Source organism: Alistipes finegoldii DSM 17242 (assembly GCF_000265365.1).
Classification (GTDB): Bacteria; Bacteroidota; Bacteroidia; order Bacteroidales; family Rikenellaceae; genus Alistipes; species Alistipes finegoldii.
Window position 1 is genome coordinate 1,381,671 of record NC_018011.1, and the last position, 57,671, is coordinate 1,439,341.

At 60.1% G+C, this 57,671-nt stretch carries 46 protein-coding genes and 1 tRNA gene (2 of these 47 cut by a window edge); 35 read left to right on the forward strand and 12 right to left on the reverse strand.

What is annotated here, in order from left to right; translation table 11 throughout:
- The 5 genes from ALFI_RS06150 to ALFI_RS06175 form a co-directional block, all read left to right on the forward strand.
- On the forward strand, nt 1–146 hold the 3' portion of the coding sequence (locus ALFI_RS06150; RefSeq protein WP_014775185.1) for a diacylglycerol/lipid kinase family protein. It extends 721 nt beyond the left edge of the window; only the last 146 of its 867 coding nucleotides appear in the window; its start codon lies off the left edge, out of view; it ends in the stop codon at nt 144–146.
- A 137-nt stretch (nt 147–283) separates the two neighbouring features.
- On the forward strand, nt 284–1,207 hold the full coding sequence (locus ALFI_RS06155; RefSeq protein ID WP_014775186.1) for an AraC family transcriptional regulator: 924 nt from the start codon (nt 284–286) through the stop codon (nt 1,205–1,207).
- 167 nt (nt 1,208–1,374) lie between these two features.
- On the forward strand, nt 1,375–2,835 hold the full coding sequence (locus ALFI_RS06160; protein WP_014775187.1) for a site-specific integrase: 1,461 nt from the start codon (nt 1,375–1,377) through the stop codon (nt 2,833–2,835).
- Between the two features lie 90 nt (nt 2,836–2,925).
- A complete protein-coding gene (locus ALFI_RS06165; RefSeq protein ID WP_014775188.1) occupies nt 2,926–6,006 on the forward strand; it encodes a hypothetical protein in 3,081 nt (1,026 codons plus the stop codon).
- 454 nt (nt 6,007–6,460) lie between these two features.
- Nucleotides 6,461–8,491: a glycoside hydrolase family 2 protein gene (locus ALFI_RS06175; RefSeq protein ID WP_014775189.1), complete on the forward strand. Its 2,031-nt coding sequence runs from the start codon at nt 6,461–6,463 to the stop codon at nt 8,489–8,491.
- On the opposite strand, the gene ALFI_RS06180 is transcribed toward ALFI_RS06175, so the two are convergent.
- Both ALFI_RS06180 and ispG read right to left on the reverse strand, forming a co-directional pair.
- Complete coding sequence (locus tag ALFI_RS06180) at nt 8,415–9,017, reverse strand: WbqC family protein (RefSeq protein WP_014775190.1); 603 nt, start codon at nt 9,015–9,017, stop codon at nt 8,415–8,417. The genes ALFI_RS06175 and ALFI_RS06180 overlap by 77 nt on opposite strands.
- Nucleotides 9,014–10,495, reverse strand: a complete 1,482-nt coding sequence (gene ispG / locus ALFI_RS06185) for a (E)-4-hydroxy-3-methylbut-2-enyl-diphosphate synthase (RefSeq protein WP_009596898.1) — start codon at nt 10,493–10,495, stop codon at nt 9,014–9,016. The genes ALFI_RS06180 and ispG overlap by 4 nt, the downstream gene beginning before the upstream one ends.
- A gap of 257 nt (nt 10,496–10,752) precedes the next feature.
- On the opposite strand from ispG, the gene bla reads away from it, so the two are divergent.
- The 4 genes from bla to ALFI_RS06205 all read left to right on the forward strand — a co-directional run bounded on the left by bla (nt 10,753) and on the right by ALFI_RS06205 (nt 15,750).
- A complete protein-coding gene (gene bla, locus ALFI_RS06190) occupies nt 10,753–11,667 on the forward strand; it encodes a subclass B1 metallo-beta-lactamase (protein WP_009596813.1) in 915 nt (304 codons plus the stop codon).
- Nucleotides 11,668–11,786: 119 nt separating this feature from the next.
- The gene (gene recG / locus ALFI_RS06195) at nt 11,787–13,895 is read left to right on the forward strand and encodes an ATP-dependent DNA helicase RecG (RefSeq protein WP_009596921.1); all 2,109 of its coding nucleotides are present in this window, start codon (nt 11,787–11,789) and stop codon (nt 13,893–13,895) included.
- Between the two features lie 42 nt (nt 13,896–13,937).
- Nucleotides 13,938–14,735: a DUF3108 domain-containing protein gene (locus ALFI_RS06200; protein WP_009596913.1), complete on the forward strand. Its 798-nt coding sequence runs from the start codon at nt 13,938–13,940 to the stop codon at nt 14,733–14,735.
- Between the two features lie 76 nt (nt 14,736–14,811).
- The gene (locus ALFI_RS06205) at nt 14,812–15,750 is read left to right on the forward strand and encodes a hypothetical protein (RefSeq protein WP_014775192.1); all 939 of its coding nucleotides are present in this window, start codon (nt 14,812–14,814) and stop codon (nt 15,748–15,750) included.
- A 295-nt stretch (nt 15,751–16,045) separates the two neighbouring features.
- Here the strand turns inward: ALFI_RS06205 and ALFI_RS06210 are convergent, their stop codons facing one another.
- On the reverse strand, nt 16,046–17,050 hold the full coding sequence (locus ALFI_RS06210; RefSeq protein ID WP_014775193.1) for an ROK family protein: 1,005 nt from the start codon (nt 17,048–17,050) through the stop codon (nt 16,046–16,048).
- A gap of 120 nt (nt 17,051–17,170) precedes the next feature.
- On the opposite strand from ALFI_RS06210, the gene ALFI_RS06215 reads away from it, so the two are divergent.
- The 14 genes from ALFI_RS06215 (at nt 17,171) to ALFI_RS06280 (ending at nt 34,602) form a co-directional block, all read left to right on the forward strand.
- A complete protein-coding gene (locus ALFI_RS06215) occupies nt 17,171–18,142 on the forward strand; it encodes a polyprenyl synthetase family protein (RefSeq protein WP_052312801.1) in 972 nt (323 codons plus the stop codon).
- Nucleotide 18,143: 1 nt separating this feature from the next.
- Nucleotides 18,144–19,388 (forward strand): peptidase U32 family protein, encoded by a 1,245-nt coding sequence (locus ALFI_RS06220; protein WP_014775195.1) that lies wholly within the window; start codon nt 18,144–18,146, stop codon nt 19,386–19,388.
- A gap of 203 nt (nt 19,389–19,591) precedes the next feature.
- Nucleotides 19,592–19,795 (forward strand): hypothetical protein, encoded by a 204-nt coding sequence (locus ALFI_RS06225; RefSeq protein WP_014775196.1) that lies wholly within the window; start codon nt 19,592–19,594, stop codon nt 19,793–19,795.
- A 4-nt stretch (nt 19,796–19,799) separates the two neighbouring features.
- Nucleotides 19,800–21,731, forward strand: coding sequence for a S9 family peptidase (locus tag ALFI_RS06230; RefSeq protein WP_009596857.1), 1,932 nt, complete (start codon nt 19,800–19,802; stop codon nt 21,729–21,731).
- Nucleotides 21,732–21,943: 212 nt separating this feature from the next.
- Entirely contained in the window at nt 21,944–23,305 is a 1,362-nt protein-coding gene (locus ALFI_RS06235) for an MFS transporter (RefSeq protein ID WP_175282392.1), read from the forward strand.
- 73 nt (nt 23,306–23,378) lie between these two features.
- The gene (locus ALFI_RS06240; protein ID WP_009596820.1) at nt 23,379–24,446 is read left to right on the forward strand and encodes a S66 peptidase family protein; all 1,068 of its coding nucleotides are present in this window, start codon (nt 23,379–23,381) and stop codon (nt 24,444–24,446) included.
- 198 nt (nt 24,447–24,644) lie between these two features.
- The gene (locus ALFI_RS06245; protein WP_014775197.1) at nt 24,645–26,036 is read left to right on the forward strand and encodes an aminopeptidase P family protein; all 1,392 of its coding nucleotides are present in this window, start codon (nt 24,645–24,647) and stop codon (nt 26,034–26,036) included.
- 1 nt (nt 26,037) lies between these two features.
- Nucleotides 26,038–26,889, forward strand: a complete 852-nt coding sequence (locus ALFI_RS06250; protein WP_014775198.1) for a phosphorylase family protein — start codon at nt 26,038–26,040, stop codon at nt 26,887–26,889.
- Nucleotides 26,882–27,115: a hypothetical protein gene (locus ALFI_RS06255; protein WP_014775199.1), complete on the forward strand. Its 234-nt coding sequence runs from the start codon at nt 26,882–26,884 to the stop codon at nt 27,113–27,115. Before ALFI_RS06250 ends, ALFI_RS06255 begins: the two co-directional genes overlap by 8 nt.
- Complete coding sequence (locus ALFI_RS06260; protein WP_014775200.1) at nt 27,112–27,900, forward strand: 1,4-dihydroxy-6-naphtoate synthase; 789 nt, start codon at nt 27,112–27,114, stop codon at nt 27,898–27,900. Before ALFI_RS06255 ends, ALFI_RS06260 begins: the two co-directional genes overlap by 4 nt.
- 9 nt (nt 27,901–27,909) lie before the next feature.
- On the forward strand, nt 27,910–29,034 hold the full coding sequence (locus ALFI_RS06265; RefSeq protein WP_014775201.1) for a DUF418 domain-containing protein: 1,125 nt from the start codon (nt 27,910–27,912) through the stop codon (nt 29,032–29,034).
- Nucleotides 29,035–29,203: 169 nt separating this feature from the next.
- Nucleotides 29,204–31,360 carry an elongation factor G gene (locus ALFI_RS06270; RefSeq protein WP_009596881.1) on the forward strand — a complete coding sequence of 719 codons (2,157 nt, stop codon included), beginning with the start codon at nt 29,204–29,206 and terminating at the stop codon, nt 31,358–31,360.
- Between the two features lie 419 nt (nt 31,361–31,779).
- A complete protein-coding gene (locus ALFI_RS06275) occupies nt 31,780–34,023 on the forward strand; it encodes an inorganic phosphate transporter (protein WP_014775202.1) in 2,244 nt (747 codons plus the stop codon).
- Between the two features lie 12 nt (nt 34,024–34,035).
- The gene (locus ALFI_RS06280; protein WP_009596837.1) at nt 34,036–34,602 is read left to right on the forward strand and encodes a DUF4924 family protein; all 567 of its coding nucleotides are present in this window, start codon (nt 34,036–34,038) and stop codon (nt 34,600–34,602) included.
- Nucleotides 34,603–34,755: 153 nt separating this feature from the next.
- Here the strand turns inward: ALFI_RS06280 and ALFI_RS06285 are convergent, their stop codons facing one another.
- On the reverse strand, nt 34,756–35,253 hold the full coding sequence (locus ALFI_RS06285; RefSeq protein WP_009596925.1) for a GNAT family N-acetyltransferase: 498 nt from the start codon (nt 35,251–35,253) through the stop codon (nt 34,756–34,758).
- Nucleotides 35,254–35,399: 146 nt separating this feature from the next.
- Nucleotides 35,400–35,561 (reverse strand): 50S ribosomal protein L34, encoded by a 162-nt coding sequence (gene rpmH, locus ALFI_RS06290; protein WP_009596923.1) that lies wholly within the window; start codon nt 35,559–35,561, stop codon nt 35,400–35,402.
- 243 nt (nt 35,562–35,804) lie between these two features.
- Here rpmH and murA point away from each other — a divergent pair, with 243 nt between their 5' ends.
- Genes murA through ALFI_RS06305 form a run of 3 tightly spaced genes read left to right on the forward strand, consistent with a single transcriptional unit; the run spans nt 35,805 to nt 38,483 of the window.
- Complete coding sequence (murA, locus tag ALFI_RS06295; RefSeq protein ID WP_039939764.1) at nt 35,805–37,121, forward strand: UDP-N-acetylglucosamine 1-carboxyvinyltransferase; 1,317 nt, start codon at nt 35,805–35,807, stop codon at nt 37,119–37,121.
- A gap of 28 nt (nt 37,122–37,149) precedes the next feature.
- A complete protein-coding gene (locus ALFI_RS06300; protein ID WP_009596798.1) occupies nt 37,150–37,731 on the forward strand; it encodes a thymidine kinase in 582 nt (193 codons plus the stop codon).
- A gap of 35 nt (nt 37,732–37,766) precedes the next feature.
- Nucleotides 37,767–38,483, forward strand: a complete 717-nt coding sequence (locus tag ALFI_RS06305) for a FadR/GntR family transcriptional regulator (protein WP_009596814.1) — start codon at nt 37,767–37,769, stop codon at nt 38,481–38,483.
- A 104-nt stretch (nt 38,484–38,587) separates the two neighbouring features.
- On the opposite strand, the gene ALFI_RS06310 is transcribed toward ALFI_RS06305, so the two are convergent.
- Nucleotides 38,588–39,280 carry a hypothetical protein gene (locus ALFI_RS06310; protein WP_009596908.1) on the reverse strand — a complete coding sequence of 231 codons (693 nt, stop codon included), beginning with the start codon at nt 39,278–39,280 and terminating at the stop codon, nt 38,588–38,590.
- The gene (locus ALFI_RS06315; protein WP_014775205.1) at nt 39,261–40,730 is read right to left on the reverse strand and encodes a carbon starvation CstA family protein; all 1,470 of its coding nucleotides are present in this window, start codon (nt 40,728–40,730) and stop codon (nt 39,261–39,263) included. Before ALFI_RS06315 ends, ALFI_RS06310 begins: the two co-directional genes overlap by 20 nt.
- Nucleotides 40,731–40,849: 119 nt before the next feature.
- Between ALFI_RS06315 and ALFI_RS06320 the strand changes: the two genes are divergently transcribed.
- The 3 genes from ALFI_RS06320 to ALFI_RS06330 all read left to right on the forward strand — a co-directional run bounded on the left by ALFI_RS06320 (nt 40,850) and on the right by ALFI_RS06330 (nt 42,059).
- Nucleotides 40,850–40,922: transfer RNA gene (locus ALFI_RS06320), tRNA-Thr, on the forward strand.
- 341 nt (nt 40,923–41,263) lie between these two features.
- Complete coding sequence (locus tag ALFI_RS06325) at nt 41,264–41,701, forward strand: cold-shock protein (RefSeq protein WP_009596899.1); 438 nt, start codon at nt 41,264–41,266, stop codon at nt 41,699–41,701.
- Nucleotides 41,702–41,732: 31 nt separating this feature from the next.
- A complete protein-coding gene (locus ALFI_RS06330) occupies nt 41,733–42,059 on the forward strand; it encodes an RNA recognition motif domain-containing protein (RefSeq protein WP_009596802.1) in 327 nt (108 codons plus the stop codon).
- 251 nt (nt 42,060–42,310) lie between these two features.
- On the opposite strand, the gene ALFI_RS06335 is transcribed toward ALFI_RS06330, so the two are convergent.
- From ALFI_RS06335 to ALFI_RS06355, 5 genes are all read right to left on the reverse strand, one after another.
- Nucleotides 42,311–43,687 carry an efflux transporter outer membrane subunit gene (locus ALFI_RS06335; protein WP_014775206.1) on the reverse strand — a complete coding sequence of 459 codons (1,377 nt, stop codon included), beginning with the start codon at nt 43,685–43,687 and terminating at the stop codon, nt 42,311–42,313.
- A complete protein-coding gene (locus ALFI_RS06340) occupies nt 43,684–46,779 on the reverse strand; it encodes an efflux RND transporter permease subunit (protein WP_014775207.1) in 3,096 nt (1,031 codons plus the stop codon). The genes ALFI_RS06335 and ALFI_RS06340 overlap by 4 nt, the downstream gene beginning before the upstream one ends.
- A gap of 3 nt (nt 46,780–46,782) precedes the next feature.
- Nucleotides 46,783–48,033, reverse strand: a complete 1,251-nt coding sequence (locus tag ALFI_RS06345; RefSeq protein WP_009596789.1) for an efflux RND transporter periplasmic adaptor subunit — start codon at nt 48,031–48,033, stop codon at nt 46,783–46,785.
- A 365-nt stretch (nt 48,034–48,398) separates the two neighbouring features.
- Nucleotides 48,399–50,396: a sensor histidine kinase gene (locus ALFI_RS06350; RefSeq protein ID WP_014775208.1), complete on the reverse strand. Its 1,998-nt coding sequence runs from the start codon at nt 50,394–50,396 to the stop codon at nt 48,399–48,401.
- Nucleotides 50,397–50,407: 11 nt separating this feature from the next.
- Complete coding sequence (locus tag ALFI_RS06355) at nt 50,408–50,800, reverse strand: response regulator (RefSeq protein WP_009596922.1); 393 nt, start codon at nt 50,798–50,800, stop codon at nt 50,408–50,410.
- Between the two features lie 352 nt (nt 50,801–51,152).
- Between ALFI_RS06355 and ALFI_RS06360 the strand changes: the two genes are divergently transcribed.
- The 6 genes in view from ALFI_RS06360 to ALFI_RS06385 are tightly spaced (at most 36 nt apart) and all read left to right on the forward strand, a layout consistent with a single transcriptional unit that may run on beyond the window.
- Nucleotides 51,153–51,521: a response regulator gene (locus tag ALFI_RS06360; RefSeq protein ID WP_009596804.1), complete on the forward strand. Its 369-nt coding sequence runs from the start codon at nt 51,153–51,155 to the stop codon at nt 51,519–51,521.
- Complete coding sequence (locus tag ALFI_RS06365) at nt 51,518–52,684, forward strand: sugar transferase (RefSeq protein ID WP_014775209.1); 1,167 nt, start codon at nt 51,518–51,520, stop codon at nt 52,682–52,684. Before ALFI_RS06360 ends, ALFI_RS06365 begins: the two co-directional genes overlap by 4 nt.
- Nucleotides 52,685–52,695: 11 nt before the next feature.
- Nucleotides 52,696–53,496, forward strand: coding sequence for a TolC family protein (locus tag ALFI_RS06370; protein ID WP_014775210.1), 801 nt, complete (start codon nt 52,696–52,698; stop codon nt 53,494–53,496).
- 3 nt (nt 53,497–53,499) lie between these two features.
- Complete coding sequence (locus ALFI_RS06375) at nt 53,500–55,707, forward strand: GumC family protein (protein WP_014775211.1); 2,208 nt, start codon at nt 53,500–53,502, stop codon at nt 55,705–55,707.
- Between the two features lie 36 nt (nt 55,708–55,743).
- Nucleotides 55,744–57,249, forward strand: a complete 1,506-nt coding sequence (locus tag ALFI_RS06380) for an O-antigen ligase family protein (protein WP_009596791.1) — start codon at nt 55,744–55,746, stop codon at nt 57,247–57,249.
- Nucleotides 57,246–57,671: the 5' portion of a glycosyltransferase family 2 protein gene (locus tag ALFI_RS06385; RefSeq protein ID WP_009596914.1), read on the forward strand. 468 nt of this gene lie beyond the right edge of the window; only the first 426 of its 894 coding nucleotides appear in the window; it begins with the start codon at nt 57,246–57,248; the stop codon falls past the right edge of the window. The genes ALFI_RS06380 and ALFI_RS06385 overlap by 4 nt, the downstream gene beginning before the upstream one ends.

The following is a 57,671-nucleotide window of genomic DNA, read 5'->3' on the forward strand; positions in this document are numbered from 1 at the left end:
TCCGCCACCTTCAGGTGCGTTCGCTCGACATCGTATCGACGGTCAACGAACCGACGGACGTCGACGGTCAGAAAGGGGCCGAATTCCCGCTGCATATCGAGTGCATCGCCGGAGGTCTCCGCATCATGTGCCCCCGTGGGGAATAGCGCCGTTTCAGGCGTTTGAAAGGCGTTTCAAGACGGTCGTTTCCGACGCCGACGCCGGTCCGGCTCCGTTATTTTTCGTCCGGCCTATTGCAATTTCGGACGAAAATTGTTACATTTGTCCGAAAAACCACGACGATATGGCGGATAGCATCAAAACGACACGCGCGACGCGGGAAGGAGGACGTGAGAATTTGCGGAAAGTTTCGATCTCACGCATCAAAAAGGAGATGAGCGACGTCTTCTACCTGTCGGACGATCTGGTTATCACCACACTCGACGCGCAGAACAACACGACGTCCGACTACCCGGCTTCGATCGACGGTTTCTCGGCCATCATCATGATGACGGGCGAAGCCACCGTGTCGATCGACATGCAGAACTACAACGTCAAGCCCAACACCATCGTCTTTTTCAATCCGGACAGCATCATCCGCACGGTGAAATGTTCGTCGAACGCCGCGGCTTATTTTCTGGCGTTCTCCAAATCGTTCGTCAATGAGATCCAGATCGACCTCTCGACGTCGCTGCCGGTCTACATGCGCTTCGGCAAGGCCCCCGTGCTGGAGGTCACGCCGCAGGACGTGGACCAGATACGCCAGCTCTTCCAGCTCATCAAAACCATGCTGCGCAGCGACAAGGAGCGTTACCGCCACGAAATCATCCGCACGCTTTTCACCACGGCGTTCTACATCATCACGGAGATCAACCAGCGCGAGCAGCCCGGCGAGATCAAGCAGGGTCGCTGCGAAGTGCTCTTCGACGAATTCATGTCGCTGCTGCAACAGTACAACAAACGCGAACGCAACGTCAGCTTCTACGCCAAGCAGCTCAATATCACGCCGAAATATCTCTCGTCCGTGGTCAAGGAGGTGAGCGGCAAAACCGCCGCGCGCTGGATCGACGAATCGGTGATTCTGGAAGCCAAGGCGCTGCTCAAATACTCCGGCATGAGTATTCAGGAGATCGCCTACCACCTCAACTTTTCGACCCAGTCGTTCTTCGGCAAATACTTCAAACAGCACACCGGCACCAGCCCCTCGCGCTACAAACGCAAAGGCTGAGCCGCAGATACGGCACGAAACCCTCTCCCGGAGAGGGTTTTTTGTTGTCTCCATCCGAAAAGTACGGGGATGCAGCCCGGTATTCGTCGATATAACATGAATTTCGAGCGGCCGTTTCTCAGCTGTTCGACGCTTATTTTGTAAACCATAGCGTAAACCGGAAAAACATGAAAATCCCCAAGGCGACCGTCACGGCGGTCCTTTACAAATCGAAGACCCTCGCCAGCGGCGAACACCCCGTCATGATAAGGGTCTGCTACAACAGCAAACGCCGATACAAAAGCACGGGACTCTCCTGTCCGGCGAAATGGTGGAACGCCGCGAAGCAGGAGGTGCGCGAACGGCATCCGCTGGCCCCGAACATGAACGCCATCATCGGTTCCGAACTGACGGCGCTGAAAAACAAAGTGCTGGATTTCGAGCGGCAGGGGGTGCCCTACTCCGTGCAGCGCATATTCGAGGCTTCGGTGCGGAAACCTCCGCCCCGGAAAACCCTGTACGACCTCTTCGAAGAGCGTATCGCTTATTTCAGGGACACCCTCCAGAAACACAACACGGCCACCGGCTACCAGACGCTGCTCCATATCGTCGAACGGTTCTCTCAGCACCGGACCGTCGAGCTGTTCGACGTGGACGGCGCATGGCTCGGCGAGTTCGAGGAGTACCTCCATGCGCGTTATGCCGATACGAGCATCAAACGGTTTTTCAGCGCCCTGAAAGCGTTGATGAACTACGCCTGCCAGAACGGACTGCTGGACGCCAATCCGTTCGACCGCTTCCGTCTGAGCCGCAGGCTCGACGTGCGGACCGCCAAACGGGCGCTCGCGACCGACGAACTCGACAGCCTGATCCGTTACTACCTCGATACATATTATTATAAGACCCGGAAGAGGCCCGATCCCCGGACGATGAAAAGACGCTGCTGGCGCGCGCCGAGCTGCGGATGCCGGGGCGAGGAGCGGCAGGCGTCGTACGACGCCGAGCAGTTCGCGCTTTCGATGTTCATCTGCTCCTATATTTTTCAGGGGCTGGCGCTGGTCGATCTGGCCCGCCTGAAGTGGAAGGACCTCGTATGCGTGGAGATTCCGGACCGGGAGAAGTACGACCGGGATTGTGCGGCCTACGGCCCCCGGTATGCCGAAGCGCATAAGGAGACGGTCGCTTTTTATGAAATCAATTTCGTTCGCGCCAAAACCCTGCATCCGATCCGCATTCTGGTCGAACAGCGGGTGGCGTGGCCCTATATGAAGCCGTTCGCCCGCACGGCGAAGGGCGGCGCCGGAGACGACTTCGTTTTTCCGATCTACTTCGACGACGACCCCCAACGCCGGTTCGAACGCATAACCTATGCCAACAACGTGATAAACCAAGGGTTGCAGCGTGCGGCGAAGCGCATCGGCCTGTCGCGGAAAATCACCTTCTATTCGGCCCGTCACACCTATGCGTCACGTCTTTATCACGCCGACGTGCCGCTGCCCCTGATCGCCCAGAACATGGGACGCAACCCTGCGGAAATCGAAACCTACCTCAAAGAGTTCGACACGGACAGAATCATCAGCGCCAACAAGCGGGTCTGGCAAATCCCCGGCCCCGCCTCCAAAGACCCGAAAACCGGTGCCGGTTTGTAAACCTCCATGTAAACCGAGTCGTCATGCGAGGTTGTAACATCATAAATATCAATATATAACTTGACGTGTATTTTGTTCTTAACCGGAACAATGTTAGCCGGTGTCGGTTGTAAAGACTACGACGACGACATCGACAAACTCAACAACCGCCTCGACGAGTTGACCACTGGTAAAATCGCGACTTTGGAGTCGCAGCTCAGTTCGTTGCAGACATCTGTCGATAACCTGAAGAGTGCCGACGAAGCTCTCGGTAAACGGATCGACGAACTAAAGAGTGATGCAGATGCCAATGCCAAGGACATCGAGGCTTTGGAGAAGGCACAGGAACAACTCCAGAAGGACATCGAAGCTATCGAAAAAGACCTTTCGGACAATTATGTTACGAAAAGCTATCTGAACACGACGCTTTCTTCGTATGCGACTACCAAATACGTGGGTGACGCCGTAGCGGCCGTAACGCAGAACCTTGGCAAATTTACGACGGAGAAGGCTATTCAGGATGCCATCAATGCAGCAAAAGACGCAGCTATAAAGGCTGCCGGCGACGCCTGCAAGGATGCATTCCAGACTTCGTTCGATGCTGCCGTCGCTTCGGCCAACCTCGTGAACGAGACCAAGCTGACCAAGGCGATCGACGATTACGATGTAAAAATCAAGCAATATCTTGAAGATGCCGTAACGAAAGAGGACGGTTTCATCAACAAGGCTATTGCTCAGGCTGTAAGTGACGCTGTCGCAGACCTGCAAGCCATGATTTCAGGCCGTCTGACCAGCGTGCTGCTGATTCCCGACCTTTATGTCGGCGGCATCGAGACCATCGAGTTGAAATCGTTGTCGTATGAAGCTTGGAAAGTCACCTCGACCGCATCGGCCGAGACCGTGGCACAAGGTTCGACGACTTCTACGACCGCAGCTTCGGCTACTTCGGTACGCTACAACGTAAGCCCCTCGGTCGTTACGAAAGAGGATGTCAAAGAGCCGAGCTTCGTATTCGAAAAGGCTGAGGTTCGCACGCGTGCCGCTGTCAGCGAACAACTGCTGAGCGTCGCTTCATGGGATATCGCTGGCGGCGTGCTGACCGTAGACGTGAAGAAGACTGCAGGCACCGCTCTTACGCTGGATGCTAACCATGTTTACACGGCTGCTCTGAAAGTACCCCTCGCAGACAAATACCTCGGCGAAGGCGAAGTAGGCACTGCTGTATATTCGGATTATGTCGCGCTGACCGAAACGGCCATCGAACCGAAAATCGCAGCTCTGATCGACCTGAACTCTGGTAAAGCGACAGATGGCAAGTTCGAGTGCGACGAAACTGCAACCCACTATCATTTCTCGGCTAAATACGAGGATGCACAGGCTGCCGATCCTTCGTTCACCGAAGCATACAACAAACCGATCGACCTGCTGTCGATGGTTACCGGCTGCTATATCGATAACGACGAAGCCAAGGAAATCACCAAAGAGACACTGAAAGCCGCCGGCCTTGAGTTCCGTTTCGCACTGCCGACCAAGCCTTATACGGTAGGTGACAACGATACCGACCAGCAGAAATTCGCCAGCGTAGCCAATACGGACGGCGCATGGACGCTGACCTCGAAACTGCCCGACGGAACGACCAACAACCAAGCAGCCATCGACAAGACGCCGATCGTTCGCGTCGAGCTGGTTGACGTAAACAACAAGAACGCCGTCGTCGATGTCCGTTATTTCAAGGTGCAGTGGCTGAGGGAGAAGATCGCTCCGGTTGATCTGGAGATTCTCAAGACGTTCAACTACACGCTGACTTGCAACGCTTTCACCGGTTCGTTCACTTGGGAAGAGATGGTTACCAAGGTGCTCGGCAAGCTCGGTGAGAATGGTCTGTCGCAGGCTGAGTTCATCGCAACCTATGCCGCACCCGAAATTACCGCAACCGACCATACCGTGGGTACAGTGGCTCAGGCTGCTGCCGATGGTGTCGAGCTGGTTTACAATTTCGATGCCGCCGCTGCCGAGTCTGCTGCCGCCTTCACATGGACGCTGTCGCCTGAGCAGATCGGCAATGTGATCGCAGACCTGATCGCCGGCAAGGAAGTGAAGAAGGTTGTCAATGTGACGATTCCCGCACAGAACGCATATCAGGGCAAACTCACTTTCTCGTTCGTTGTGAACATTAAGAAGCCGACCCTGCCTTCGATCTACGGTTACGACTCCTCGTTCTGGCACTCGGATTACACGCTGGCATATGTTTATCCCATCCAGTACAATACGCCCGGTGCATATGCGACCTGCGCATACCGTTATGAACTCGACCGTCTGTTCTCCGACAGCAAACCTGTCAAAGATATGCTTCCCTGCGGCAAATGGGATATCCAGTTCGCCAAGAAACAGCCTGCTACGGGTTACGCTCCCGCACTGACTGGCAACACCGAACCTGCCGGCGAAACCGACAAGACGGGTTACACGCTGAAAAAGGGCGCTTTGGATGCCGTTCAGCTCAACTACAACGGTATGGGTGACAACTGGTACGCTCCGGAAACCACGAACACGGGCGCCGTAAACGCTGCTGCCGCTGCTGACATCACCGTACAGGTACTCAACAACGAAGCCGGCATCGGTATCCTGAAACAGCAGGCTACGCTCAAGGTTTGGGCTGCAATCAATCCCTACAACCACATTGAACTGACCGACTTCAATGTCTACTTCGTCGAACCTCTTAAGATCAACACCGAGCTGACCAATGCATACTTCGTAGACCAGATTATCAGCGGGTCCGAGGTTGACTGTTCGAAAGCCTTCACGATGACCGACTTCAAGGACTACATCGTGGCTGAGGTGACGACCGGTACGGGCGAGAAGGAGAAATATGCTGCCGAACTCTATGCCTACTATGCAGTGAATGCTCCCGCATGGGACCTTGCAAATGCCAAGACCAACCTGAAGAAGGATGCCAACGGCAACTACGTAGTGGATGAAGCGATCACCGCAGAGACTGCCAAGATCAAGGCTGCAGACCGTTTCGGTGTGAACTGCATCACTAAGAATGGCTCGAAGCTCGTCTTCAAGAATATCAACGGCGTGAAGGTCGAGAAGACCGTCAAGCTCTTCATTCCGGTTACCGTCAGCCACAAGTGGGGTACGATGACCGCCAACGTGACGATCGAGCTGCACCCCGAAGAGCCTGCTAACTAATCCCCCTTTCCCGCTATTCCGGCGCCGTCCTTCGGGGCGGTGCCGGGAACGCGGGAAATCAAATCCCCAAAGCAGGAACAGCACATCCCAAAGTTTTTTTGGTTAACAACAACTCCCATTTCAAGTAACATTCCTGCTTGCGGCAGACCGAAGAGGCGCGGTCTGCCGCTTTTTTTATCCGGAATCTCCGCAATATTCTTCCGTCTCTCCGGCACACTGCGGCCGCCGGCACGGACTCCGCCGCCGGCCGGGCCGTCTGTCCGGCCAATCGCCGTTTCGAAATCCGCCCCGCAATACGTCTGGGAGGTCCGCAGACGGCGGTTATCCGGCTGTCGGCCCCCGTCCGACAACGGCTTCGCGCCCGACGGCATCCGGCGGCGTGCATCTCAAAAATTTGATTTTGAACCGATGTTGTATTATCTTTGCATGCGGACGCATAATAAATTCGGGAACCATGAAAAGATACATAGCAACACTCTTGCTCCTTGCCGCCTGCGCTTCGGTGCAGGCCCGCGAGGTATTTCCGCTCAACGAAGGATGGCGTTTCTTCTTCAAGTCGGAGAACAGCAGCGACAACGCCCGGCACGTAACCCTGCCCCACACATGGAATACCGACACGGGAGCCTGCGGTTATTTCCTCGAAACGACAGCCAATTATCAGAACGACATGTACGTACCCGCCGAATGGGCATCGAAACGGTTGTTCGTGAAGTTCTACGGCGTGCAGAACGTCGCCGACCTCTTCGTGAACGGCTATCATGTCGGCGCACACCGCGGCGGGTCCACGGCCTTCACCTTCGAAATCACCGACAAGATACGCTTCGGCGAGGACAATGCGCTGCTGGTCGTGGTGAGCAACAACAGCCGCGACGACGTGCTCCCCGCTTCGACCGACATGAATCTTTACGGCGGCATCTACCGCGAAGCGGAGCTGATCCTGACCGGAAAGACGGCCGTTTCACCGCTCCACCTCGGTTCGGAGGGCGTACTCGTGCGCCAGAATTCGGTCACCAGCGCGCTGGTCGAAGGCGAGGCGGAGATATATCTCACCTCGGCGGGCGAAAGCACCTGCATGCTGACGCTCGACATCACGGCCCCGGACGGACGCAAAGTCTTCACCAAACGGCAGAAAACCCGTCTCGACGGCAGACCCGTCGTCATCCCCTTCTCGATCGCCGATCCGCAGTTGTGGAGCCCCTCCTCTCCGGCGCTCTACCGGGTAACGGCCAGCATCGGCGAAGAGACCGTAACGGACAGCGTGACGGTACGCACGGGTTTCCGGAACATTCAGGTAACCACGGCGGGCGGCCTTACGATCAACGGCGAGCGCATTCCGGTTCATGGCGTGACGCTCTACCACGACAACGCCATTTCGGGCGGCGCGGTTCTGGCGCAGGATTACGACGCCGACCTGCAGCAGATCCGCGATCTGGGAGCCAACGCCCTGCGTTCGGCCGTCATGCCCCACGCGCAGTATCTCTACGACCGCTGCGACGAGCAGGGCCTGCTGGTCTGGGTAGACTCTCCGCTGCACCGCTCCTCGTTTCTGGGAGACGTGGCCTACTTCGCCACGCCGCAGTTCGAGCAGAACGGCATACAGCAGCTGCAGGAGATCATCGCCCAGAACTACAACCACCCTTCGGTGGTGATGTGGGGCATCTTCTCGCGGCTCTGGATGCGCGGCGACGACGTGACGCCCTACCTGCGCCGGCTCAACGACACGGCGCACGCAATGGACCGTTCGCGTCCGACGGTGGCGTGCAGCGACCAGAACGGTGGCCTCAACTTTATCACCGACCTGATCGTCTGGCGGCAGGACGTCGGCTGGCGCAAAGGCTCGACCGACGACGTGGCCGTATGGCGCAACCAGCTGCAGAAGAACTGGTCCAACCTCCGTTCGGGCGTATGTTACGGAGGCAGCGGCTTCATCGGCCACAAGAGCTACACGGCGCAGACCGCACCCCGCTCGAACTGGATGCCCGAAGAGCGCCAGACGCGCTTCCACGAGGAATACGTGAAGAACCTGCAGAACGATTCGCTCTTCTGGGGTACGTGGATCAACAACATGTTCGATTACGGTTCGGCGCGCCGTCCCTACGGCATCAACGGCGAGGGGCTGGTGACGATCGACCGCCGCGAGCGCAAGGACGCATACTACTTATACAGGGCTTTGTGGAACGAACGGAAGCCGACGCTGCATATCGTCGACAAGCGGCGCAGCCTGCGCGACCGCAACCGGCAGGCGTTCAGCGTCTATTCGTCGGTCGGAGCGCCTACGCTGTTCGTGGGCGCAGACACCGTGGCAATGACCCAATACGCCGCCTGCCAGTACCGTTCCGACTCGGTGGAAATACAGGGTATCGTGCAGGTGAAAGCAGTGGCCGGGGAGCAGTGCGACAGCGTAACGCTCAGAGTCGGCAACGTGCTAAAACCGAAGCGGCAGCCGGTCCCTCGGCGAACAGCAGGTCCGCAACAGACAAATTAGGCTGGAAAGGCATGCGGTCGGAAAAGACCTGCACATAGGTTTCGGCGATAAACGCCGGACCCTCTTTTTTGCGCTTGGGACGCAGGTCGAGGTCCCCGGCGGCGGCATCGACATAGCTCTCGGAAAAGTCCGGCATCGGGACATGCGTCAGCGAACAGAGCAGTTCGAGCAGTCCGCGGTTGTAATCGGCCAGAAATCCGTACTCCCGGCGGTAGAAAGGCTCGAAATATTCGGCGTAGAAATCAAAATAGGGCGATCCCTTGTACGAAGCGACCAGCGCGCCCCAATGCTGATGCTGCCAGCGTTTCGAATAGTCGATCCGCACATCGCGCACCGGCTGGCGGGGCCGGTTGGCATTGCGCACATGCACCGTCAGCTCCATCACGCCGTCGGTGGCGAGGATGCGGGCGCGGTTGCGCTCCGAACGCTTCACGAAGTGTTCGCCCAGATCGACGACGCACCCTCCGCGCAGCAGGTGCGCGAAGTACTCGACCGAGGGGAGGTATGCCAAGGGCAGAACGGTCATGGCTCCACCCAGTCGCCGTTGTCCCGGATCAGTTCGACGAGCCGGTCGAGCGCCTCCTCCTGCGGTATGTTGCGCTCGACGACCGTACGGCCCTTGTAGAGCGTGATGCGCCCCGGAGCAGCGCCCACGTAGCCGTAATCGGCGTCGGCCATCTCGCCGGGACCGTTCACGATACAGCCCATGACGCCGATCTTGAGGTTTTTCAGATGCGACGTGCGCGACTTGACGGCGGCGAGGGTCTTCTCGATGTCGTAAAGCGTGCGGCCGCAGCTCGGACAGGCGATATATTCGGTGTGCGAGAAGCGCACGCGCGCCGCCTGCAGGATCATCAGCTCGATATTGCGGATCTCTTCCTCCGCGAAGCCCGGCGCGTCGATCCAGATGCCGTCGGCCAGCCCGTCGAGAAACAGCACGCCCAGATCGGCGGCGGCCTTGACAGCTAGCGTCTCCGGCGAAGTCTCCCCGTAACGGCGTTTGACCACGACGGGCCGGGGCGTGTCGAGGTTCAGGATCGCAGCCCGCAGTTCGGCCGTCGGATTCTCCGACACGGCTTCGATCACGCAAAAGCCCTCCAGCGGCTCGGTGTGGACGACCGGCACCGCGACGTTCGTACGGCGGCGGTATTCGGTCGGCGAATAGCGTTCGGGATGCAGTACGGGGAATTTGCCCGGCCGCCGGGCGAAATGCTTCACCAGCAGTTCGGCGACGGGGATTTCGTTTTCGGGCGCTTCGGTCAGCGAAACGCGGATCGTATCGCCGATGCCGTCGGCCATCAGCGCCCCGATGCCCACGGCGCTCTTGATGCGCCCCTCGATGCCGTTTCCGGCCTCGGTAACGCCCAGATGAATCGGATAGTGCATATCTTCGGCGTCCATCGCTTCGACCAAGAGACGATAGGCGGCGACCATGACCCGCGTATTGCTCGACTTCATCGACACGACGACCTGATCGAACCCCTGCGCCTTGCAGACCCGCAGAAACTCCATCGCCGAGACGACCATGCCCTGCGGCGTATCGCCCCAGCGGTCGAAAACGCGCTTCGAGAGCGACCCGTGATTGACACCGATGCGCAGTGCGACGCCCCGCTCGCGGCATTGGGCGATCAGCGCCTCCAGCTCGCCGTGATCCGTACGGTAATTGCCCGGATTGATGCGCACCTTGTCGACATATTTCGCGGCGATGGCGGCGACCTCCGGCACGAAGTGGATGTCGGCGACGATCGCCGTGTCGAAACCGTCCTCACGCACTCTCCGTACAATGTTTGCGAGGTTCTCGCCCTCGCGGCGGCCCTGCGCCGTGAGACGCACGATCCCGCCTCCGGCACGGTCGATCCGCTCGATCTGGGCCGCGCAGGCTTCGGTATCGTTGGTGTCGGTATTGGTCATCGACTGTACGGCGACAGGATGCCCGCCGCCGATCACGACCCGCCCGATGCGCACTTCGCCGCTCGGACGGCGGCTGTATTCCGAAAGATTCATAATCGTTCACGCTTGCAACGCAGCGGACCGCACCGTCCCGTCGCAGCGCCGGATTGCTCCGAATACTGCCGGGACACGGCCTGTCCGTGCGAAAATATCTTTGACAAAGACAGTGCAAGTCGAGCGCAGAGCCGAAAATCGGCTATGCCGAGACGCCGCCTGTCTAAGCCGGAGTTTATCTTCGGCAAAGATAACACACAATTTTGCGAACTGCGAATAATTCGCTATATTTCGAAGAATCCCCAATCCTGCGCACCATGAAACCCACCCTCCGGAAACGTCTTTCCTACCTCCTGCTGGCGCTGCTGGACTTCGCATCCGCCTGCGACAGGGAGCCGGTGGATCGAAACAGCGCCGGAAATAGTATCTTTGCTGCCGAAATACAACCTGTCATCATGCCCAAAAACATGTCCGCACTCCGACCTTTCCTCTTTGCACTGCTGCTCGCGGCGACGGCAGCGGCCTGCACGTTCCGACGCATCGACATCGGAAACGACATAACCGTCCAACGCCTTGCCGAAGGCATCTATCTCTACACGGCCGTCGATGAGATCGAGGGCTACGGTCCCGTGCCGTCGAACGGCGTTCTGATCGTACGCGAGGGCGAAGCCGTCCTGCTCGACACCCCCGTCGGCGATGCGCAGACCAAGACGCTGACCGACTGGGCGGCCGAAACGCTCCGCGCCTGCGTCACGACGTTCGTGCCCAACCACTGGCACAGCGACTGCATGGGCGGGCTGGGCTATCTCAAAACGCTGGGCGTGAAGTCCTATGCCCACCGCCTCACCCACAGCATCGCGCAAAGGGAGGGCAAGCCCGTTCCCGACATCGGTTTCGGCGACTCGCTGCGGCTCGACCTGCACGGCACGGAGATTAGGTGCTATTATTTCGGCGGCGGACACAGCGAGGACAACATCGCCGTATGGATTCCGTCGGCAAAACTGCTTTTCGCGGGCTGCATGGTCAAGGAGATGGCGGCGCAGAACGCGGGCAACCTCTCGGACGCCGTCCCGGCAGCGTGGCCCGCGACGCTGGACAGCCTGCTCGTGCGGTTCCCCGACGCGCGGATCGTCGTGCCGGGGCACGGCGCCCCCGGCGGACCCGAACTGATCCGCCACACCAAAGCGCTGCTCTCCGAAGCAGCTTCAACAGACAATCGGCGGAAAGAATAAAGGAAAACACTGCGGGGATTATCCGTTTTTTCGCATATTTTCGGAATATCGGATGCGTTTCGGACTTGTCCGAAAATAAATTTTTCGTTTTGTCGCCCGACTTTCATTATATTTGTCGTGTGGAGTATCTGGACAACGATATAAAATACGTAGGCGGCGTCGGCGAAGCGCGCGCCCGGCTTCTGGACAAGGAGCTGGGCATCCGCACGCTGGGCGACATGCTGAGCCACTATCCGTTCCGCTACATCGACCGCACGAAAGTCTACCGCATCGCCGAAATCACCGAGGGCGCGCCCACGCTCCTGCAGTTCCGCGCCCGCATAACGGGGGTGGCCTATGCCGGTACGGGGCGTAAAAAACGCTTCACGGCCTACGTACAGGACCCGACGGGATCGGCCGAACTGGTGTGGTTTCAGGGCATCAAATGGATCGAAAAACGCGTCGAAGTCGGACGCGAGTACCTCATCTTCGGACGTCCGTCGTTCTACCGCGGACTTCTGTCGATGGCGCATCCCGAACTGGAGACCATGGAGCAGGCCCTTTCGCGCAAGGCCGAAAGCGGCATGCAGGGCATCTATCCCTCGACCGAGAAACTCTCGAACGTGCTCGGCGCCAAAGGCATGTACCAGATCATCTGCAACACATGGGCGCTGGTCAAGGACCATATCACGGACTGCATGCCCGAAGCGGTGCGCGCCCGCTACGGACTGATCCCGCTGCGCGACGCCTACTACAACATCCACTTCCCGCAGTCGGCCGAAATGCTCAGGCAGGCGCAGTACCGGCTCAAGTTCGACGAACTGCTGGGCATCCAGCTCAACGTCCAGTCGCGCCGCACGGAACGTCTGTCGAAGAACAACGGCTTTCTGTTCATGAAGGTCGGCGGGGTCTTCAACACCTTCTACAACGAAAAGCTCCCCTTCCCGCTCACCGGCGCGCAGAAGCGCGTCGTCAAGGAGATCCGTCAGGACACCGTGACGGGATTCCAGATGAACCGGCTGCTGCAGGGCGACGTGGGTAGCGGCAAGACCCTCGTGGCGCTGATGTCGATGCTGCTGGCCGTGGACAACGGCTTTCAGGCCTGCATGATGGCCCCGACCGAAATCCTCGCCCGCCAGCACTTCGCGACGATCACGCGCATGCTCGAAGGCATGGACGTGAAGACGGCGGTCCTGACCGGATCGTCGAAGGTCAAGGAGCGCCGGCTGGCGCTCGAAGGGATCGCGTCGGGCGAAGTGGACATCCTCATCGGCACGCACGCCCTGATCGAAGACCGGGTGCAGTTCGCCAACCTCGGATTCGTGGTGATCGACGAACAGCACCGCTTCGGCGTGGAGCAGCGCGCCCGGCTCTGGACCAAGAACGAACAGCCGCCCCATATCCTCGTGATGACCGCCACACCGATTCCCCGCACGCTGGCCATGACCCTGTACGGCGATCTGGACGTCTCGGTGATCGACGAGCTGCCCCCCGGACGCCGTCCGATCAAGACCGTACATTACACCGATGCGGCGCGCCTGCGCCTGTTCGGATTCATGAAGCAGGAGATCGCCAAAGGACGGCAGGTGTACGTGGTCTATCCGCTCATCAAGGAGTCCGAGGCGATGGACTACAAGGATCTGACGGACGGTTACGAAGCCATCTCACGCGATTTCCCGCTGCCCGATTACGTCACCACGATCTGCCACGGCAAGATGAAGCCCGCCGACAAGGAGGAGTCGATGCGCCAGTTCAAGTCGGGCGAAGCCGACATCATGGTCGCCACATCGGTCATCGAAGTCGGCGTGGACGTGCCCAACGCCACGGTGATGGTCATCGAGTCGGCCGAGCGGTTCGGACTCTCGCAGCTGCACCAGCTGCGCGGACGCGTGGGCCGCGGCGGCGAACAGTCCTACTGCATCCTCATGTCGGGCGAAAAGCTCTCGAAGGAGTCACGGGCGCGCCTGCAGGCCATGTGCGAGACCAACGACGGCTTCCGACTGGCGGAACTCGACCTCAAGCTGCGGGGCGCCGGAGACATCAACGGCACGCTCCAGAGCGGCATGGCATTTGATCTGAAAATCGCCAATCCCACGCTCGACGTGCAGATACTCACCGTCTCGCGCGAAGCGGCGGCGGCCATCCTGACCGCCGACCGCGATCTCTCGCTCCCGGAACACCGCGGACTGCAGGAGCTGAGGCGGAAGTATTCGGGACAAGAAGAGATTGATTTTTCCATGATTTCGTAATATTTCAAAACCACCGAACGTTTATCCTAAAAAACCCTGTCCATGAAACGATTGCTTATCACGATACTATTCCTTTCGGCCGTCCTGCCCCTCCCGGCCCAGCTCTACCATCCGGGCGAGCAGCTCTTCTACCGCGTGAGCTACAAGGCCAAGATGTTCCCTAACACCGAGGTCGGCGCCGTGGAGGTCAAGACCAGCGACAGCGAAATCGCCGGCCGCAAATACTACAAGGTCGAGGGCATCGGCCGCACGCTGCCCACCTACCGCTGGTTCTTCAACCTCGAAGACATCTACACGGTATGGATCGACCCGGAGACAAAGCGCCCCGTACGTTTCGAAAGCGACCTGCACGAAGGCGACTATACGTTCCAGAGCTACTACAACTACGACTGGGAGAACAATCAGGTCTTCACCCGCTGGCGCCGCCGCCAGAAACCCTATCAGGAGAAAACCATGCCGCTGACGCCCGAAAGCATGGACGCCATCGCGCTCTTCTTCACCATGCGCGGATCCGACGCCGACAGCTTCAAGCCCGGCGAGCCGGCGACGCTCCAGATGGTGCTTCAGGACACGATCCGGCACCTGAGCTACCGCTTCATCAACCGCGAGACAAAGAAAATCCGCAACATGGGCAAATTCAAGACCCTGAAGTTCGAATGCCAGCTGGGCACCACCGAAGGATTCTCGTTTACCGACGGCACGGTCTTCACGCTCTGGATCTCGGACGACGAGAACAAAATCCCGCTTTACATCGAATCGCCCGTGCGCGTGGGCAGCATCAACGCCTATATTTCGGGCTACAAAGGGCTTAAATACCCGATGACGAGCCTGATAAAATAAAAATTTTATATCTTTGCAGAAACGAAAGTTACCCCGGCAACATCAAATTAATCCTATTTCCGAAAAACCAGCTTTTATGGAAGAAAATAAGCAAGGATACGACCCCTCGGAATTCGAGGACGACGACTACATGACTCCCCAGCCCGACGCGGGCAAATCCATCCGCGGCTACCGCATCGTCATCATCATCCTGTCGGTGATTCTGGTGGCCCTTTCGGCGCTCTATTTCAGCATCCACCGCCAGCAGATGATCGACAACCGGCTGCTGCAGAGCGACCGCGACTCGATCCAGAACGATCTGGGACGGCTGATGACCGACTTCGACAACCTGCAGGTCACCAACGACAGCATCTCGGCGGGGCTGACCATCGAACGCGACCGCGCCGACTCGCTGATGACGCGCCTCAAGAAGGAGCGTTCGTGGAACCTCGCCAAAATCAAGCAGTACGAGAAAGAGGTAGGTACGCTGCGTACGATCATGAAGGGCTACATCCGTCAGATCGACTCGCTGAATACGCTCAACAAGAGACTCATCAGCGAAAACGTCGGCTACCGCAAGGAGATCTCGTCGGCCAAACTGCGCGCCGAAATGGCCGAGGAGAAGGCCGCCGAACTGGACAACAAGGTCCGTGTCGGCGCCGTGATCCGCGCCCGCGACATCACGCTGGCGGCGCTCAACGCCAACAGCAAACCGGTATCGCGCGTCAAGAACGCCGCCCGCCTGCGCGTGGACTTCGTGCTGACGGCCAACGAACTGGCGACGCCGGGCGAAAAGACGATCTACGTGCGCATCACCTCGCCCGACGGCTACGTGCTGACCACCGAAGCCATGCCGACCTTCGACTTCGAGGGCGAACGCCTGAGCTATTCGGCCATGCGCGAAGTGGACTACCAAAATCAGGACCTCGACGTGGGCATCTTCTACAACAGCACCGGATTCGCCGCAGGCACCTACACCGTGCAGCTCTTCTGCGAAGGCCGCCTGATCGGCACCTCGCAAATCGCCATGCGCTAACCGCGGCACCGGGGTCCGGCAATCCGCCGGCCCCCGGCTGCAACCCGCACGAACATATGAATTCCCGGTCTTCGTAGCGAAGACCGGGAATTCTGTTTTCGGCAGCACGCACGGCCTGCCGGAAAGGAAAGAGCACGCCCAACGAAACGGGCAGGAACGCAACAGAGGCGGAGGACAGCGGAAGACAGCGCCGAAACGAAATAAATAAGAGGGAGAAGTCCGCGGACTTCTCCCTCATACCCCGTAAACCGGCGGCCCGAATCGGAGCGAAACAGACCGGCCCGGCGAATACGGCTTATTTGTTCTCCTGCTGCCAGATCAGGGCCGAAGCGCCGAGAATGGCGGCGTTCTTGCCCTGAATACCGCTCGGAAGCAGTTTCACCTTGTTCTTGAATACGAAAAGCATGTTCTCTTCCATGTACCACTGCGTGGGTTCGAAGATCAGCTTGCCCGCCTTCGACAGACCTCCGAAGAGGAAAATCGCTTCGGGAGAGGTGACCGTCACCACGTCGGCCAATGCACGGCCCAGCAGCTCGCCCGTATAGCGGAAAGCCTCCAGCGCCACCGGGTCGCCCTGCTCCGCCGCAGCCGAAATCATCGACGCATCGAAGTCCGCGAAGGCAATGTCGCGCAGTTTGCTGGGCGCCGTCATCGTCGCCATCAGCTCGAAAGCCGTGCGCTTGATGCCCGTCGCCGAAACATAGGTCTCCAGACAGCCCCTGCGCCCGCAGCCGCACTCGCGGCCGTTGCGCTCGACGATGATATGACCGAACTCGCCGGCAAAACCGTCGTGTCCGTAGATCATCTCGCCGTTGGAGACGAAGCCCGAACCGAGTCCCGTGCCGAGCGTAATCATCACGAAGTCGCGCATACCTTTGGCGTTGCCGTAAATCATCTCGCCGATCGTCGCGGCATTGGCGTCGTTGGTCACCAGCACCTTCACGCCGCCGAAACATCTGCCGATATCGTCGGCCAGCGGAAAGAGACGGCGGCTCTCGTCGGGATTGGGGTCGCCCTCGCGGAATTTCCAGAGGTTGGCGGGATTCTCGACCGTACCCTTGTGGAAATTGGCGTTGGGGGCGCCGATGCCGATGCCCGTCAGCTCGTATTCGAACGAAAGACTGTCGGCCAGCGCGTGCATCGCCTGACACAAATCTTCGACGTAAGCCGGATAATCGTCTACATGAGGATATTTCTTGGTCGAAATGACCGATTCGGCATAGAGGTCGCCGTTCTCATCGACAAGGCCGAAGGCGGTGTTGATGCCGCCGATATCCACGCCGATCGCGAGTTTTTTCATAATATGTCCGGTTTAAAAAAGTTAGCAATTATCAGGTCAAAGTTAATCCAAAATTCGGCTACTCCAAACTTTTTTCCTACTTTTGGGACAGATTCCGCTCCAAAATGTAGTACTACAATGATGCAAACGAACGAGCAACTGCTCTTGGCAATCGAAAATTATCTGGCCCAGACCGAGTTCCCGGCCGAACCCGAACGTCTCTACGCACCGATCGGCTATTCGCTGGCGGGCGGCGGCAAACGCCTGCGCCCGATGCTGCTGATGCTCGCACACGGCATTTTCACCGACCGGTTTCAGGCCGCCCTGCCGGCTGCGGCCGCCGTCGAGGTGTTCCACAACTTCACGCTGCTGCACGACGACATCATGGACAACGCCGCCGTGCGCCGCGGCAAACCTTCGGTCTATGCCAAGTGGGGGCCGAGCGTGGCGATCCTTTCGGGCGACGCCATGATGATCTGCGCCTACCGCCTGCTGAGCGAAGTGCCCGCGGAGCTGCTGCCCCGGATACTGGGCACGTTCAACACCATGGCGCTCGAAGTCTGCGAAGGACAGCAGTACGACATGGACTTCGAGAGCAAACGAAAGGTCTCGGTCGTGGAATACATGCACATGATCGAACTCAAGACCTCGGTGCTGCTGGCCGGCTCGGTCACCATCGGCGCCATGCTGGGCGGCGCCTCGGAGGAGGACTGCCGCAAACTGCGCCGTTTCGCCATCGAGCTGGGGCTGGCTTTCCAGCTTCAGGACGACCTGCTGGACAGCTACGGCGACGACCGGCTGGGCAAAGCCATCGGCGGCGACATCCTCGAAGGCAAGCAGACCTACCTGATGATTACGGCCATGAGCCGCGCCGACGAAGCGACGCGCGAAGCGCTGCGCACGACCCGTCTCGACGCGCGGCTGTCCGACGCCGAAAAGATCGCCGCGGTAAAATCCATTTACGACCGGCTCGACGTGCCGCGTCTGACCGAACAGCAGATTTCGCTGCGGTTCGAACGGGCGCTCTCGATCCTCGATACGCTGTCGGCGGACAAGGCCCGCACGCAGCGCATCCGCGAATACGCCGAAAGCCTGATAGGACGCAAAAACTGACATGCGACGTTCCGATATAGAGATCATGGCCCCCGTGGGGTCGTACGAATCGCTGGCGGCGGCCATTCAGGCCGGAGCCGATTCGGTTTACTTCGGCGTCGGCAAACTCAACATGCGCTCGGCGTCGGCCGCCAACTTCACGCTCGACGATCTGGCGAAGATCGTCGCCACGGCACGCGCCGCAGGCGTGAAGACCTATCTGACGGTCAATACCATCGTCTATGAAGACGAGCTGCGGACCGTTCACGAGGTGATCGACCGCGCCAAGGCCGAGGGCATCGACGCCGTCATCGCCTCCGACTTCGCGGCGATTCTCTACGCACGGCGCATCGGCGTCGAGGTCCACATCTCGACCCAGAGCAACATCTCGAACTCCGAAGCCGTGAAATTCTTTTCGCAGTGGGCCGACACGGTGGTGCTGGCCCGCGAACTGACGCTCGAACAGGTGGCGCGGATTCACCGCGAAATCGCCGAGAACGACATCCGGGGCCCGCGCGGCGAACTGGTTCAGCTCGAAATGTTCGCCCACGGCGCGCTCTGCATGTCGGTTTCGGGCAAATGCTATCTTTCGCTCTACGAGACCAACTGCTCGGCCAACCGCGGCGCATGCCGCCAGCTATGCCGCCGCAAATACACCGTCACAGACAAGGAGACCGGCGCGGCGCTGGACGTGGACGGCCGCTACGTACTCTCGCCCAAGGACCTCTGCACGGTCGATTTTCTCGACAAGTTCATCGGCGCGGGCGTCCGGGTGCTGAAGATCGAGGGCCGGGCGCGGGGCGCGGAGTATGTCAAGCGCGTGGTGGAGTGTTACGACGAGGCGCTGCGCGCCATCGAAGCCGGGACATACACGCCCGAACTGGCCGCCGGACTGAAAGAGCGGCTCGCTACGGTCTTCAACCGCGGATTCTGGGAAGGCTACTACGCAGGACGACCCGTCGCCGAACACAGCGAACATTACGGATCGGCAGCCACGCGGCGCAAGGTCTACGTGGGCAAGGTGACCAACTTCTACAAAAGGATATCGGTGGCCGAAGTGCTGGTCGAAGCGGCTCCGCTGGCCGTGGGAGAAGAGATATTCTTCATGGGCGCCACGACGGGCGTCGCCGAACAGACGCTCGCCGAGCTGCACGACACCGACGGAAAGCCCGTCCCGTCCGTCGCTCAGGGAACCTTGTGCGCGGTACGCACCCAAGGGACGATACGCCGCGGCGACCAGCTCTACAAATTCGTCGATGCGCAATAGCCCGCGCCGGCCGGACAGCACGTATGCCGGACGACATATATATCAAGGAAACGCCTTCGGGCGTTTTTTTCGTTACGATTTTCAGCCAGCGAAAGCACTCAGACCCGCTTATCATAAAATTTTTATCGAAAAACAATAAATTTTATTTGTTTTTCAAAATTTCTTTTGTAAGTTTGCAGTGTCGCAATTAAAAAAGACATCCTATGGAGATCGAAAAAATCATCCGCATGCTGGCCGTATTCATCGTCGTGGCCGCCTTCGCGCTCTCGGTAGCCGCCCGGCTTCTGTTCCCCGAAGTTTCGCACCTGTCCGACACGCCGCTGCTGATACTGCTGATCCTCTCGGTCTGCGCCATCTGGCGCGACGCCCTGCGCTCCGAAAAGCAAAACGAAAACACAAACGAATAATCCCATGAAAAAACTCCTTCTGTTCGCCGCAGCGGCGGCCGTTCTCGCCTCCTGCGCACCCAAGACGGCCCCTGAGCTGCCGATGGAAACCTTCTTCCGCAATTCGGAGAAGACCGGTTACCAGATATCGCCCGACGGCCGCTATTTCTCCTACATGGCGCCTTACGAAAGCCGCCGCAACATCTTCGTACAGCCCGTGGACGGCAAGCAGGCGGTGCGCATCACCTCGGAGACCGAGCGCGATCTGGCCGGATACTTCTGGGCCGGCGACAACCGCATCCTCTACCTGAAGGACACGGGCGGCGACGAGAACTACCAGCTTTACGGCGTGAACATCGACGGCAGCGACCCGAAGGCCTACACCGCCATTCCGGGCGTCCGCACGCAGATCATTGACCCGCTGGAAGAGATCGACTCGCTGATAATCATCGGCACCAACCAGCGCAATCCGATGATCTTCGACCCCTACCGGCTGAACCTCAACACGGGCGAGATGACGATGCTGTGCGAGAATCCCGGCGACATTCAGGGCTGGCAGACCGACCACAACGGCCGCCTGCGCGTGGCTTACGCCATCGTGGACGGCGTCAATTCGCAGATCCGCTACCGCGAAACCGAAGCCGAGCCTTTCCGCCCCGTGCTGACGACCAACTTCAAGGAGAGCGTCTCGTTCGCCGCCTTCACCCCCGACAACAAGCAGGTCTACGCCGTCACCAACCTCGGACGCGACAAGGTCGCCCTCGTGCTGATGGACCCCGCGACGTGCGAGGAGATCGAACAGCTCTACGTAAACGACAAATACGACTTGGACAACATCTGGTACAGCGACGCGCAGAAGAAACTGCTCGGCGTCTCCTACACCGGCCACAAAGGCACCGCGCGCCACTTCTTCGACAAGGCGACGGGCGAGATGTTCGGCCGCATGGAGAAGCACCTGCGCGGCTATGCCATCGGCATCGCCGGCTCGAACAAGGCCGAGGACAAATACATCGTCTATGCAGGCGGCGACCGCACGATGGGCACCTATTACCTCTACGACGTCGAGGCCGACACGATGACCAAGCTGGCCGACCTCGCGCCGTGGATCGAAGAGGAGCAGATGGCCGAGATGATCCCTATCAACTACACTTCGCGCGACGGTCTGGAGATCGAGGGCTACCTGACGCTGCCCGTGGGCAAGACCGTGCACAACGCCAAGAACCTGCCCGTGGTCGTGAATCCCCACGGCGGACCTTGGGCCCGCGACTACTGGGGCTTCAACCCCGAAGCGCAGTTCCTCGCCAACCGCGGCTACGCCGTGCTGCAGATGAACTTCCGCGGTTCGACGGGCTTCGGACGCAAATTCACCGAAATCGCCTACGGCAAGTGGGGCCAGACCATGCAGGACGACATCACGGACGGCGTGAACTGGCTGATCGGCAAAGGCATCGCCGATCCCGCGAAGATCGCCATCTACGGCGGCAGTTACGGCGGCTACGCCACGCTGCAGGGCATCGTGAAGGATCCCGACCTCTACGCCTGCGCCATCGACTACGTAGGTGTGTCGAACCTCTTCTCGTTCCTCGAAACCATTCCGCCCTACTGGAAACCGATGCTCGACATGATGTACGAGATGGTCGGCAACCCCGAAAAGGACGCCGAGATGCTGCGCGAGAATTCGCCGGCCCTCAACGCCGAGCGCATCAAGACCCCGCTGCTGGTGGTGCAGGGCGCCAACGACCCCCGCGTGAACATCAACGAGAGCAACCAGATGGTCGAAGCGCTGCGCAGCCGCGGCGTGCATGTGGACTACATGGTCAAGGACAACGAAGGCCACGGCTTCCACAACGAGGAGAACCGTTTCGACTTCTACCGCGCGATGGAGAAGTTCCTCGCCAAATACCTCAAGGGCGTCGAACCGCAGGGCGGGATCGTGCCGGAGAGCGACCGCAGATAAACCGGAATCACAACCAGCCACAAGCATACTACCATACCGTTTTTTAAAGTAAAAAGTTCAAATTCATAGTTGTGAGAAGGGAGGCCCGGAAATTTCCGGGCCTCCGTTTTCATGCGAGCCCGGCACCCGTTTTGATTTGCGGACGGCATGTATTACCTTTGCACTCCGTGAGCACCATTCCCTACATAGCGCCGCCTGCGGACGGATTGCCGATGCCCCGCCGCTTGTGGGCCATTCTGGCCGTGGCGTTCGGCGTCGGACTGTCGGTGCTTGACAGCGCCATCGCCAACGTCGCCCTGCCGACCATCGGGCAGGAGCTGGGGATTTCGTCCGCCGACTCGATCTGGATCGTCAACGCCTACCAGCTGGCCATCATGGTCTCGCTGCTGTCGTTCTCGGCGCTGGGCGAGCTGGTCGGCTACCGCAAGGTCTACATCGGCGGGCTGATGCTCTTCACGGTGGCTTCGGTGGGCTGCGCACTCTCCTCGTCGCTCGCCACGCTGGTGCTGGCGCGCGTCATGCAGGGCTTCGGCGCCGCGGCCGTCACGTCGGTCAACACCACGCTCATCCGCATCATCTACCCCAAGGCGCAGCTGGGCCGCGGGCTGGGTCTCAACGCCACGGTCGTCGCCGTGTCGTCGGTCGCAGGCCCGACCATCGCCGCAGGCATCCTTTCGATCGCCCACTGGCCGTGGCTCTTCGCCGTGAACATTCCCGTCGGGCTTGTCGCCCTGTCGCTGAGCCGCCGCTTCCTGCCCGACAACCCCGTGCGGGTCGGCACCCACCGCTTCGACTGGCGCGACGCCGTGATGAACGCACTCACGTTCGGGCTGCTGATGGCTTCGGTCGAGGGATTCTCGCACGGTCTCGATCCGCGCATCCTCTCGGCCGGCATCGCCGCACTGCTCGTCGTCGGCTTCTTCTTCATCCGCAGCCAGCTGCGCGAACCCTATCCGCTGCTGCCGTTCGACCTGCTGCGCATCCCGATCTTTTCGGTCTCGGTCTTAACGTCGATCTGCTCGTTTCTGGGGCAGATGCTCGCCATGGTGGCCCTGCCCTTCTACCTGCAGCACGAATTCGGCTACGACGAAGTAGCCACGGGACTGCTGATGACCGCATGGCCCGCCGTGATCATGGTCGTGGCCCCGATCGCCGGCCTCCTCGTCGAACGTGTCCACGCCGGATTTCTGGGCGGCATGGGACTTACGGCCATGGCCGCGGGACTGTTCCTGCTGGCCTTCCTGCCCGATGATCCGGCGCCTTTCGACATCGCATGGCGGCTGGTGCTCTGCGGCGCGGGATTCGGACTGTTCCAGTCGCCCAACAACAGCATACTGATCGCCTCGGCCCCGCCCCAGCGCAGCGGAAGCGCCAGCGGCATGCTCGCCACGGCGCGTCTGGTGGGCCAGATCACGGGCGCCGCGCTGATGGCCCTCCTGTTCCACATCGTCCCCGAAAACAGTACCCATACGGCGCTCCTGCTCGCGGGAGGCTTCGCCCTGACGGGCGCCGTCGTCAGCATCACCCGCATCCGGCTGCCGCTGCCCGAAGGACTAACCCGGCGCAGAAAATAACCGGAAGCATCTCCGACCGAAACCCCGAAGAACCGAAACAAACATCCCTCTACACCCCGAATACAGATCCGACATGAAATATCCGTTCCTGCTCGCCGCCCTCCTGCTCTGCTCTGCAAACCTCGCCGCCCGCCACTCCGATACGGACACCCTTCTACAGCCCGACACCCTTTCCCTCCGGCAATCCGACGCGCTCTCCGCCCAGAAATCCGACGCGCCTTTCGTCCGCCCGCCCTACCTGCGGCCGGGTGACACCATAGGCATCGTCACCCCGGCGCGCAAACTCAAGGAGAAGGCCGACACGGCCAAAGTCCGGGAACGCTTCGAAGAGTGGGGGCTGAAAGTGAAATTCGGAGCGCACTACGCCGACCGCGAACAGCCCTACTTCGCCGGGACCGACGCCCGGCGCGCCGCAGACCTGCAGGCCATGATCGACGATCCCGGCGTGAAAGCCGTCGTCAGCTATCAGGGCGGCTACGGATCGGTGCGCCTGCTCCCGCTGCTCGACCTCACGCCGCTGCGCGAACAGCCCAAATGGATCGTCGGCTTCAGCGACGTCACCATGCTCCACATGGCGCTGGGGCGGTTGGGCGTCGAAAGCCTTCACGCCACGATGCCGGGCAAGTTCCGCTTCGGCGCCGATGAAAAACCCGAAGCGATCGTCTCGGACGAATCGTTGCGCAGCGCGCTTTTCGGCCGCTGGACGCGCATCGACGCCGCCGCACACCCGCTCAACGTCTCCGGCACGGCCCGCGGACGGCTCGCGGGCGGCAACCTCTCGCTGCTCTGCTCGGCGATCGGCACGCCCGAACAGCCCGACTTCGACACCCCGACGGTGCTGTTCATCGAAGAGATCGGCGAACAGATGTACCGGCTCGACCGCATGATGCAGCAGCTGGAGCGGAGCGGAATACTGGCCAAATGCAAGGCCGTTCTCGTGGGGCATTTTACGGACATGCTGGGACAGAAGCACTTCGGCGTCTGGGACCCCTGCGACATCATCGCAGCCTATGTCCGTCCGCTGGGGATTCCGGTCGTCTTCGGCATCCCCGCAGGCCACGAAGACCCCAACGTCGCCCTCTACATGGGCCGCGAGGTCGCCGTCACGGTCAACGATGCGGGCGCAAGCGTCGAATTCTGACCGCAGGCCCGCCCCGCCGGACATTTACCCCCGTCCGCACCCTCCGCAGAAGCCTTTCCGCAAAAAATAGCCGCCGCAGGGCGCGGGCTTGTCATATTTTTACTATTTTTGTAAGAGGTGGAGAATGTGCCGCCGCACAAGCCCTGCGCCGACGGGCCGCAGGCGCCGCAAACGGAATGCAAATTAAAACGCCATACTATGTTTTCAGCTAAGACCTACGCTGCGCGCCGCAACATGCTGCGTACGAAGATCGGCTCAGGGATCATCCTGCTGCCGGGCAACTCCCTTTCGCCCAACAACTATCCGAACAACGCCTACTATTTCCGGCAGGATTCGTCGTTCCGCTACTACTTCGGGCTGAACACCCCGTCGCTGGCGGGCCTGATCGACGCCGACACGGGCGAAGAGGCGCTGTACGGCGACGATTTCACGGTCGAGGACATCATCTGGACCGGTCCGCAGCCCACGCTGCGCGAACTGGGCGCCGAAGTCGGCGTCACGGCGACGTTCCCCATGGCCGAACTTGAAAAGCGGCTCCGCAAAGCCGTTTCGCTGGGCCGCAAGATCCACTACCTGCCGCCCTACCGCGGCGAGACGAAGCTCCAGCTGTCGGCGCTGCTCGGCATCAAGCCCGAACTGCTGCACGACTACAAGTCGGTCGAACTGATGTTCGCCGTGGCCGAAATGCGCGAGAAGAAGAGCGCCGAGGAGGTCGAGGCGATGGAACGCGCGTTCCTGATAGGCTACCATATGCACACGCTGGCGATGCATATGTGCCACCCCGGTGTGATCGAGCGCGAGATTGCGGGCGCCATCGAGGGCATCGCCAAATCCAGCGGTTCGGGCCTGTCATTCCCCTCGATCGTCTCGCAGCACGGCGAGACGCTCCACAACCTCAACGCCGACGGCGTATTGGAGCAGGGGCGGCTGCTGTTGTGCGACGCAGGCTGCGAGACCGTGGACGGCTACTGCTCGGACCACACGCGCACCTACCCCGTCAGCGGCCGGTTCACGCAGAAGCAGAAGGAGATTTACAACGTCGTACTGGCGGCACACGACCATGTGGCGCGCATCGTCAAGCCGCATATGATGTACACCGAGATACACAACGCCGCCTACATGACGCTGGCCGAAGGGCTGGTGGCGCTGGGACTGCTCAAGGGCACGGCCGCCGACGCCGTGGCTTCGGGTGCCATGACGATGCTCATGCCCCACGGACTGGGACACGGGCTGGGCATGGACGTACACGACTGCGAGGCGATGGGCGAGCGGAGTTTCGACTTCTCGACGATCGCCGACCGCGCCGCCAAGTCGGGAACCTGCATCTACCGCGCGGCGTGGCGCATCGAACCGGGAACGGTGATGACCGACGAACCGGGACTCTACTTCATCCCGGCGCTGATCGACAAGTGCCGCGCCGAGGGTCTCTACAAGGGCATCGTCGATTACGACGCGCTGGAGGCGTACCGCGACTTCGGCGGCATCCGCATCGAGGACGACATTCTGGTCACCGAAGAGGGCAGCCGCATGCTGGGCGACAGGAAAATTCCGATCACGGTCGAGGAACTCGAAGCCGCAGTAGGCCGGTAACGTGAAGCGGATTTTCATTTTCCCCACCATCGAGGAGGCCAAGGCGTTCATCCTCACCCAGCCCCGCGATCCGGTCTTCGTGGCCGGAGTCGGCGCAGCGGAGATCGCGGCCGCGACGATCCGGGCCGTGAAAGCCCGCAAGCCCCAGCTGGTCGTGCTCGCAGGCATCGCGGGGGCGTACGACCGGAGCCTGCAGCGCGGCGAGGTGGTCGAAGTGGTCACCGAGCGGATCGCCGGGATTCCGGAACGTTACGCCCGCGAATACGAAACTTCGGGACCCGATCTGGGACTGCCCCTCGCGGCGGGCGTTACGGTAAACCGTTCGGGAGACGGCCTGCGGGAGACGGGCCGGGAGCAGGAGTTCCGGGAGCAGGAGTTCCGGGAGCAGGAGTTCCGGGAGCAGGAGCAGGAATTCCGGGAAACAGGGTTCGAGATTCCGGAGCCGGAAACGAAGTCCGGCGACGCAGTTTCGGCCCCGGCCGGACAGGCGCTGCAACCGGCTGGAGAGAGGGCGGACAGCCCGGAACAGACCTCGGACATGCAGTCCTCGATCGAAAAAACGAGCGGCACGGACGGGCAAAACGCGCTGCCTGTGATCGGCGACACGAATGACACGGACGGACAAGGCTCGCTGCCCGGAATCGACAGCACGGACGGGCAAAGCGCGCTGCCCGAAATCGAAAACATGGAGGGCGCGGCCTTTTTCGCCGTGTGCGAAGCGCTGGGCGTCGCCTGCTGCCAGATTCGCGCCGTGTCGAACTATGTCGGCGAACCCTTCGACCGATGGGCCGGAGGGCTGGCCGTCGAAAACCTTACCGCAACATTAACCCAAATATTCGGAAACGATGAATAAAAAATGGACACTTTGGGCGGGACTGATCCTGATACTGGTCGTCTTCATTCTGATCTGGCAGTTCGCCCCTGCCATCCAGCGCTGGCTGGCCAACGTATTTATCGACATCATCGTCCTCGCGCTGACCTTCGCGGCGGGCTGGCTGCTGGGCCGCTACGGCGGCAGGCGCAACCGCAACCGCGATCAGGAGAACGCGCGCAACATCACCGAAGCGCAGAAACGGTGACGCTCCGCCTGCGCATATCGCCCTGCCCGAACGACACCTTCATGTTCGACGCGCTCCTGAACGGACGCATCGACACGGGCGGATTGCATTTCGACGTCGAATACCGCGACATCGAGGCGCTCAACCGCGGGGTGCAGGCCGGAGATGCCGACGTGAGCAAGATAAGCTGCGCCGTGCTGCCCGCCGTTGCGGACCGTTACGCGCTGCTGGACAGCGGCGCGGCGCTCGGACGCGGCAACGGACCACTGCTGGTGCGCCGCGCGGGGGACCGGTCGCCGATCCGCCGCGTGGCCGTACCGGGAGTCCACACCACGGCCAACGCACTGATGATGCGCCTTTTCCCCCGGATTACGGAGCGCACGCCCCTGCTCTTCTCGCAGATCGCCGCCGCCGTGGAGCGGGGCGATTTCGACGCCGGAGTGCTGATCCACGAGGGGCGTTTCGTCTACCGGCAGCGGCAGTTGGAGCTGGTCGCCGACCTCGGACAGCTATGGGAGCAGACCACCGCGCTGCCCCTGCCGCTGGGCGGCATCGCGGCCAAACGGAGCCTGCCCGAAGCGGTGCGGCGGCAGGTCGAGACCCTCATCCGCCAAAGCATCGAATACGCCTTCGCGCACCCCGAAGCGTCGCGCGCATATATCAAGGAACACGCGCAGGAACTCGACGACGCCGTGATCGACGCGCACATCGCACTTTTCGTCAACGACTATTCGCTCTCGCTGGGCGACGAGGGCCGCCGGGCCGTCGAAGCGCTGACGGGGATTGCCTGCGCTTTTAACTCCTGACCGACGAAAATGTACCGCACGACCAACCTCCCCAACACCCGCATCGAAGTGGCGGACGCCCTGCGCGGCATCGCCGTGGCGGGCATCATCCTGTTCCACGCCCGCGAGCATTTCAACCTCTACTGGAGCGGGCTGGATTACCTCCGCGCCGGATTCGGCGGCTGGGAGCAAACCGTGGCCGGCGCGCTGGGATTCCTGCTTTCGGGCAAGATGTACGCCATCTTCGCACTGCTGTTCGGACTGAGTTTCTTCATCCAGAGCGACAATCAGGCCCAGCGGGGCAACGACTTCTCGCTGCGGTTCGCATGGCGCATGGTGCTGCTGTTCATAATCGGGCTGGTCAACGCCGCGATCTACAACGGCGACGTGCTGACCTATTACGCCGTTTTCGGGCTGCTGATGATCCCCATCGGCAAACTCCCGAACCGCTGGGTGTGGGTCATAGCGGCGCTGCTCTTCATCCAGCCGCTCGAACTCTACCAGCACTTCAGCGGCCATACGCTCTCGCTGCGCGGCATCGAAGGCATGGAGACCCTCTATCCGACCCTCGCCACGGGAACCTTCGCCCAGAGCGCCCGCGCAAGCCTCGCCTACGGGCCGATCAGCTCGTTCGCATGGGGATTGGAACACGGCCGCGCCACGCAGACGCTGCTGATGTTCGTGCTGGGCATGCTGGCGGGCCGTTACCGGCTCTTCTACGACGAAGGCCGCAACCGGCGCATCTGGGGCGGGTTGCTGGCTGCCGGTATTCTCGGCACATGGCTCGTGCCGTTCGAGGCGATGCGCAACCTGATGACGGCGACGGCCATCGTCGCGGCTGTAGTCCTGCTGTGGTACAGCCGGCCGGGATTCCGGCGGGCGCTGCACGGCATGACCTTCTTCGGCCGCATGAGCCTGACCAACTACCTGCTGCAATCGCTGCTCGGAACGGCGCTCTTCTACAACTGGGGCATGGGGCTTTACCGCCACGTGGACGTGATCTACGGCACACTCGCGGGCGTGGGCATCATCCTCGTACAGTACGCCTTCTGCCGGATATGGCTGCGCCGCCATTCGCACGGTCCCGTCGAGTGGCTCTGGAAAAAGCTCACGTGGCTCGACATTCCTTTTTTAGACCGAAAAATCGCCTCCTGAGGGCGATTTTTTCATGCCCCGGTTTGGTTATCCCGTTTTTTTTGTATATTTATAGTCGGCTAACCGGAAAATCCCGGAAAGGGCGGCTTCCGCAACCGGGAATACGCCCCGCGGGAACACCTCCGGCGACGCCCCGAACCACCCGAAAACCTTAAAACCACACGGGAATATGAAAAATTATTCAGCTAAAGAGATCAAGAACATCGTACTCATCGGCGCGCCCGGCACGGGGAAAACTACCCTTGCCGAAGCGATGGCCTTCGAGGGTAAGGTCATCGACCGCAGGGGTAGTATCGAGACGAACAACACGCTCTCGGACAACACGGATATCGAGCATGAATACAAGCGCTCGATCTATTCGACCATCCTCTTCACCGAATTCATGGACCGCAAGTTGAACATCATCGACTGCCCCGGCTCGGACGACTTCTGCGGAAGTCTCTTCTCGGCGTTCAAGGTGGGCGACGTGGGCGTATTCCTGTTCAACGCCCAGAACGGCTGGGAGGTCGGCAGCGAAATTCAGGCCCGCTACGCCCGTCTGCTGCAGAAACCCGTGATCGGCGTAGTGAACCAGCTCGACGCCGACAAGGCCAATTTCGAGGCCGCCGTCGAGTCGATCCGCGCCTCGTCGCGCGTGAAGCCCGTCATCGTGCAGTACCCGGTCAATCAGGGTCCCGAATTCAACGCCTTCATCGACGTACTGCTGATGAAGATGTACCGTTTCAAGGACAACGACGGCCACCGCGAGGAGCTGGAAATTCCCGCCGAAGAGCTGGACAAGGCTCAGGAGCTGAACAAGGAGCTGGTCGAGATGGCCGCCGAACACGACGAAGCCCTCATGGAGCTGTACTTCGACAAGGGCACGCTCACGCAGGACGACATCCGCGCGGGTCTGAAAATCGGCCTCTCGAAACGCGAGGTGATGCCGATCTTCTGCACCAGCGGCAAGCGCGACATCGGCACCAAGCGTCTGATGGAGTTCATCATCAACGTCGCTCCCGGCCCGCTGAAGGCCCCGAACTTCCTCTCGACCGACGGCGAAGAGATCGCGGCCGACGAGACGGCGCCCGCCGTGGCTTTCGTATTCAAGAGTCAGGTCGAACAGCATATCGGCGAGATCACCTATTTCCGCGTGATCCGCGGCCGTATCGCCGAGGGCACCGAGCTGGTGAACACCCGCACGGGCAACAAGGAGAAGGTGTCGCAGCTCTTCGCCGTAGCGGGCAGGAACCGCATCAAAGTCACCGAACTCATGGCGGGCGACATCGGTTGCACCGTCAAACTCAAGGGCACGCGCACCAACGACACGCTCGCGGCGCCGTCGGCGCCGGTGACCGTCGAACCGATCGTATTCCCCGAACCGCGCTACCGCGCCGCCGTCAAGGCCAAGGAGCAGGGCGACGAGGAGAAGCTGGGCAAGGTGCTCAACGACGCCAAATTCGAGGACCCGACGATTCTGGTCGAATACTCCAAGGAGCTGAAACAAACCATCATACAGGGTCAGGGCGAGCATCATCTCAATATCCTCCGCACGCGCATCGAAAAGGAGAATCGCCTCCAGTACGACTATATCGCGCCGAAGATTCCCTACCGCGAGACCATCACCAAGGTGGCGCAGGCCGACTACCGCCACAAAAAGCAGTCGGGCGGCGCAGGCCAGTTCGGCGAAGTGCACATGATCATCGAGCCTTACTACGAGGGCATGCCCGAACCCAAGAACTACAAGGTTCCGGGCAAGGGCGACATGGTCGTCAACCCCAAGACCAAGGAGGAATACGACCTGCCGTGGGGCGGCAAACTGCAGTTCTACTCGGCGATCGTGGGCGGCGCCATCGACGCGCGCTTCATGCCCGCCATCCTCAAGGGCATCATGGAGAAGATGGACGAAGGCCCGCTGACGGGTTCCTACGCCCGCGACATCCGCGTAGTGATCTACGACGGCAAGATGCACCCGGTGGATTCGAACGAAATCTCATTCAAGCTGGCGGCGCGCAACGCCTTCAAGGAGGCATTCCGCAACGCGGGACCCAAGATCATGGAGCCGATCTACAACGTCGAGGTCCTCGTGCCGAGCGACTACATGGGCGCCGTGATGTCGGACCTCCAGAACCGCCGCGCGATGATCGCCGGCATGGAGTCCGACAAGGGCTTCGACCGCCTGAACGCCACGGTTCCGCTGGCCGAGCTGTACCGTTATTCGACGACCCTTTCGTCGCTCACGTCGGGATCGGCGACCTACTCGATGAAATTCTCCTCCTACGAGCAGGTTCCGGCCGACGTGCAGGACAAGCTGCTGAAGGCCTACACCGACACCGACGAGGAGTAGGCCCCGGCCGAAGAGAAAGGGCAGGACAAACGGTTCCGGCCGACGTGCAGGACAAGCTGCTGAAGGCCTACACCGACACCGACGAGGAGTAGGCCCCGGCCGAAGAGAAAGGGCAGGACAAACGGTTCCGGCCGAAAAGAGCGGGCAGGACCGAGGGGTCCTGCCCTTTTTTCATGGAACGACGCGCCGGGACGGCATTTTCTCCGGCTGTTATCCGAATGCAACGCAGAAACACGGCAGAAAAATCCGGCATGAGGAAAGCACGGCGCCCGCTCATTCATCCGGTTCTGCGTTGGAGCGTCAATTCTACCGCCGCATCCGCGAAACTCCATGTTAAATTAATGTTAATATTCGGCGGCAAAACCGTTTCATCGGGAAAAATGGCGTAAATTTGTTCACAATTTGCACTAAACCCTAACATGAGTGAAATCTACACTGTCATTGTAGGCATTCTGGGCATTCTCGCCATATCCGGTCTTTTTGTCGGCGTCACCAACGACGCAGTCAATTTCCTCAACTCCGCCATCGGCTCCAAAGCCGCACCCATGCGCACCATCCTGCTCGTCGCCTCGATCGGCATCATCATCGGCGTAGTAACGTCGAGCGGCATGATGGAGGTCGCCCGCAGCGGCATGTTCAATCCCGGACTTTTCACCTTCCACGAAGTGATGATGCTCTATCTGGGCGTGATGTTCGCCAACATCATCCTGCTGGACCTCTACAATTCGTGGGGACTGCCTACCTCGACCACCGTATCGCTGATCTTCTGCCTGCTCGGATCGGCCATCGCCGTGTCGATCTACAAAATCTCAAACACCCCCGACCTCGGCGTCGGCGCGCTGGGACAGTTCATCAACACCTCCCGCGCCATGGGCATCGTCTCGGCGATCCTCCTGTCGGTGGTCATCGCCTTCACCTGCGGAACTTTCGTCATGTACGTCTCGCGCACGATCTTCTCGTTCCGCTACACGCTTCCGTTCCGCCGCTTCGGGTCGATGTGGTGCGGCGCCTCGCTGACGGCGATCGTCTACTTCGCCGTCTTCAAAGGGCTTAAATCCATTCTGGCGGGACACGATTTCGTCACGATGGTGGACAATCACCTGCTGCTGTCGCTCCTGATCTGCTGGGTCGTCTGCTCGCTGCTGCTCTTCTTCATACAGCGGTTCAAGATCAACATCCTGCGCATCACGATCCTTTCGGGCACCTTTGCCTTGGCGCTGGCCTTCGCGGGCAACGACTTGGTGAACTTCATCGGCGTACCCGTCGCCGGATTCGACGCCTACTCGATCGCCCGGCACAGCGGCGATTCCCAAATGCTGATGGGCGTGCTGAACGACAACGTTCCGGCCAACTTCCTGATCCTGCTGGCCGCGGGCGCCATCATGATACTCACGCTCTGGACCTCGAAAAAGGCCATGCACGTCACCGAAACCGAGCTGTCGCTCTCGGCGCAGGGCGACGAAGGCACCGAGCAGTACGGTTCGTCGGTCCTCTCGCGCACGATCGTCCGCGCGGCACTCAACATCAACGCCGGCATCGAACGGGTCATCCCGCCGCGCGTGCGGGCCGCCATTTCGCGCCGCTTCGAATACGAGGACATCGAACACAGCGGCGCGCCGTACGACATGATCCGCGCCACGGTAAACCTCACGACCTCGGCCATGTTGATCGCCATCGCCACGTCGCTCAAACTGCCCCTCTCGACGACTTACGTCTGCTTCATGGTGGCCATGGGTTCGTCGCTCGCCGACCGCGCATGGGGCCGCGAAAGCGCCGTATACCGCATTTCGGGCGTCATGACCGTCGTCGCCGGCTGGTTCATCACGGCGCTGGGCGGATTCCTGATCGCATTCGTCGTGGGGCTGGCCCTGATCTACGGCGGAACCGTCGCATTCGTCATCGTCACCCTCTTGTGCGGCTACATGCTCATCCACAGCAACTTCCTGAAAAAAGGCAAATCCGCCTCCCCCACGGCGGCCAACGCCGACACGCGCACCAACGAGGACATCATCGCCAACCTGCGCGAAGAGGTCTGCCACACGATGGAGTGCGCCACGAAGATTTACGACCGCACGCTGATCGCCGTCTTCAAGGAGAACCGCAAGGTGCTGCGCGACATGGTCAAGGAGTCGAACGACCTCTTCTACCAGTCGCGCGAACGCAAATACACGCTGCTGCCCACGCTCAAGAAGTTGCAGAGCGGCGACGTGAACACGGCCCACTACTACGTGCAGGTGGTGGATTACCTCAACGAAATGACCAAGGCGCTGATGCACATCACGCGCCCTGCGTTCGAACATATCGACAACAACCACGAAGGACTGTCGAAGGAGCAGGCCAAGGACCTGATGTCGATCAACGACGATGTGGAGTCGATCTACCGTCACATCAACCAGATGCTGCGCGACGGCGACTTCACGGAGATCGAGATGGTGCTGGCGCTGCGCGACCAGCTGTTCGAGTCGATCGCCGAGGCCATCAAATCGGAGCTTGGGCGCATCAACGAAGCCCGGTCCAACACCAAGGCGTCGATGCTCTACCTGACGATCCTGACCGAGACCAAGAACATGGTGCTGCAGTCGCGCAACCTCCTGAAATCGCAGCAGTACTTTCTCAAACACCGTGCGGGCGCGCCGCAGCGGTGGATCAAACCGACCAAATAAGCGCGGATCAGCATGGACATAGCACAAGCCAAACGCCGGGAAAACATCGCCGAATACATCCTCTACCTCTGGCAGCTGGAGGACCTGCTGCGGGCGCTGCAATTCAGCCCCGAAGCGATCTTCTCGACGCTCATAGCCCCCCGCAAGGACATCGCCGACGAGCAGAAGCACGTATTCCTGCTCTGGTACATGGACATCGCCAACCTGCTGCATCAGGAGGGCAAAGACGAAAAAGGGCATCTGGAACATACGCTCCACCTGATCGGCGACCTGCACGATTTGCACCTGCAGCTGATGAAGCTCCCCGTCGGCGAGCACTACCGCAGGACATACGCCCGTCTCGAACCCGAACTGCCGCGCCTGCGCGCCGTGCTGGGCAATCCGGGCATGAACGACACGGAGTTGTGCTTCAGGGCCTTGTACGCCGCCATGCTCTATCGCATCAAGGGCGAGGGCGAAAAGTCGGCCGTCGCCGACACGCTCGAATTCATCTCTCCGGTAATCGCCGAGCTGGCCGACATGCACGGCAAGGTCGAGCGCGGCGAAGTCGATCTGTTCAAGACGGCCGAGGGCAAATAACGGCCGACTTTCCCGCGGCTGCCGTATGTCGCCATGGCGACATACGGCGACCGGGAAACAAGCACCGGCACCGATCTTAAAAAAGGATGTCTTTTCAGACATCCTTTTATATCATCCGGCGAAAAGCCCCCCTCTCCGACACATACGGAGCGGCTATTCGATCTCCAGCCCCATGATGTAATCGTTCATGTAATAGCCGTCGCCGATCGGGAAATCGCCTTCGCGGAGCTTGCGCATGCCCATCTTCTCGTAAAAACGCACTGCACGGTTGCTGCGGTTTACGTTCAGCTCCATCCTGCAGGGCGCGGGATGCACCGAACGAACATATTCCACAGCATGGCGGAACAGGAATTCCCCGACGCCGAGACCCTGAAAACGGGGCAGCACGTAGATTTTCTGCAAATGGAACAACTCTTCGGCCTCCTGCTGCACCGAAAGGTACCCGCACGGTTCGCCGTCGGACGAGGCGATGAACCACGCAACCCCGGTGCGCATCTCACGCCGCAAGACTTCGGGCGCATACATCCACTTCATCATGTAATCCATTTGCGACGAGGTGATAATTTCGCGGTAAGTCGCCGGAAACACCTCGTCGGCCAGACTGCGGATCAGTCCGCAGTCGGTCTCCACAGCTCGTCTGATAGTAAGCATCTTCAACGGTTTTACGGTTTGCGCCGCCCGCAGTTTCCCGCGGAGAGACCCCGCAACGAGTTTCCGGCATCAGGCCGGCGGCCGGCGGTAAAGATAAACAAAAAAAGCCGACTTTGCGTCGGCTTTCACTCTTTCCTAACGGGGAACTAAGCGTACTTGAACGTCGATTCGTCCGATACGGTCAGCTTCTTGCGACCTTTCGCGCGACGTGCAGCCAGCACCTTACGGCCGTTCGCCGTCTCCATACGACTGCGGAAACCGTGCTTGTTGATTCTTTTCCGGCGCGAGGGCTGGTAAGTTCTCTTCATTGCCATAGCTATATACTTTTTATTGTTTCAGACATTTTTACGGATTGCAAAAGTACAACAAAAAAGTTATCCGCAAAAATTTTTCACGAAAATAATTCAAAAAAGCCGGGCAAAAAGCACGAAATCTTTTTAACTTTGTCAAGAAGAGGAGGGACGAAAGCCCGCCGACGGCACATCCTGCGGCTGCGCCGCCGGGAGCGGAATCCGGCGGGAAACACGGTCCCGCAGTTAATTATCACGCATATGGCAATTTTCAAAGTCGAAGGAGGCCACCGCCTTCACGGTAGCATTACGCCCCAAGGCGCCAAAAACGAGGCGTTGCAGATACTCTGCGCCACGCTGCTGACTCCCGAACGGGTCACGGTGCACAATATCCCCCGGATTCTGGACGTCATGCAGCTCATCGAGCTGCTGCGCCGCATGGGCGTCGAGGTCGAACAGCTCGCCGAAGACACCTACAGCTTCTGCGCCAAGGAGATCGACTTCGAATATCTGCGCACGGAGGACTACCGCCGGCGCTGCACGCGCCTGCGGGGTTCGGTGATGCTCATCGGCCCGATGCTGGCCCGCTTCGGCGTGGGCTACATCCCCAAGCCGGGCGGCGACAAGATCGGCCGCCGCAGGCTCGACACCCACTTCATCGGATTCCAGAAGCTCGGCGCGAAATTCAACTTCGACATCGCCGACGAGTTCTTCATGGTCGAAGGCAAAGAGCTGAAGGGCACCTACATGCTGCTGGACGAGGCTTCGGTGACGGGTACCGCCAACATCGTTATGGCCGCAGTCTTGGCCAAAGGCTCGACGACGATCTACAACGCCGCCTGCGAACCCTACCTGCAGCAGTTGTGCAAGATGCTCAACCGCATGGGAGCGCGCATTTCGGGCATAGCGTCGAACCTGCTGACCATCGAGGGCGTCGATTCGCTCGGAGGCACGGAGCACACGCTGCTGCCCGACATGATCGAGGTGGGCAGTTTCATCGGCATGGCCGCCATGAACCAGTCGGAGCTGACCGTCAAGAACGTCTCGTTCGAGAACCTCGGCATCATCCCGGCGCAGTTCGCCCGCATGGGCATCCGCTTCGAACAGCAGGGCGACGACATCCATATTCCCCGGCAGGACCACTACTCGATCGAGACCTTCCTCGACGGCTCGATCATGAACATCGCCGACGCCCCGTGGCCGGGACTCACGCCCGACCTGCTGTCGATCTTCCTCGTGGTGGCGACGCAGGCCAAGGGCGCCGTGCTGATTCACCAGAAGATGTTCGAAAGCCGTCTGTTCTTCGTCGACAAACTGATCGACATGGGGGCGCAGATCATCCTCTGCGACCCGCACCGCGCCACGGTCATCGGCCACGACCACCGCATACGCCTGCGCGCGACGCGCATGACTTCGCCCGACATCCGCGCGGGCGTGGCGCTGCTGATCGCCGCCATGTCGGCCGAGGGGGTCTCGACGATCCAGAACATCGACCAGATCGACCGCGGCTACCGCGACATCGACGGCCGCCTGAACGCCCTCGGCGCCCGCATCACCCGCCTCGACGAGTGCGAATAACAAACCGAAACAAACGATACTCTGATTTATGTTCTTGGAAAACGCCAGCCGCAAAGGCTGGATCGAAGTAATCTGCGGCTCGATGTTCTCAGGCAAGACCGAAGAGCTGATACGCCGTCTCAAACGCGCCAAATTCGCCAACCAGAAGGTTGAAATCTTCAAACCCCGCATCGACGTGCGCTATTCGGAAGAGGAGGTCGTCTCGCACGACGCCAACGCCATCCGCTCCACGCCGGTCGACTCGGCCCGGAACATCCTGCTGATGACCTCCGACGTCGATATCGTGGGCATCGACGAGGCGCAATTCTTCGACGACGGCATCATCGAGGTCTGCCGCGAGCTGGCCGACAGCGGCGTGCGGGTCATCGTCGCGGGACTCGACATGGACTACACCGGCAAGCCCTTCGGCCCGATGCCGGCGCTGATGGCCACGGCCGAATACGTCACCAAGGTCCACGCCATCTGCGTCCGCTGCGGCAACCTCGCGCACCATTCGCACCGCCTTACGCAAGACGAAAAGCTGGTCATGCTGGGCGAAACCGACTCCTACGAGGCGATCTGCCGCCACTGCTTCAAGGAGCTGGTCCGAAACCGGAAAGAGACCGAATAGCCGCACAAGCCCCGCCGGCAAAGAGACACCCGCGCATGGAAGAACTGAAGTTAGCCAACCACAACACCACGCTCGTAGACAGCGTCGAGGAGAGTCTGATCTCCTACTTCAAGGAACAGGGTCTGCGCCCCGGATGCAGCATTCCGAACGAGATGGAACTCGCGGCGTCGCTGGGCGTCGGCCGGGCCGTACTGCGCGAAGCGCTGAGCCGCTTCAAGATGACCGGCATGATCGTCTCGCGCACCAAGAAAGGCATGGTGCTGGGCGAGCCGTCGCTGCTCGGCGGCATGAAGCGGTGCATCAATCCGCTGCTGATGAACGAATCGACGCTCTGCGACATCCTCGAATTCCGCGTGGCGCTCGAAATCGGCATCAGCGACAACATCTTCCGCAACCTCACCGACGCCGACGTCGCCGAACTGAAGGAGATCGTCGAGATGAGTCAGGTCATCGGCAACAATAAATACGCCCCGGTCAGCGAACACCGTTTCCACACCAAACTCTATGAAATCACGGGAAACAAGATCATCACCGAATTTCAGGACATCATCTATCCCGTGCTGGATTTCGTCAAGGAGAAGTACCGCGACTTTCTGGAACCGATCGAAAAGGAGCTGGAGCGGGCCGGTGCGCTGGTGACGCACCGCGACCTGCTGAAATACATCGAAAACCGCGACCTGAAAGGGTACAAAAAGGCGATCGAAGAGCATTTCAGGCTCTATTCGATCTATCTGGAACGCCACAAGAAATAGCGCCGGAGATCATGCGGCCGGAGGGGCGGAGCCTGCGACGTCTCCGTCCCTGTAATGCCGTCACCCGCCGTCACCCCCTGCGACGCCTCAGCTCCTGCCGTTCGTCATCGGGCCGCGCGCAGCGCCCCGATGAATCCGGGCCAGAGACACCATAGGTTTTCGGTCTGCAACCACAATTCGCGGGCCTGCGCCCGAAGCGAAGGGCGTTCGCTCTCGATATCGCGCAGGTAAGTCTCGTCGGCGGGATGCTCCTCGGCCGTAAATTCGGCGAAATAGGGCGCAAAGCGGGTTTTGAAGCGCTGCAACTCCCCTTCGGGCAGCTTCCCGCCGCGGCGGAACGCCGACCATAGCAGCAGGATTTCGCGGCTGGCATACTTGTCCGACACGTCGTTGATCACCTCGTCGAACAACTCCTGCTCGTCCATGGCCAGATAATCGAAAGCCAGCAGTTCACTCCCCTCCAGATGGTCTTCGGGGTCCAGTTCGAGCAGCAATTCGAGCAGTGCCGCCGACATTTCGAAGTCGTTGATCAGAAAATGGTCGATGGCCGACGCCCGAATCAGTTCGAGGGCCGCGCGCGAATTGCGGTGGTTCCATTCGAGATTCACCTCCTCGTCCTCCGGCACCAGCTCGGCAAAACGCTGAAAGGCCTGAAACCGCTCGTTGCAGGCTTCCTCGACATTTCCGGCACGCTCCATTTCGCGGGTACGGGCCAGTACTTTGGCAAAATTATAGGGTCCCTCGCCGATTACCTCGTAGGTCTGGTCGGCAGTCGGGTTAAGGCAGGGATTTTGCATCGCGCCGCATTTTAAAAATTAGAATTATCAACAATACGAGTGTCACCGCCCCGCCCAGCAGGTAGGCCGCCGCACGGTCGCGCATGCCGCACATGAGCGGAGAGACGAAGACATAGGACGAGCATACGTAGGTCATGACCGTCGCCGGAATCAGCCCCACCCAGCGGTTGCGGCCGTGCCGGTTCAGGAAAGCCGTAATCATCCACAACGTGACCATCGCCAGCGTCTGGTTCATCCACGCGAAATAGCTCCACATTGTCTGAAAAGGCAGACAGAATATGATTACGAGACCTGCAGCGAAGAGCGGAACGCTGATGCAGATGCGTTTGCGCAGGCTCCGCTGCTCGACGCCCATAAAGTCGGCGACGATCAGCCGCGCCGAGCGGAAGGCCGTGTCGCCCGAAGTGATCGCGCAGGCCACGACTCCGAAAATCACGAACCCGGCCAGCACCTCGCCCAGCGTGTCGCGGGCGATCGCGTCGACCATCACGGCCGCCTGTCCGCCGTATTCGGCGATCGCGGCGTTCAGCCCTCCGACGCCGTTCCAGAACGCCATGGCGACAGCCGCCCAGATCAGGGCGATGATGCTCTCGGAGATCATGGCGCCGTAAAACACGGGCCGGGCCTGACGCTCGGAGCCAAGACAGCGGGCCATCAGCGGCGACTGCGTGGCGTGAAATCCCGAAATCGCGCCGCAGGCGATGGTCGTAAAGAGCATCGGCACGATCGGAAACCGCGCCGCATCGGCGATCTGGTTCCGGAAAGAGGTGAATTCGGGAATCGTATATTTCCCGCTGAAAAGCAGTACCGCAAGGATTCCCAGCGCCATGAAAAGCAGCGCACAGCCGAAAACCGGATAGATGCGTCCGATAATCTTATCGACGGGCAGCAGGGTCGCCACGATATAATAAACGAGAATGACGCCCAGAACGATCAGCAGCAGCCACGAGAAATCGCCGAAGACGATTCCCGAAAGCGCCGGAGCGTCGATGCGGTTGGCGATCAGCGAAGCGGGCTGCGAGAGGAACACCGCGCCCACGAGCACCATCAATCCGACAGAAAAGACGCGCATCAGCTGTTTGACGCCGTTGCCCAGATAGGTGCCGACCGTCTCCGGAAGGCTCGCGCCGTTATTGCGCAGGGAGATCATGCCGGCGATAAAGTCATGGGCCGCGCCCATGAAAATCCCGCCGAACGTAATCCAGAGAAACGCCACGGGACCGTAGGCCGCGCCCAGCACGGCGCCGAAAATCGGCCCCAGACCGGCGATATTGAGCAGTTGGACGAGGAAAGTCTTCCACATCGGCATCGGAATATAGTCCACGCCGTCGAACGACACGGCCGAAGGCACGGGACGCCCTGCATCGGCCCCGCAAAGACGCTCCAGATAACGTCCGTATGTAAAATACGCCGCCACCAGCAGCGCAAGGCACACCAGAAAAGTGATCATTATCGGGTTAGTTTTGCACGAATATAGTAAGAAATGTGAGAATTTTTGAAAAATTGTTGTTTGAAAAAAATATTTTTCAGATATTTGCAGTCCCAAAGGGAACTTAATGTTCCCGGCAAGCCGAAATAGCTCAGTTGGTAGAGCGTTTCACTCGTAATGAAGAGGTCCCGGGTTCAAGTCCCGGTTTCGGCTCAAGCCACCGCAAAAGCGGTGGCTTTTTTTTATCGGAGAAGTCCCGCCCAAAGCGCCGAAATGCACCGGCAGCGAAATATCTGCAAATAAATGCAGATATTCCGATTATAATGCCTATCTTTGGCAACCCGGACAATCGAGTTCATATTGTAACTTTCTTGGCAATACACTGTCCCGCTTATCTTTAGCAGGTCTTCTCCATCGCTGATTCAGCCTTCAAAACCGACTTTTTTTGTTCGAATACCGACTCGCTCCAGCAACAGCGCGGCACGGAGCATATCCGGCGGCGTGCGGCAACGGCGGCGAAAGCCTGGAACAAACACATTTTAATCATATAATTAATGGCGATTTCATTCAGCAAAAGAGAATTAGAGAAGAAAAAACAAGGCAAGAAGTTAGAGAAGCAACAGCGCAAAGAGGAACGCAAAGCCAACAGGGGCGGCAGCTCGCTCGACGACATGATCGCGTATGTCGATGCGAACGGCATGATTACCGACACGCCGCCCGACATGAGCAGCAAACCGAAGGTCGATGCGGAGACCATCGCGGTATTCGTCCCCAAAAAGGAGGAGCAGGAGCCGGTCGCACTGCGGGGACGCGTGGAACATTTCAACACAGACAAAGGCTACGGTTTCATCAAGGACCTCGACAGTACGGAGAAATATTTCTTCCACATCAGCAACGCACCGGCCGACATCGCCGAAGGCGCGCTGGTGACCTTCGAGACGGAACGCGGTCAACGGGGACTCAATGCGGTCAACATAGCATACGCAAAATAAACAAGCATCATTTCACATAATCAAAAGACAGATGAACATTTACGTTTCAAAACTGAACTTCCGCACGACAGGCGAGAGTTTGCAGGCACTTTTCGCACAATACGGAGAGGTATCTTCGGCTAACATCATCACAGACCGGGAGACCGGACGTTCGCGCGGTTTCGGCTTTGTCGAGATGCCCGACGAGGGCCAAGGTCAGAGCGCCATCGACGCCCTGAACGGCACCGATTTCGAGGGTATGACGATCATCGTAAACGTAGCCCGCCCCAAGACCGAACACGGCAACGGCGGCGGTTACGGAGGCAACCGCGGCGGCGGTGGCTACAACCGCGACGGTTACGGCAAAAGACGGTTCTAAACCGGGAATATAATTCCACAATCCGGCCGCAGGAGTCTGTTTCGACAGGTTCCTGCGGCTTTTTCGATGCCCAAGGCCGGCGAATCCCGGAGCGTACGGCCAATCGCAGAGTGCATGACCGGCTATGGAGCACATGGCCGATCGCGGGACACGACCGGCTGCAGACCGGGAAACACCGGAGATACGACAGAAAACAGACGAAGGGGCGCAGGTCTATGACTACGCCCCTCGTCCATATCTGTAACGCCAAGTCATTCGGTCCAGCCGCCGCCCAACGCCTTGTAGAGCTGCACCAGCGCCAGATGCTCGTCGCGCACGGAGTTGCTCAGGCCGATCTGGGCGTCGAAATAGCGCCGCTGGGCGTCCAGCACGTCGATGTAATTGGTGCTTCCGGCACGGTATTGCAGGTGCGCCAGCTCGACGTATTTGCTCGCCGCATCGCGCAGATTCAGCTTCAAGGCCGCCGTTTTGCGGGCGCTGCGATAGGTGATCACAGCGTCGTCGGCCTCCTTGAAGACCGTCAGGACTTTCTGCTCGTAGGCCAGACGCGCTTCGTCGTAGGCCGCCAGCGCGGCACGGTAGCGGGCCTGCTTGCGGCCGAAACCGAAGATCGGCGAAGCGAGCGTCCCGGCGACATACGAGAAAGGCGAACGGAAAAATCCGCTCAGGGCGTCGTTTTCGAGACCGCCTGTCAGATTGAACGTCAGGCGCGGAAACCGGTCGGCGTAGGCCATGCCCGCTGCAGCCATCGCCGCACGGAGCCGCTGCTCGGAAGACCGGACGTCGGGACGGCGCTGCAACAGCCCGGAGGGCAGTCCGACGGGCAGGCTGTCAGCGAATTCGGCATCGGTATTCATCTTGCCGCGCACCACCCGCCGGTCGGGATTTTCACCCATGAGCAGCAGGATGCCGTTCTCCATGATCTTGATTTTGCGTTCGAGGTCCGGAATCAGCGCGGCCGTCGAGGCGTACTCCACCTTCGCCTGCTGATAGACCATTTCGGAGGTGAGACCGCCCTCGAACCGCAGCTGCACCTGATAGAGTCCCTCGCTGCGCGTAATGAGCGTACGCCGCACGATCGACAGCTCGTTATCCAGCGCGATGAGGTTGAAGTAGGCCGCGGCGACGGACGCCACCAGCGTCATGCGCATCGCCCGCCGGTCCTCGACCGAAGCGAGGTATTCGGCGCCCCCTTTGCGTTTGGCCCAGCGCAGGTTGCCCCACAAATCCAGCTCCCAGCTGAGCGTGACTTTGGCCCCGAATCCGGGGTCGCGGCTCGATTTTTCACCGGCGTAGTCGTTGGTCTCGTAGTCGCCGTAAGCGGTTCCCGTGACCGACGGCAGGCGTTCGGCCCGGCTCACCCGGTACAGCTCCCGCAGGCGCTCCACGCGCGCGGCGGCGGCGAGCATGTCCCGGTTGTTGTCCAGCGTGCGTTCGATGATTTGGCAGAGGGTCGAATCGCCGTAGAACCGCCACCACTGCACGTCGGCAACGGTCAGGGAGTCGGAATCCTCCCCGGCGATGCGCTCCGGCAGATCGACGTCGGGCGCCTTGCAGTGCCGCACGGCCGAGCAGGAGACCATTCCGGCCGCTGCGGCCAGCAGAATGATTATCGTAAGTCGTTTCATCGTTTCAGTTTTGCTTTGATCCTGTAAATCCACACGAAGAAGAAGGGCACGAAGACAATGCCGACGGTAATGGCGACCAGCATGCCGAAGAAGACGCCCGTGCCGATGCCCTGACGGCTGGCCGAACCCGGTCCCGAAGCGAAGACCAGCGGCAGCAGGCCGAGGATGAAGGCCAGCGAGGTCATCACGATCGGGCGGAAGCGCAGGTGCGCCGCGGTAAGGGCCGCAGAGACGGCGTCGCGTCCCTTCTCGATCTCCTCCTTGGCGAACTCCACGATCAGGATGGCGTTCTTGGCCACCAGCCCCACGAGCATCACCAGTCCGATCTGGAAATAGATGTTGTTCTCCAGCCCGCAGATCCAGATGCCCAGATAGGCGCCGATGCCGGCCACGGGAAGCGACAGGATGACCGCCACGGGCACCGACCAGCTTTCGTACTGTGCGGCGAGGAACAGGAAGACGAAGAGGAAGGCCAGCGCCAGCACCAGCCCGGTCTGTCCGCCCACGTGCTTCTCCTGATAGGAGAGTCCGCTCCACTCGACGCCGACCGATGCCGGGAGGTGCTTGCGGACAATGCTCTCCAGCACGTCCATCGCCTGCCCCGAACTGTAGCCGTGGGCCGCTTCGCCCGAAATGGTCGCCGAGTTGAACATGTTGAAGCGCTTGATGTTGCCCGCACCCGTGGTATAATGCGTCGTGCCGAGCGCCGTGATGGGAATCATCACCCCGCCCGCCCCGCGCACGAAGAAGAGGTTCAGGTTGTCGCGCTGGGCGCGGTAGGGAGCCTCGGCCTGAATGTAAACGCGGTAGATGCGGTTGAACATGTTGAAGTCATTGACGTAGATCGACCCCGTAAAGGCCTTCATCGTCGAGAAAATGTCCGACATCGAGACGCCCAGCAGCTGCGCCTTGTCGCGGTCCACGTCGAAATAGAGCTGCGGGATATCGCCCTGCATCGACGACGAGAGCCCCGTGAGTTCGGGCCGCTGCGCGGCATAGCGCATCAGCGTATCGACGGCGCGCTGCAGCTCGGCGTAGGTCGTATTGCCGCGCGCTTCGAGCACCATCTCGAAACCGCCCGAATTGCCCAGACCGGGAATCACGGCCGGACGCGACAGGTAGACCCGGCTTTCGGGATAGCGCGACATCTCGGCGCGCACGCGCTGCATCACCTCGCTCAGGCCGTCCGAATCGCGGTCGCCCCACGGTTTGAGGATCACGGTCAGCTGGCTGCGCGCCTGATTGGTGCCCACGCGGGGACTCGAACCCGTCACGTTGAGCACGTACTCCACGTCGGGATCGTTCATCAGAAACTCGACGGCCCGGTCGGTCACCTCGCGCGTACGCTCGATAGTCGCCCCTTCGGGGAGCTCCAACTCCACGGTGAAATAGCCCTGATCCTCCTGCGGCATGAAGCTCTGGGGCACCAGACGGTTCATCAGCCAGATGCCGACCAGCACGATGCCGAAGGCGGCCAGCATGCGCCGCGAGTGCTTCAGCGCCCCCCGAATCATCCGGCCGTAGAACCTGTTGCCCGTCGCCAGTCCGAGATTGATGCGGCGGAAAAACCGGTTTTTCTTCTCCCCGCTTTCGGGTTTGAGGAAAAGCGAACACATCACGGGGCTGAGCGTCAGCGCCACGACCGTCGAAATGATCACCGAAACGGCGATCGTAATGGTGAACTGGCGGTAAAGCTGTCCCGTGATTCCCGCAAGGAAGCTCACCGGGACGAACACGGCGCACAACACGAGCGACATGGCGATCAGTGCGCCGCTCAGGCTGCCCATCGCCTTCTTCGTCGCTTCGTAAGGCGAAAGATGCTCCTCGTTCATGATGCGGTCCACGTTCTCGACCACCACGATGGCGTCGTCCACCACGATGCCGATAGCGAGAATCAGTCCCAGCAGCGTCAGCATGTTGAGCGAGAAGCCGAAGACGAGCATCACGCCGAAGGTGCCGATCAGCGAAATGGGGACCGCCACGATCGGGATGAGCGTCGCGCGCCAGCTCTGCAGCGAGAGGAAGACCACCAGAATCACCAGCAGCAGCGCTTCGAAAAGCGTCCGGTAGACGTGGTGGATCGACTCGGAAATATAGGTGGTCATGTCGAACGGAATCTCGTAGCTGATTCCCTCCGGGAAATTCGCACGGATCTCCTCCATGACCTTCTTGACCGAACCGGCGACCTCCATGGCGTTGGCACCGGGAAGCATGTTGATATTCAAGACGGCGGCGTTCCCGCCGTTGATACCGCTCTCGGTGCTGTAGGAGGAGGCTTCGAGCGAAATGCGCGCCACGTCCTTCAGACGGATGATCGAACCGTCGGGATTGGCCCGCACGACGATATCCTCGAATTCGCTGACCGATGACAGGCGGCCCTGCGCCGTGATCGGAATCGTCACGTCGATGCCGTTCATGGGGGCCTGCCCCAGCACGCCGGCCGCCGATTCGCGGTTCTGGTCCTTGAGCGCGTTCTGCAAATCCTTGACCGTCAGGCCGAGGTCGGCCAGCTTGTCGGGCATGACCCATATCTGCATGGCGTAATAGCGGCTGCCGACGTTCGAGACGCTGCCCACGCCGGGCACGCGGCGCAGCATGTCCAGCACGTTGAGCGTGGCGTAGTTGCTCAGGTAGATTTCGTCGAACTTGGGGTCGGATGACAGCAGCGTGATGGTCATCAGCTTGCTGGCCGCCTGCTTCTCGACCGAGATGCCGTTCTGCACCACCTCGGCCGGAAGACGCGCTTCGGCCTTCTTCAGGCGGTTCTGGATGTCCACGGCCGCCAGATCGGGATCGGTCGAGATATCGAAGGTCACCGTGGCGGAAAAACCGCCCGAATTGGAGCTTGACGACTCCATGTAGATCATGCCGGGCGTGTCGTTCAGCTCCTGCTCGATGGGCGTGGCCACGGCCTGCGTCACGGTCTGTGCGTCGGCGCCCGGATAGGAGGCCGAGATGCGGACCACGGGCGGCACGATCTGGGGGTACTGATCGACGGGCAGCAGGGCGAGGCCGATGCCGCCGACGATCACGATGATGATGGACAGCACCGTCGAAAAGACGGGCCTGTCGATAAAAAAGTCCGCTTTCATAGGTTACTGCTGATTTTCGGTCTCCTCCTCGCGCCGCGTAACGACCGGTTCGACTTTCATGCCGTGCTGGAGCTTGTGGTATCCCTCCACGACGATGTCTTCGCCCGACACCAGTCCGCGCTCGACGACGATGTTCTGTCCGATTTCGGGCCCCGTTTCGATGAAACGCTTCTCGACAATGCTGTCGGGACGCACCACGAAGATGTAGGCCCCGCCCTTCTCAATCACCACGGCCTTCGACGGCACGACCACGGCGTCCTCACGCACGTCGAGCAGCAGCCGCACCTTGGTGAACTGGCCCGGCAACAGGATATGGTCGGGATTGGACATCTCGGCGCGGACGGAGAAGGTACCCGTCTGGGGATCGACCTGCGGATCGGCGAAATCGACCAGTCCCCGGTAGGGGTATTCGGAGCCGTCGGCCAGCGTCACGGTGATATAGGGGTCCCATTTACGGGCCGTATCGCGGTGTCCGAGATTGACGTTGCGGGCTTTGCTGCGCAGGTAGTCCAGCGCCGTCATGCTGAAATCGACGCGCACCGTATCGCTCTTCACCACCGTCGCCAACAGCGATTTGCCGTTCGGTCCCACGAGCGTCCCGATGTCGGCGTTGCGCTCGGAGATATACCCCGCGATGGGCGACTTGACATTGGTATAGCCCAGCGTCATTTCGGCCTGCGTGAGGTCGGCCTCGCCCACCACCACGTCGGCCGCGGCGCTCTCGTACGAAGCGATGGCGTTGTCCAGTTCGAGCTGGCTGGCCGCGCTCTGCTGGTAGAGCGGACGGATACGGTCGAGGTCGCGCTTGGCCTTGAGGGCCTGCGCGCGCGCCTTGTTGAGCTGCGCCTTGGCCTTGTCCACGCGCGCCCGGTAGACGAGCGGGTCGATCACGAAAAGCGTCTGGCCTTTTTTAATATAGGTGCCTTCGGCGAAGAGCATCTTTTCGAGGTAGCCCTCGACGCGGGCGCGGATTTCGACGAACTGCTGGGCGCGGATGCGGCCCACGTAATCGCCGTAAATATTGACGTCTTCCGTCTCAACGGGTTCGACGGCCACGACCGGAAGCGTGACCGATGCAGGCCGCGGCCGGAGCAGCACCACAAGCAGTACGCCCGCGACGATCGCGGCGCAGGCTATCGCAATCCACTGCCTGCGGCTCAGCTTCACACGGACACGGGCCGCACGCGAAGCTGCCTTCTTCACGCCGGCCAGATTCAGGTTCTGCAAATCGGGTTTCAACTTATCAAATTTCATAGAGTGTTTATAAAATGAGGGTACAGAGCAATCGTTCAATCCTTGCGCCAAGATGCACCCGTATGTTTAAAACATTTATTAGCAGCAAAATACCGTCCAAATGCGGCTCAAAGATATGCAAAATTGTGTAGAATTATTCCACACGGCTGTGGAATAATTCCACAACGCCCGACCCGGAGAGCGGCCCGAAAATCCCTGCGCAGAGGCCCTGCCGGGCACATTCCGGCCGCGGCGGAACTTCGGCCGCACCTCCGGCGACAAAAAAAAGGACCCGCCGGGGGTCCTTTCAGATTACATTTCGGGAGGAAGAGACTGCCGCAGCAGCCCTTTTCACGGCTTACCGACGGGTTCGAACCAGACTGCCGTCATCGGCTACACGGAGGGTCTTTGACGTCTCCCGAAGGCTCCCCCCCCTCACGGTGCTCCCGATCCTCTGGGAGCCGGAGTCCGATGGGATGGGCGAAGATAAAGCGGGCGCCGCCCGTATAGGTCGGATCGACCCAGATGCGGCCGCCGAAGATCATGGCGATCTGACGGCAGATGGCCAGTCCCAGTCCGGTACCCTTCTTCTTGTTGCCGTCGAGTTTCTCGAAGCGGTTGAAGATCATCTCCTGCTTGTCGAGCGGAATGCCGGGACCGGTGTCGGTCACCGAGAAGAGCACCTCGTTTTGTTCGGGACAGATCTCCACCCCGAGTACGATGCTGCCTTCGGAGGTGAACTTGGCCGCATTGGTCAGCAGGTTGATAAGTATCTGCGACAGGCGGTGGACGTCGGTAGTGAGCATGTACGAATCGACGGCGCATTCGAGACGCCCCTCGACCCCCGGCTGACAGGTATGGGCCGTGGTCATGAGGATATGCTGACAAATCTGCACGATCTCCTCCGCAGAGTAGTTGAACCTGATCTTGCCGCATTCGAGCGACGAGATATCGAGGATGTCGTTCAGCAGCGTCAACAGCATTTCGGAATTGTTGACCACGATGGCGCAGTATTCGGCGCGCTCCTCCTGCGAGAGTTCCTCGCCCTGCATGAGCGACGAGAAGCCGACGATGGCGTTCAGCGGAGTACGTATCTCATGGCTCATATTGGCCAGAAAGGCCGATTTGAGCATATCGGACTCCTCGGCTTTCTCGCGGGCGATCACCAGCTGGCCTTCGCGCTCTTCGAGCGTGCGCTTGAGACGCCGCGTACGCAGGAACAGGAACGCCACGAAGATCAGCAGCAGCACCAACAGTACGATTCCGCCCACGAGCAACTCGATATAGTGCGAATATTTCGAGAGTTTGGCAGCCACCGTATCCTCGATAACGCTGCCCTTCGGCAAGGCGTATTCGGCGATCTTCAGCTCCTTGAGCTTGCGCGAGTCGAAGACATATTCGCCGTCCGAGAGGTGGAAGTGCACACCGCCCAAGCTGCCGGTCTTATAGTACTCCTTGATCTGGGCGGCGATGACGTTGGCCCCGTTCTCGTAGTTGGGCACGAAGCCGCCCACAGCCACGTCGCCGATGCCCGTGCGGGTGACCGAGAAGACCGGAAGACGGGGGTTGAGCTGCACCAGATCGTTGAGCGAACGCTGCATGAGGTATTCGCCGTCGCTGCCCACGCGCCACGTGCCCAGCATCACGGCCGACCGGGGAGAAAGCGACGCATAGGCCGCATGCGAAGCCTCGTCGCCGTCGCGGCTGTCCACCAGCACAAGATTCAGGTCGGGATAATTCTCCATCTCCTCACGCACGAGCGCCTGCAGCGAGATGCCGCCGTAGGTGTTGTCCGAGATAAACGCGAGGTTCTCCACCTCAGGATAGAGCGTGCGGATCAGCTCGATGTTGCGGCGGATGTCGTATTTGTTGAGCAGGCCGCCCACATTGTGCAGGCTGTCCACCATATTCATGTAGTTGATCGACCGGGGCATCCAGACATCGGCGCTGTCGGACGGCGGCGGAAACACGATGCCGTTCGAACTGACAAAGCAGCTGAAGCACATCACCTCCTTGGGAATGCGTCCCAGCGAGACGAACGACGCCCACGCCTCCTGCCCCAGCAGCACGATGGCCCGCAGGCCCCCTTTGGATTCATAACGGGTTATCAGGTTGTCGGTCTGCGAAATCCAGAGGGGCGCGTCGTTGATGCTCTTGCATTCGAGCGTCTCGACGTAAATATCGCACGGCACGCCCGACGCCACGACCTGACGCTCGAATTCCGTGATGAAACTCGACATGCGGCGCGTGTCGGGATTGTAGGACGAAATGATCAGAATGCTCTCCCGTCCGCGGGCCTCCTCGGCCCGAAGCAGCGAGGGCAGCAGAATGCAGCAACTCAGGAGCAGCAGCGTCCAGTGTTTTATCACTTGATTACCGGTCATAGTTTTCTCTTTTACCGCGAAAGCAGCGAAGCGATACGGCTGCGAAGCTCGTCCGCACGCAGCGGCTTGGCAAGGCATTCGTTGAATCCGGCCTGAAACATACGCTGACGATCGGTTTCGAAAGCATAGGCCGTAAGTGCGATGACGGGAATGTCGGGAGCACGCTCGCGGATAAGCCGCAGCGCGTCATAACCGTCCATGACGGGCATGTTGATATCCATCAATACCAGATCGGGGTGTACTTCGGCGAACATATCGACGGCCTGCCGGCCGTCCCATGCATGCACCAGTTCGTAATCACGACGCAGCAGCACTTCTACCAGTTTGAAATTACTCGGATTATCCTCGGCAACGAGTAACCGGGGACGGCCGTCGTCGGAATTTACGCATTCGTTACACTCCATCGCTTCATCGGTTTAACAAAACCGTCCGGATGCGGAAAGTCCGGACAATTGCACAAAACTACCATTTTTTTTGATTAACACCATAGTATTTCCGGAAAAAATTAATATCATCGCAGTCCGGGAGCATGGAAATCCGGGCGTTTTTGCGTTATAAATTACCTCAAAAGTTCATAATGACAAATATTTTTCCGATATTTGCAACGGGAAAAAAGTGACTCATAGCGAATATTTACTACATTTACTGTCGAAACTCAGGCCAGACCCTCCGCAGGCGGCCCGCATGCCCCCTGCGGCACGCACCGGAAGCGGAGAGACATAGCTGCGACACACCCACGGCAACGAACGAACCGACATGAACAAGAAACAAATACTGATCGTAGACGACAAGGAGCAGATCGCCAAAATTCTTTACGCATACCTCCAAGCGGATTACGACTGCCATTACGTGCAGAATCCGCTGCACGCCATCAAACGGCTGCTCGCCGGCCACATGCCGGACCTGATCATCTCGGACATCCGCATGCCCGAAATGCGCGGCGACGAATTTCTGGAATACCTCAAACACAACGAATTGTTCAAGCAGATCCCGGTCGTGATGCTTTCGAGCGAGGACAGCACCTCGGAACGCATCCGCCTGCTGGAAGAGGGCGCGGAGGACTACATCGTCAAACCGTTCAACCCGCAGGAGCTCAAAATACGCATTAAAAAGATTCTCGATTGAAATACCCCGTCATCTACATCAAAGGCAAAGGCAGCCACACGGCCCGCTTCTCGGAAATGGTCGAAGGCAGGATGTACGTCGTGGGGGACATCGGCTCGGCGATGCGCACGCTGACGTCGCTCAGGACGGATCATGCGTTCATCCTCTACGAACAGCGCGACCCGGCCGCCGACCTCTCCGATATCCGGCTCCTCAATTCGTGGCCGGGCGGGGGCATCGTGCTCATCACCTCGCGGGAACTGACCGAAAGGGAACGCCGCGAATACCTGCGCGCAGGGGTGAACAGCGCCATTGCGGGAGACATGCCGCGGAAGGATTTCCTGCGCACGCTGCAATTCATGGGCGACTACGCCTTCACGCACAAACCCGCAGCGCAAAACAGCCCCGAAGTGCAGATTTTCCGCATGCCGCTCTGGAAACGGGCCTTCGACATCGCGGCATCGCTCTCGGCGATCCTCCTGCTCTCGCCGCTGCTGATCGTCGTGGCGGCAGCCATCAAACTCGACAGCCCCGGACCGGTGGTCTACAAATCGAAGCGCGTCGGCAGCAACTACCGGATTTTCGACTTCCTGAAATTCCGCTCGATGCGCACCGACGCCGACCGGCGGCTCAAAGAGCTGGGCGAACTGAACCAGTACGCCGCCCAGCCGCAGGAGGCCGATTCGGGGAAAATGGTCCTCGGCGAAGAAGAGATGCGCAGACTGCTGGAAGACACCCAAAACGGGATGCTGTATGCGGACGACTTCGTGATCGCCGAAGAGACCCACCACCACAAGGTCGAGACCGAGCAGGAAAACGCCTTCGTGAAGATCGAGAACGATCCCCGCATCACCCGTCTGGGCCGCTTCCTGCGCAAATACAGCATCGACGAGCTGCCGCAGCTCTTCAACATCCTGCGGGGCGACATGTCGGTGGTGGGCAACCGCCCGCTGCCGCTCTACGAAGCCGAACGCCTCACGAGCGACGAATATATCGAACGTTTCATGTGCCCCTCTGGCCTCACGGGCCTGTGGCAGGTCGAGAAACGCGGACAGGCGGGCAAGCTCTCGCCCGAACAGCGCAAGCAGCTCGACATCGAGTACGCCCGCAAAATGTCGCCGTGGTTCGACCTGAAGATAATTCTGCGCACACTCACGGCGTTCATACAGAAAGAAAACGTATAAAAACAGCAACTATGAAAAGAGCGGTCTTCACACTATGGCTGCTGCTGGCTGCCGTCGCCGCGACGGCACAGGGCAACTCCCCCGACTTCGAATTCGGATACAGCGACCTGCAGCTTTCGCCTGACGACTACATCGGCCTGCAACTGCCGCCGCTGCACCAGCTGCTCGAAAACGCACGCAATACGCCGCAGGTGGAGTATTACAACAAAGCCGTCGAGATACAAGAGCGCGAACTGAAGAACGTGCGCCGCAACTGGCAGCACTACTTCAAGATCAACGCCAACTACAATTACGGCTCGTCGGACATCTACAACCAGAACTATCAGGACAACAGCAACCAGATCTGGACCACGACCACCACGGGCCGCGAGCAGAGCTGGTGGAACGTCGGAGCGTCGTTCTCGCTGCCGATCGACGAGATATTCAACCGCCGCAACAAGATCAAGCAGCAGAAACGGCGCATCGAACAGGTCGAGCTGGACACGGAACGCTGGCTCGAAGAGCAGCGCATCAAGGTCATCCAGCAATACACGCTGGCCGTCCAGCAGCTTTCGGTCCTGCGGAGCGCCGTCGAAGCCATGGTCACGGCGCAGGCGCAGTACCGCCTGAGCGAAGCCGACTTCATCAACGGCAAACTCGACGCCCAGACGCTGAGCCGCCAGAAAAACATCGAAAACGTGGCCATCCGCGAGTATGAAGAGGTCCGCCGGAGCCTGAACAACGCCCTGCTGACGCTCGAAGTGCTCACCCGAACGCCGATCATCAGCAAACCGGCGCCCGCAACCGCCCCCCAAGCCCCTAAAACCGAATAGTCCATGAATTACATCGCTTATACCGCCCGGTTTCTCTACCGCATCAAGTGGTGGCTGATCCTCGCTCCGACAGTCGTAGCGCTGGCCGTCTTCTTCAAAATGGGCGCCCAGCCCCGCAACTACAAATCCATGACGACCGTCTACACGGGCATCGTTTCGGGCTACGACATCACCACCACCGAAGGCACGCGTCAGGACTGGAACATCATCAACAACGCGATGGACAACCTGATCAACATCATCCTGTCGCAGAGCACGCTCAAGAACGTCTCGATGCGCCTTTACGCGCAGGGACTCACGCACCTCGATCCGGACAACGACAACCAGTACCTGACGGCCCGCACCTCCCGGTACCTGCTGAACCGGACCCCCAAGGAGGTCATGGACCTCGTGGACCGCACCTCCGAGGAGAAGACGCTCGAAAACCTGCGCAGATTTGAGGAGGCCGACCACGACAACCACGTATACGGCATGTTCCACTGGAACCCGCCCTACTACAGCTATCAGGCGCTGAGCCAGATCAAGGTCAAGCGCGTCACCAGCAGCGACATGCTCGAAATCAGCTACGAGAACGACGACCCGTACATCGTCTACAACACGCTGGTGATCCTCAACGACGAATTCGTCAGGCAGTACCGGGACCTGCGCTTCGGCGAGACGAACAACGTGATCGCCTACTTCGAGTCCGAACTGGCCCGCGTGGGCAAGAACCTGCGAGAGCTGGAGGATTCGCTGCGCGACTACAACGTCGAGCACAAGGTGATCAACTACGACGAGCAGACCAAGCATATCGCCGCCCTGTCGCGCGACTACGAACTGCGCTACGAGGAGATCCTGCTCAACTTCGAGAGCGCCGAGAAACTGCGCAAGTCGATCGAAGAGCAACTCGAAGGGTTGCAGACCTTCCACAACAATGCGCAGTTCATCGAGAAGCTCCATACGATCGGCAGTCTCTACTCGCGCATTTCGGCGGCCGAAGCTTTCCAGCCGGCGCCCACCGAGAGCGGCGAGACGCTCTCCGACCGTCCGAGCATAGCGGCCAGTCGCAGCAATACGGGCGACCTGCGCAGGAAACTGGCCGAGGAGACCCGCAACCTGCAGGAGATAACGACCAACATCGCCAGCCGGCAGTACACCAAAGAGGGGCTTTCGACCAACTCGATCGTGGCGGAGTGGCTCGCCGCCGTACTGCTCGCCGAGAAATCGCGGGCCGAGCTGGCGGTCATGAAACTGCGCAAGACCGAACTCGACGACAAGTACACCCACTTCTCGCCCGTGGGTTCGACGCTTAAGCGCAAAGGCCGCGAGATCAACTTCTCGGAGCAGTCGTACCTCTCGATCCTCACGGCCCTCAACACGGCCCGCCTGCGCCAGAAAAACCTGCAGATGACCTCGGCGACGCTCAAGATCATCAACCCGCCGGTGCTCCCGATCAACGCCGAGCCGAACAAGCGCAGGCTTGTCGTGGCCGCGGCGTTCCTCGCCACGTTCCTCTTCGTGCTGGGATTCTTCATCCTGCTGGAACTGCTCGACCGCACGCTGCGCGACAAGGTCCGCGCCGAGCGCATCACCGGCGGCAGGGTCATCGGAGCTTTCCCCGGCAAAGGACGCTTCGGACAGCGGCGCTACGCCAAGCAGTACCGCGAAATCGCGGCGCGCTATATCGGCAACGCGGCGATCAACTATTTCGAGCCGTCGCGCCGGCCCAACATACTCAACATACTGAGCACCGAGGCCGGCGACGGCAAGAGCACGATTTCGGAACAGGTGGCCGCCTATCTGCGCGAAGCCGACATGAAAGTCCGCGTGATCTCATGGAACAAGGACTTCGACGTCGAGCAGAAATCCTACCTGCTCGCCGGAAAACTCGAAGATTTCGTGCAGGACAGACCGGGCGACCTTCCGCTCTGCGAAGCCGACGTCGTGCTGGTGGAATACCCGCCCTTCTCCGACAAGTCGGTACCCAAGGAGCTGCTGCGGAACGCCGCGCTGAACATCGTCATCGCCCCGGCCAACCGCACGTGGAAGGATACGGACCAGCTGCTTTTCGAGAAAACCGAGAAACTCGCGGGCCGCACGCCCGTGACCCTCTGTCTCAACTGCGCGCGCCGCGACGTGGTGCAGTCCTTCACGGGGCTGATGCCGCCCTACACCCGCATGCGCAGACTGGGCTACCAGATCAGCCAGTTCGGATTCACGGCCGTCAAATAAACGCAACCCGCCATCCGCTTCAAAAAAAAGCCCGCAATGGAACGCTACGGCAGCATAACCACACCCGTCAGCATCCCCCGGTTCATCATCGGGGGCATGCTCGTCGGCGGCGTGGCCGTGGTCGCCATGGCTTTCCTGAACTACGGACTGCTCGCCGGGACCGTCGTCGCCGCCATTCCCGCCGCACTCTGCATCCTGTGGGTCACGCTGCGCAATCCTGCGCTGGCGATGCTCGGACTGTTCGTGATCAATTACTTCATCATGGGGCTGACCCGTTACGCCCACGACCTGCCGTTCGGCATGATCCTCGATGCGCTGATATTCTACAACATCCTGATAATAAGCCTGCAGGCCATGATGCACCGCATCGAATGGAAACGCGCCAGCTCCGGGCTGACCGTCGTCGCGGCGATCTGGGTGGCGTACTGCGTGCTCGAAGTGGTCAACCCCGAATCGGTTTCGGTTTCGGGATGGTTCTCGTCCGTGAGGTCCGTGGCGTTCTACTTCTTCTTCATCGTGGTGCTCACCCAGCTCACGATGAACGAATACAAGTACCTGAAATACATGCTCGTCATCTGGTCCGTCCTGACGCTGATCGCCGTGGGCAAAGCCTGCATCCAGAAGTTCTTCGGCTTCAACGCCGCCGAAAACTACTGGCTGTTCGTTCTCGGCGGACGCTCGACGCACATCATCCACAGCGGGGTCCGGTATTTCTCGTTCTTCAGCGACGCCGCCAACTTCGGCGGCTCGATGGGACTTTCGATGGTCGTCTTTTCGATCTCGGCGCTCTATTACCGCAATCCGTGGATGAAGATATACCTGCTGCTGGTCGCCGCCGCGGCCTGCTACGGCATGCTGATTTCGGGCACGCGCAGCGCGCTGGCCGTGCCGTTCGTCGGCTACACGGCCTTCATCATGATGTCGCGCAACATCAAAGTCATCGTCATGGGCGTCCTGCTGGTCATCGCGGCGTTCGTCTTCCTGAAGTTCACCTCGATCGGGCAGGGCAACGCCTTGGTCCGGCGTGCGCGCAGCGCCTTCAACTCGGAAGATCCGTCTTTCAAGGTCCGTCTTGAAAATCAGGCCAAACTGCGCGAAATAATGGCGGACAAACCCTTCGGCGCAGGCTTGGGGCACGGCGGCGGCAAAGCCAAGACTTTCACCCCGACCGCGCCGCTGTCACAGATTCCGACCGACTCGTGGTTCGTGATGATCTGGGTCGAAACGGGCGTCGTGGGCATCCTGCTGCACATCGGCATCCTGCTCTACATACTGGCGCGGGGCGCCTATCTGGTGGTCTTCAAGCTGCGGAACACGCAGCTCAGGGGATTCACGGCGGCGCTCACGGCCGGAATTTCCGGCATCGTCGTCATGGCCTACGCCAACGAGATTCTGGGACAGATACCCACGGGCGCCATCCTCTACATGAGCATGGGCTTCATCTTCCTCGCGCCGCGCTTCGACCGCGAGCTATCGCGCAAGGAGATTCTCGACAAGGCGACCGCGGCACAACAGCCCCCTCTGCGGGAAAATTACGAATGATGGAGAGGCGGATATCGGTCATATCGGTCAATTACAACGGCTACGACCTCACCTGCGCGATGATCGACTCGCTGCGGCGGCATGTCACGACTCCGCTGGAGATCGTGATCGTGGACAACGGCTCAACGCGCGACGAAGCGGCCCCGCTGCGGGAACGCTACCCCGACGTCAAGGTGCTGCGCAGCGAACGCAACTTAGGGTTCGCCGGCGGCAACAACCTCGGATTCGCGGCGGCGACGGGCGATTATCTGCTGCTGCTGAACAACGACACCGAAGTCACCGAGGACACCCTGCACTACCTCCGCGAAACCCTCGACAACGACCGCTCGATCGGCGCGGTCTGTCCGAAAATCCGGTTTTTCGCTCCTCCGCAGCATATTCAGTTCGCGGGCTACACGCCCCTGACGCGCATCACGCTGCGC

Bases quoted from the DNA above. Each gene is read 5' to 3' on its own strand.
- ALFI_RS06155 (WP_014775186.1), top strand. From the start codon at position 284: ATGGCGGATAGCATCAAAACGACACGCGCGACGCGGGAAGGAGGACGT.
- ALFI_RS06160 (WP_014775187.1), top strand. From the start codon at position 1,375: ATGAAAATCCCCAAGGCGACCGTCACGGCGGTCCTTTACAAATCGAAG.
- ALFI_RS06165 (WP_014775188.1), top strand. From the start codon at position 2,926: ATGTTAGCCGGTGTCGGTTGTAAAGACTACGACGACGACATCGACAAA.
- ALFI_RS06175 (WP_014775189.1), top strand. From the start codon at position 6,461: ATGAAAAGATACATAGCAACACTCTTGCTCCTTGCCGCCTGCGCTTCG.
- ALFI_RS06180 (WP_014775190.1), bottom strand. From the start codon at position 9,017: ATGACCGTTCTGCCCTTGGCATACCTCCCCTCGGTCGAGTACTTCGCG.
- ispG (WP_009596898.1), bottom strand. From the start codon at position 10,495: ATGAATCTTTCGGAATACAGCCGCCGTCCGAGCGGCGAAGTGCGCATC.
- bla (WP_009596813.1), top strand. From the start codon at position 10,753: ATGAAACCCACCCTCCGGAAACGTCTTTCCTACCTCCTGCTGGCGCTG.
- ALFI_RS06200 (WP_009596913.1), top strand. From the start codon at position 13,938: ATGAAACGATTGCTTATCACGATACTATTCCTTTCGGCCGTCCTGCCC.
- ALFI_RS06205 (WP_014775192.1), top strand. From the start codon at position 14,812: ATGGAAGAAAATAAGCAAGGATACGACCCCTCGGAATTCGAGGACGAC.
- ALFI_RS06210 (WP_014775193.1), bottom strand. From the start codon at position 17,050: ATGAAAAAACTCGCGATCGGCGTGGATATCGGCGGCATCAACACCGCC.
- ALFI_RS06215 (WP_052312801.1), top strand. From the start codon at position 17,171: ATGCAAACGAACGAGCAACTGCTCTTGGCAATCGAAAATTATCTGGCC.
- ALFI_RS06220 (WP_014775195.1), top strand. From the start codon at position 18,144: ATGCGACGTTCCGATATAGAGATCATGGCCCCCGTGGGGTCGTACGAA.
- ALFI_RS06225 (WP_014775196.1), top strand. From the start codon at position 19,592: ATGGAGATCGAAAAAATCATCCGCATGCTGGCCGTATTCATCGTCGTG.
- ALFI_RS06230 (WP_009596857.1), top strand. From the start codon at position 19,800: ATGAAAAAACTCCTTCTGTTCGCCGCAGCGGCGGCCGTTCTCGCCTCC.
- ALFI_RS06235 (WP_175282392.1), top strand. From the start codon at position 21,944: ATGCCCCGCCGCTTGTGGGCCATTCTGGCCGTGGCGTTCGGCGTCGGA.
- ALFI_RS06240 (WP_009596820.1), top strand. From the start codon at position 23,379: ATGAAATATCCGTTCCTGCTCGCCGCCCTCCTGCTCTGCTCTGCAAAC.
- ALFI_RS06245 (WP_014775197.1), top strand. From the start codon at position 24,645: ATGTTTTCAGCTAAGACCTACGCTGCGCGCCGCAACATGCTGCGTACG.
- ALFI_RS06255 (WP_014775199.1), top strand. From the start codon at position 26,882: ATGAATAAAAAATGGACACTTTGGGCGGGACTGATCCTGATACTGGTC.
- ALFI_RS06265 (WP_014775201.1), top strand. From the start codon at position 27,910: ATGTACCGCACGACCAACCTCCCCAACACCCGCATCGAAGTGGCGGAC.
- ALFI_RS06270 (WP_009596881.1), top strand. From the start codon at position 29,204: ATGAAAAATTATTCAGCTAAAGAGATCAAGAACATCGTACTCATCGGC.
- ALFI_RS06275 (WP_014775202.1), top strand. From the start codon at position 31,780: ATGAGTGAAATCTACACTGTCATTGTAGGCATTCTGGGCATTCTCGCC.
- ALFI_RS06280 (WP_009596837.1), top strand. From the start codon at position 34,036: ATGGACATAGCACAAGCCAAACGCCGGGAAAACATCGCCGAATACATC.
- ALFI_RS06285 (WP_009596925.1), bottom strand. From the start codon at position 35,253: ATGCTTACTATCAGACGAGCTGTGGAGACCGACTGCGGACTGATCCGC.
- rpmH (WP_009596923.1), bottom strand. From the start codon at position 35,561: ATGAAGAGAACTTACCAGCCCTCGCGCCGGAAAAGAATCAACAAGCAC.
- murA (WP_039939764.1), top strand. From the start codon at position 35,805: ATGGCAATTTTCAAAGTCGAAGGAGGCCACCGCCTTCACGGTAGCATT.
- ALFI_RS06300 (WP_009596798.1), top strand. From the start codon at position 37,150: ATGTTCTTGGAAAACGCCAGCCGCAAAGGCTGGATCGAAGTAATCTGC.
- ALFI_RS06305 (WP_009596814.1), top strand. From the start codon at position 37,767: ATGGAAGAACTGAAGTTAGCCAACCACAACACCACGCTCGTAGACAGC.
- ALFI_RS06310 (WP_009596908.1), bottom strand. From the start codon at position 39,280: ATGCAAAATCCCTGCCTTAACCCGACTGCCGACCAGACCTACGAGGTA.
- ALFI_RS06315 (WP_014775205.1), bottom strand. From the start codon at position 40,730: ATGATCACTTTTCTGGTGTGCCTTGCGCTGCTGGTGGCGGCGTATTTT.
- ALFI_RS06325 (WP_009596899.1), top strand. From the start codon at position 41,264: ATGGCGATTTCATTCAGCAAAAGAGAATTAGAGAAGAAAAAACAAGGC.
- ALFI_RS06330 (WP_009596802.1), top strand. From the start codon at position 41,733: ATGAACATTTACGTTTCAAAACTGAACTTCCGCACGACAGGCGAGAGT.
- ALFI_RS06335 (WP_014775206.1), bottom strand. From the start codon at position 43,687: ATGAAACGACTTACGATAATCATTCTGCTGGCCGCAGCGGCCGGAATG.
- ALFI_RS06340 (WP_014775207.1), bottom strand. From the start codon at position 46,779: ATGAAAGCGGACTTTTTTATCGACAGGCCCGTCTTTTCGACGGTGCTG.
- ALFI_RS06345 (WP_009596789.1), bottom strand. From the start codon at position 48,033: ATGAAATTTGATAAGTTGAAACCCGATTTGCAGAACCTGAATCTGGCC.
- ALFI_RS06350 (WP_014775208.1), bottom strand. From the start codon at position 50,396: ATGACCGGTAATCAAGTGATAAAACACTGGACGCTGCTGCTCCTGAGT.
- ALFI_RS06355 (WP_009596922.1), bottom strand. From the start codon at position 50,800: ATGGAGTGTAACGAATGCGTAAATTCCGACGACGGCCGTCCCCGGTTA.
- ALFI_RS06360 (WP_009596804.1), top strand. From the start codon at position 51,153: ATGAACAAGAAACAAATACTGATCGTAGACGACAAGGAGCAGATCGCC.
- ALFI_RS06370 (WP_014775210.1), top strand. From the start codon at position 52,696: ATGAAAAGAGCGGTCTTCACACTATGGCTGCTGCTGGCTGCCGTCGCC.
- ALFI_RS06375 (WP_014775211.1), top strand. From the start codon at position 53,500: ATGAATTACATCGCTTATACCGCCCGGTTTCTCTACCGCATCAAGTGG.
- ALFI_RS06380 (WP_009596791.1), top strand. From the start codon at position 55,744: ATGGAACGCTACGGCAGCATAACCACACCCGTCAGCATCCCCCGGTTC.